Consider the following 55969-nt stretch of genomic DNA (forward strand, 5'->3'; position numbering starts at 1 on the left):
TGCCCGTCAGGATCGCCGTCGAGGGGTCGAGATAGAAGTCGCACGTCGGCGAAACCGCGTTGAGGTTCGCGTTGATCTTTTTCTTCTCGTGGTTCCAGCGCAGGCCGAGCGTCAGCTTCAGAGCGTCTGTGATCTCGAAGACGTTGTGCGTGAAGAGGGCAAGCGCCTCGGTCTTCACGCGGTAGCGGTCGTTGATCTGCCCGTCGCCTTCGCTGCCGCCCGGCAGCGGGGAATTCAACAGCGCGAACAGCGCAGGGTCACCCGCAGCGGCGGCCGCCAGCGTGGGGTCGAGCGCCATCAGCACCTGCCCGAATTCCGGAACCGCAGGGCCGAACGTATCGAACAGCTCGAAGCCGCTCGATGCGAACAGTGCGTCGGTGTAGAAATTCGCCTGTGTGCCGAAACGCACGCGGTCGGTCAGTGTCAGCTTCTCATTGAGGTAGAAGCCGCCCACCAGCCAGTCGAGACGGTCACCCAGGGCTGAGCCCTGCAGGCGGATTTCCTGCGTGAAGTCGCGCAGGCCCGGCTTGTACCCTTCGCGATAGGCGCGATCGAGACCGGAGAAATCGATGTCCTGGTTGCGACGCACGTCCCAATTGCGCCACGCCGTGATCGACGTCAGCGTCACGGCCTCGAAGTCATAGGTGACCTCGGCGGAAACGCCCCACTCTTCAACCGCTTCGTCATAGCTCCGGCCCGGCGTCGCCGCCGTGCGGCGCTCGGAGGGCTTGCCCGTGTAGATGCCGGTAAGGCCGGCGAGCGAAGCGCCAAGCTGGACGGCCGGTGCCGTCATGCCCTCCACCACGTTCACCGCGGCGCAGCACTGCTCGTCGGTCTTCGAATAGTCGGCGATGAAACGGATCTTCAGATCTTCCTTCTCGACGAGCGCCTGTCCCCGCAGCGTGTAGCGGTCGAGATTGTTGAAGCGGCGATTCGAATTCACGTCGCGGATGTAGCCGTCGCGTGTCCGGTAGATGCCGTCGAGGCGCAGCGCCACCGTGTCGGTGACGCCGCCGGTGATGCCGCCCTTCAGCGAGATCGCGTCGTAGTTTCCGTAGCTCACTTCGGCATAGCCGCCGAGATCGAACGACGGGCCTTGCGTGATGATGCTGAGCGCACCTGCCGACGTGTTGCGGCCAAACAGCGTGCCCTGCGGACCGCGCATCACTTCCACGCGGTCGACCGGCGTAAGCTCGGCAAGCGCAAGGCCGGCACGCGCACGGTAGACGCCGTCGATAAACACGCCGACGGCAGGCTCGAAGCCGGGGTTGTCGCCCGCCGTGCCGATGCCGCGGATGGAGAGCGATGTGCCGGTCGCGGCGGACTGGCCTGTGAAGACCTCGAGGCTGGAGCTCAATTGCTCGAAGCCGCGAATGTCGGTGACACCCGCATTGTTGATGAGATCGCCGCTGATCGCGGTGACGGCGATCGGCACGTCCTGCACGGTCTCCGCGCGGCGCGTGGCGGTGATGACGATCTCGTTGGCGCTGAGATCGTCCTCGACAGCGGCGGTCTGAACGTCCTGGGCGAAAGCGGGGGCGGCGAGGGCGCAGCACGCGGCACCCAGCAAGAGCGAACGCTTCACAAATGGTCTCCTGAACGACTGGGGTGGATGTCCCAACATTGTTTCGTTTGGTTAATCACACCGAATGGTTAAGGCTTTCTCTCGCACGCGGGCGGAGAGCCGAACGGACAGAGCTGCGATACGATCGTAAAAATATCCGCAAGCCTGATGGGGCGTCGAAAATCCGCCCGGAACCTGCCTATTCGAGCGAGAGTTCCATGCGGACCGCGCTATCCTTGGCCTTTGCGGCCTGCCGTGTCGAAAGGAACACACGTGCCGGATCAATTGCGCCGTCCGCGAGCAGCGCATCGCGTACGGCCTCGGCACGGGTCCTGCCGAGCGCGGCGAGTTCGGCATCCGTCGGCAGGAACTTGGGCCGCAGCGTGTCGGCCATCAGCGCGGCTTCACGGTTCCGGCGTGCATCGCGTTCGCTGATGCCGTCCTTCTCTGCCGCCGTGCTGTCGGCGGCGCTCACCGTGTCGGAGGGTTCAGGGAAGTCCGGGCTGCTGCCGAGCTTTGCCTTGTAGAGATCCTTCAGCCGGTCGTGGCGCTTGTCGGGCGTCAGCGCGGCAAGATCGGGGGATTCGCCTTTCTTGATTTCCCGCGCCATCGCGGCTTCGGCCATGCGCTGGTTGGCGATTGCGATGGCATCGGCCTCGATGCCGGGGCTCGCCGGAATATCGAGCTTGAGCGCGGGCCGATCGGCGAGCCCCTTGGCGAGTGCGGAGAGATTCTTGGCCGCACTTTCGGGAAGCGCGGCGGAGCCCGGCACGAAATCGACGAACTGCGCCTCCTCGGCGCCCGCGAACAGCGATCCGATGAAGCGGAAAGGGGCCGTGACGATCTTTTCCAGGATATTGCCGATGATCTTCCAGATGATCGGCCCGAGCCGGAACTGCGGATCGTCGAGCGATCCGGTGATAGGCACTTCAAGGTCGATCACGCCATTCTTGTCCTTCAGCAGCGAGGTGGCGAGCCGGATCGGCATCGGCACCTTTTCCCTGCTGTCGGTCGCCGCGCCCCATTCGAGCTGGTCGATGATCACGTGGTGATCGGCTTCGAGTGCGCGGTTGTCGATGCGGTAGCCAAGCTCCGTGGTCAGCTTGCCGCGCGCGATCGCATAGCCCGCATAGCGTCCCGAATAGGGGTTGAAGACCGGCAGTTCGATATTGCGGAACGCCATCTTCACATCGGTCTTGCGCTCGTAGGCGAGGAGGTTGGCGCGGCCCGCGATCTTCACCGGCGAGAAGCGGTTGATGACATGTCCGTCGAGGTCGATCTCGGCGACCGCGCCCGGCATGTTCGAAATGCCGGTCACACGCCCGCGCAAGGACTCGATCCGCGCCTCGAAGTTCGGCTGGATCGAATAGTCGGCGAAGCTCATCGTGCCGCTGTCGATGTCCAGCCGCTTCAGGACCACGGGAATCGCGGGCGCTGCCTGCGGGGCAGCGAGCGCCGCCTGTGCGGCGATTGCCTTTGCGGCGCGCGCGGCCTCGATGCGCTTCGTCTCCGCGCGCCGCTCGGCACGCGTCATGCGCTGGGCGGATTTGGCGGGAACCGGCGGTGCCGCTGCAACACCGGCGGCCGCCGCGAAATTGAATGTCCCGTCCCGCAAGATGGCGACCCGTCCCGTGGGGCGGCTTAGGCGGGCGTGGGCGATCTCTACGCGCGGTGATGCCGGGCCGCGGTAGTCGATGCCCGAAAGCGCGAGGCGCCGCCACGAGAGGAGCTCGCTGCGGCCCGCGCGTTCGAACAGCCGCAAGCCTGCGACGACCGCATCGCCGGAGAAGCGCGCCTTCGGCGCCGTGCCTGCATCGGAAACGATGAGGCGCCCTCGAACGCCGAGGTCGCCGCCTTTCAGGTCGAGCGCGGGGTAGGGCGGCATATAGGGCAGCGCGGCCTTCAGCGGGAAACCCGCAAGTGCGATGCGGAGATCGGCACTCCCCGGCGGAAGAAGCGTGCCTTCGGCGCTCAGCGTCGCCGTTTTGTTGATACGCGCATCCGCCGAAACGGCGATCGGCCGGTCCGGCGCTGTTAGGTCGCCGCGCGCCGTTGCGTTCGCCGCGATGTCGAATACGGCTGCCGGGGAAACGGCGCGGTCCTCGAAGCGCAGCGCGGCGTCGGACAGGGAAAACCCGCCAAGCGCGATCTGCCAGGGCGCCGTCTCGTCGCTCACCGCGGGCTTCGCTACCGGCGGAAGCAGCGCGGAAAGGTCGATCGTGCCGTTTTGCGCGCGTGTCGCTTCGCCCTTCAGGCCCTCGGCGCGGATATCGCGGATATCGATGCGGCGGCGGGCAACGTTCACGCGGACATCGCTGATCATAAGGCCCGCGAGACGCATGGGTTCGATGCCTGCGCCCGCCGGGCCGTTCGCGGTTGCATCGCGCAGCGCGAAGTGCGGCACGATGATCTCTGCGGCCATCGCGCCGTTTTCCGGGATCGCGAGCGCGAGGCTGGCTCCGTCGACATCGACTTCGCCGAGCCGGGCGCGGCCGCGAAACAGGTCTTTTCCGTCGAAGGCGAGGCTGGTCAGGCCGAGTTTCGGCAGCATCGCCGACAGTGTCGTGGCACCGCCCTTGTAACGGAAATCGTAGGAGCCGTGCAGGTCGATCAGCCCGTCAGACAGGGCCACCGGCAGCATCTCGCCCAGAAAATCCTGAATCGATGCCGCCTCCAGATGGCGAACCGTGAAGCTGCCGTCCGATGCGATCGGCGCCATCGAGACGTGGCCCTGCCACGCGAATGTTTCGCCGCGTTCGCTTTCCGCTTCGAACCGGAAGCCGCCGCCTTCCGAGCGTGCCGTGTGGAAATCCCTCAGTGAGAAGCTGATCGGCGCCAGCAGCTTCGCCGGTTTGGCGGCGCGGCTGTGATCGGCAAAGGCGATGCGCCCGCCCAACACCGAAAGCTCGCCGATCAGCACGGCGGGCACCGGTTCCGGGCTCGGCGGCGGAACGAGTTCGAGAAGGTTCAGCGTTCCATCCGGGCGGATCAGCGCATGGACGGCAGGGCCGTCGATCCGCACCTCGTCGAAGCGGTAGGCATCGGCGAAGAGCGACAGGATCGAAAAATTGAGATGGACGTGCCTTGCCGCGACCATGGGTGTGGCTGCGTCCGGGATCGCGATGTCGGAGATGTCGAGCTTGAACCCTAGCGGGTCGACCTTGATCTCGCCGAGGTGAAGGGGTTTCTTCAGCTCGTCTCGCGCCCAGGCCGTTGCCTGGCTGCGAATGAAATCAGGGGCGAGCCACGTTCCGGCCGCCCAATAGGCGGCAAACAGCACAGCGAGCGCTGCCACCGCAAGAAATGGCCTTGACCGAACCAGCCCAGCCATTGCGCGTGCCGTCCGCTCCCCCAGGTTCGGGCGCATGATGCGTCCGGGGGGCGGCAATGGCAAGCATCGGGCCTTTGCGCAAACGAAAAGAGCGGCCCGAAAGGGGCCGCTCTTTCAGAACGATAGCGTGTCCGCGATCAGGCGGCGGCGACTTCGGTCGCAGCGGCCGATCCGGTTTCGGGATCGCGCAGCACATAGCCGCGGCCCCACACCGTTTCGATGTAGTTCTCGCCGCCGCACGCCGCCGAAAGCTTCTTGCGCAGCTTGCAGATGAACACGTCGATGATCTTGAGCTCCGGCTCGTCCATGCCGCCGTAAAGGTGGTTCAGGAACATTTCCTTGGTGAGCGTGGTGCCCTTGCGGAGCGAGAGCAGCTCCAGCATCGCATATTCCTTGCCGGTCAGGTGCACGCGGGCACCGTCGACGTCGACCGTCTTGGTGTCGAGGTTCACGCCAAGCTTGCCGGTCTTGATGACGGACTGCGAATGGCCCTTCGAGCGGCGGACGACGGCATGGATGCGCGCCACCAGCTCTTCCTTGTGGAAGGGCTTCGTCACGTAATCGTCGGCGCCGAAGCCGAGGCCGCGAACCTTCGATTCCATCTCGTTCTGGCCGGAAAGGATGAGGATCGGCGTCCCGACCTTCGCAAGCCGCAGCTTCTTCAGCACGTCGTAGCCGTGCATGTCGGGCAGGTTCAGGTCGAGGAGAATGATGTCGTAGTCGTACAACTTGCCGAGATCGAGGCCTTCTTCGCCAAGATCCGTGGTATAGACGTTGAAGCCTTCGCTCGAAAGCATCAGGTCGATGCTCTTCGCCGTGGTCGCGTCATCTTCGATCAGCAGAACCCGCATTGAGTAGCCCTCTTCATGTCCCCCAACGGCAAACAGCCAATCCCGGCCCTGCCGCGTACAATCCGTTAACCATGCCCGTTATGGGTTACAAAGGTTAACGCCGCGTAAAAGTTAACGTGCTCGCGGTTTGAATTGTTCCTGTGGCACTTGAGTCACGGTTTGTTTCGTTTTGAATCAGTTATGGAATCTCCGCAGCAAGGCGACATTAACCACGCACGGGCATACTGGCCCCATGCGCTGCCAACACCCATCGATCCCTGAAGACGCAGTCATGCTCCGCGCGGAACTGCGGGGGTGCGCGCTGTGAAGACGCCGTATGATGATGACCGCAGGCTGAGGCGCAACGAACTGGACGATATCCGCCACGCGCTCGTCGGTGCTGAAGCGCAGCTTTCGGTTTTCGCCGGGGCGATCGTCGATGCCGACGCGACGCTGCGCCGGGAGCGGGAGGCACGGGCGGCGGATCCTCCGTTCGATGTCAGCCCCGACGCGGCCGTGCGCCGATCCGAGATGCTCCGTCTCGCGCGGGAGCTTGCACGGCTCGAAGACGAGATCGAGCGCCTGCGCGCCGCGCTGCTCGTGAAGTTCGAAGCCCTGCGCCCGATCGAGACCGCAAGCGAGGACTACGCCGCCGCGAAACGCGCGGAGGCCGCGCGGAAGGCGACGGCCCAAGGCTGAATCCCCACACGCTCTAGCGCAGCCGGCCGGGGAGCCGCACCGCGACAATGACCGGCTTTTTTGCCACGGTTGCGGTTTGCGCTGCCTTGCAAATCCGACGCGGCGACTTGACGCGACCTGCTTCGTGGGGGCGAAGCGGTGCGATCTTGCACTCTGCGGCGGTAGCAAACACCGAAGTGGCGCCGCCGAGCGTAGCAAAGCTCATGATGCCGGCAATGATGAAGAACCTGACGAAACGCATGATGGGTTTTCCTTTGCTGTGGGAGAGCAAGCATGGAGCGGCGGCGCGGGCGGGGAGGGGACGGTCCCGCGCCGCCGCGGTTCGGGCGATCATCGGCAAGCGGCACCGGTGCGAGGGTGGGGACCGGTGCAGGTTTCCGATTACGCCGCGAGTGCGTGGGCGCACATGGCGCCGACATGACGGTGATCGGTGCCGCAGCAGCCCCCAAGCACGGTGAGTGCAGGGAGCGCTCGCAGCAGCGCAGCATTCTGCGCTCCGAGCTCGTCGGGGTTGCCATCATCGAGTTCGGGCGCCTCGTTCAACTCGGCGTGACTCATCCGCGATGCGTTGGTGCGAAGTCCGCGCACGCGCCGCGTCCAGTCGCCGCCTGTTTTCAGCATGGCTGAGAAGTGATCGGGATGGGCGCAGTTGATCATGTAATAGGCGGGAAAGCCCCCTGTCGCATCATCGACGGCGTTGATCGCCTCGGCCAGTGATTGACCGGTGGGCAGGCAGCCGTCCGTCTCCAGCGTGAACGATAGCGCGGCGGGAAGTCCGGCAGCTTCTGCAGCGCGTGCTATGCCGATGGCCTCGGGCGTATTAGTCATGGTGATCGCCGTCACCATGTCGGCGCCCGCTTCGGCGAAAATGCCGGCCTGAAAGGCGTGATAATCGCGGGCCGCGTCAGCGCTCATGATTGCATCTGCGACGTAACCGTCGCCGCGCGGACCAATGCAGCCGCTGACGATGACGGGCATCCGGTCACTCGCATATGCGGACTTGAGTTCGTGCATCAGTGCGATCGACTCGCGGTTGCTCTCGGCGAGTGCTGCCTCCGAGTAGCCGAGAAGCGCCCCCCAGTCGGGGCTTGCCCGCCACGTCGGGCTTTCGAGGATGAAACCGGCGCCGTTCGCCTGCGCAATCTCCAGATAGCGAAGGTAGTAAGCGTGGAGCGTCCTGCGGCCTTCCTGTGTGCGCATGAGGTCGAATGCAGCGAAATGCGGCAACTCTAGGCCGTCGTGGAAGATCAGCGTGGTTTCAAGGCCGCCGTCGGTAAGGAAAAGGCGATCGCCAAGCTGCGGCAATGTTTTGAAAGTGTTGTACATGACAATGGTCTCCGTGGGCCGTCCGTCGGCGTGTCGCGGTTGAACATCGGCCAAAGTCGGAGCACTCTCCAGAAGGCAAGCGGTACTCAAATACTGATCCTTTGATATTTCTTTTGAGATCAGCGGCTTGTTTTACAGGCGCCGTTTGTCCCGCGCGGGGTGTATCACCGCGAAAATATAGGAAACTGTACCATTGGTATGGTAAACGCGGGTTCTGAAATCGGGCATAGGGAGCGGATGAATGCGCCGATGACGATATCGTCCCGCAAGGGCATGACGCGCGGGGAAGCGACGCGCGACCGCATTCTGGAGATTGCGGAAGCCTCCGTGCTGGCCAAAGGGTTTTCCAACACGTCGATCGACGAGATTATTGCCGCGGCCGACATCACCAAGAGCGGATTTTTCTATCATTTTCGCGACAAGACCGACCTCGCGAAAGCGTTGCTTGAGCGGTTTATTCATGACGACAACGCCAAGCTCGACGCGATCTTTGCGCGCGGTCGGGATCTCTCCGACGATCCGCTGCATGGTTTCCTGATCGGCCTGAAGCTCTTCGCCGAGATGATGGCCGAACTGGAAACCGCGCACCCGGGCTGCATGGTTGCAGCGGTTGCCTATCACGACAAGCAGTTCAACACCGAGGTGCGCGGGCTCAATGCCACGGCAGTGCTCGGCTGGCGAAGCCGTTTCCTTACGGCCCTCGAGGAGATCGCCGAGCGATATCCGCCGCGCGCCGACGTCAATCTCTCCCACCTTGCCGATATGCTCTCGGCACTGGCGGACGGCGGCATCATCCTTTCGCGCGTGCTGGATCAGCCGCGCCTCCTGTCAGAGCAAATCCTGCTTTATCGCACCTTTGTTCGCCTGGTCTTCCTCGGCGCGAAGATTGAGGGGTCAGACCTGTAGCGCCGAAAGCCGCACTGTTTCCGCGAGCACGATCTGACCTTCGATACTTTCCACCTCAAGCCGGATTTCGGGATCGCGCTGCTCCCAGTCGATGAGGATGCGCCCGTAGTTCTGGCCCATGAACCCCTCGCCTACACGCAGGCGGTTCGGGCCGAGAAACGGCCAGACTTCGGTGAGCCCCGACGACGTGAGATCGTAAAGCGGGTAGGGCACGCCCTCGGTGAGCCGGGAAAGTTCCGCATAATGCGTGTCGCCCGAAATCATGATGAGGCCGTTCACGTCGGCAAAGTCGATGAGATCCAGCAGGCGCTGGTGATCGGCCTGATAGTTGATCCACGCTTCGTAGCCCGGCGCGTCGGCGAGCACCTGTGTCGAGGATGCGAAGATGCGTAGCTCTGCAGGCTTCTTGAATTCCGCCTCCAGCCAGTCCCACTGCTCGGCGCCGAGCATGGTCGCGGCGGGGTCGCTGTTCGCCAGATACGGCCCGCGGTCCTTCGGCTCCTCGGTGATGCCGAGAAGGCCGGAGCGGAACCAGCGGTTGTCGGGCATGATGATCTGCACGCGTCGCCCATCGGGGCCGATGATCGTGCTCGTGTAATTGCCCGCCCGGCTGCGACGCGGGCTCGTCTTCGGCTCCATCCAGAAATCGAGGAAGATGTCCTTCGACGCCTGCTTCATCGGATATTCGCGCCCGGCGTCGTTCTCGCCGTAGTCGTGATCGTCCCAGATCGCGAGGCAGGGCGTCTTGCGGCGCAGGCGCTGGAAGCCGGGCTTTGCGGCCAGCTTCGCGTACTTGGCGCGCAGTACGGCCATGTCGCGTGTGTCGCCGTAGATATTGTCGCCGAGGAACAGGAACAGCTGCGGGTCGAACGCATCGACCCGATCCCAGATCGGTTGCGGCTTGTCCTGATGCGCGCACGAGCCGAACGCTATGCGGCTGAGCGCGGTTTCACCGGCGAGCGCGACGGTGGGGAGCGCGGCAAGCGCCACGCCCCCGGCCATCACATCGCGGCGACTGACGCCTGTCATCAGAACGCGGCTTTCAGCGTCGCGAACACCTGACGCGGCGCGCCGATCATCAGCGTCTGCGAGTCGCCGCGGTTGCTGAAGCCGTTGGTGCCAACGGTCGACACGTACTTCTTGTCAAGAAGGTTGGTGCCGCTCACTTGCAGCTCATAGCCTTCCGCGATGCGCCAGCCGATGCTGGCGTCGACGATCGCGCGCGCGCCGACCGAGACGTCGTTCTCGTAGCTGTAGTAGCGCTTCGACATGTAGTTCACGCCGATGCGTCCGAAGAACAGTTCGCCGTCGTAGCTGAGTTCGCCCTTGGCGAGGTGCTTGGGCGAGTCGACCGTGGTCTTCCCGTCGGTCGCCGCGATCAGCGTTCCTTCCGCGTTCACGACATCGTCCTGATAGGTCGAGTCGTTGTAGCTGTACGAGGCGAAGAGCTTGAAGCCCGCGCCGAGCTTCACCTCACCCGCCGCTTCAAGGCCGTAGGAGCGGACCGAGCCGACGTTTTGGAGGACGGACGGGTTGCCGATGATGCCGGCGCCGGTGGAGAAGCCGAGCAGGCGGTTGCGGAAGTTCACGTAATAGGCGCCGACGACGCCGTTGAAGCTGCTGCCGCGGAAGCGGACACCGGCTTCGTACGTGTCTGATTCCTCGGGCTTCAGCGTGCCCTTAATGGCATCGAAACCGGCCTGCGTGGTGCCGAAAGGCCCGCCCGTGGACGATGCCGTGAAGGCGCGCGCGACCTGCGTGAAGCCGCCGAACATCTCCAGGTAATCGTTGATCTCATAGGCGAAGCCCGCGTGCGGCTGGAACCAGTCCTCGGCCTTGATCTTGCCCTGCGCGAAGGTGCTGACGACGATCGGCGTCGCCGTATTCGTCACCTTGAAGCCCTTCCAGCCGAGCGTGATCGTGGCCGCGCCGAGCGTGATGCGGTCTTCGACATGATACTGGAACGTCTCGGTGTCGAAATCCGATTCCCACTGCGTGAAGAACGGGTTCTTCTGGAAATCGAGTGAATTCCGCGACGGGCTCAGCCGATCGGTGAGCCCATAGAAGCGCCGCGCCTGCTGGAAGTCGTTCTTCTCGTACCAGCCGCCCACGGTGATTTCGTTGAAGGCGATTTCGCCGGTAACGCTGCCGAACAGGCCCTTGCGATCGATGTCGTATTCGGTTGTGCGGATCGAGAGCGGCGCCCCGCCCGGCGTCTGCACATAGGGCGTATACCAGATGCCCTGGCCGTGGTTGTTGTGCCAGTAGCCCTTGAGCGCGACGGTGACCGTCTCGCCGACCGGCGCCTCGACGCCGATCGCGGCGAGATAGTCCTTACGAAGACCGGCGGCATCGAAATAGGCGTCGTCGATGGTCGCGAACGGTGCGGGCAGAGCGCCCTCGGCCCAATAGGCATCAGCGAGCTGGACGGCGAGGCGGTAGTCGCCCGAGATATTGTCCCAGTCGTAGCCGAGGCGACCGATCATCTCCTTCGACATGTCCTGATAGTCGTTCTCGCGCCGGTCGGAGAAGCTGAAGGTGCCGGTGACGCGCGCGTCGCCGAGCGCGGCGACCGCCTTGGCGTTCAGCATGTGATGACGCTGCTCGCCCACGCCCTTCCACTTGTCCATCCCGAGATAGCCATAGGAGATGTAGGCGCCCGTGCCCTCGGTGCCGCCGATCTCGCCGCTTTCGAGGCGGGCGAAGGCGCGGATCGTGTTCTCGGTGCCGTAGCTCCCGGAAACGTCGAGGCCGAAATCCCGGGCCGGCGCGCGCGAGAGGAACTCCACCGTACCGCCAAGGTTGTTCGTCGCCTGCGTGCCGAGCCCGCCCGAGCCCTGCGAAACGCGCGTGAGGCCGAGGTTCTCGGGGCTGATCGCGCGGTTGACGTGAAGGCCGTTCACGTTGCCGTAGCTGTGGTCGCCAAGCGGAATGCCATCGAGCGTGAAGCCGAGCTGGTTCTGGTTGAAGCCGCGGATCGAAAGCCGCTGCGACCATTCATAGGCGCCGAAGGCGTCTGCCGACTGGAAGTTCACCGAAGGCAGCTTCTCGATCGACTTCAGCGGGCTCGTGCCGGGCGCGAGCAGCGCGATATCGGCCGCATCGAGTTCCTGCACCTGCCGCGTCTGGCCGGAGCCGAACACGACGATCTCTTCATCGAGCGCAGCGGTATCGGCGGCGGCTTCGCCCGTCTGCGCGAAAGCGGAAGTGGAAAGCACGAAAAGGCTGCTGGCGGCCAGCAACACGGCGCAAGTCGAACGCATGAAATCCCCCATTGGTGCGGTAAACGCGGTTGGCGGCGGGAGGCCTAGGCGCGGCGTGTGACGGCGCTATGCGATTGATATGAAGCTTTTTTGCACGCCATATTGCAGTTCGGGGGCGTTGCCGAATTGCTGCGAATGATTTGCATTACCCTGATAAGTCGTGCGCTATTTATTGATCCGGTCGATCAGCCTCACGCAGAAAATGCGTTGGCGGTTGCGGGTGGCCACCGATAGCCTTGATGCTGAAATCAGGCCTGCGTCCGCGCCCGGCCGGTTTTCGCGATCGATCACTGGGGAAGGAGAGGGATCATGGGCCTCAAGGGCACGAAGACCGAAGACAATCTGAAGGCTGCTTTCGCGGGTGAGAGCCAGGCGAACCGCCGCTATCTTTATTTCGCGCAGAAGGCAGACGTCGAAGGCTACAACGATGTAGCCGCGGTGTTCCGCTCGACGGCGGAAGGCGAAACGGGCCATGCGCACGGCCACCTCGAATATCTCGAAGAGGTGGGCGACCCGGCAACGGGCCTCGCCATCGGCACGACGTCCGACAACCTGAAGTCGGCGATCGCGGGTGAGACGCACGAATATACCGATATGTACCCCGGCATGGCGCGCACCGCGCGCGATGAGGGCTTCGACGAGATCTCCGACTGGTTCGAGACGCTCGCGAAGGCTGAAAAGAGCCACGCCGGCAAGTTTCAAAAGACACTCGACACGCTCGACGCCTGAGAGGGCAAGAGCGGCAAGAGTGTCCGCTGTGGGAGGCGAGGGGCGGGTCCCAGGGACCGGAACCGCCCCTCCCGTAGCCTCTTTGAAATCAGCGCTGCGAGCGTCCGTTCGGACGCACGGCATCAGTTCCCGTTTCCGTCTCGGGAGACAGGCGGACACGTGTTTCGTGTGGGAATTCGCGCCGTGCGTCCGACCGGACGCTTTCAGAGGCATATCCATGCTCTTGAAGCCAGAATCGTTGGGGAACACCGATGCGTGAGGGCAGTCTGGAGGCGCCGACGCGCCATCCGATCGATTGGGAAAACCCGGACTATTATGACGAGGCGCAGCTCGAAGCCGAGCTGACGCGCGTGTTCGATATCTGTCACGGCTGCCGCCGCTGCTTCAACCTGTGCGACAGCTTCCCGATCCTGTTCGACCTGATCGACGAATCGCCAAGCGGCGAGATCGACGGTCTGGACCCCAAGACCGACTATAAGGCGGTCGTGGACGCCTGCACGCTCTGCGACATGTGCTTCATGACGAAGTGCCCTTACGTGCCGCCGCACGAATGGGCGCTCGACGTGCCGCACCTGATGCTGCGTGCGCGCGCCGTCGAGCACCGGCACGGCCAAACGCACCTCGCCGACGCGGAGTTCGCGAAGACTGATCGCAACGGCAAGCTCGCGAGCTTCCTGTCGCCGCTCGCCAATTGGGCTACGGACGCCGGAAACGGCCTGACGCGCACGGTGATGGAAAAGACGGCGGGCATCGACCGCGAGGCGTGGCTGCCGCCGTTCGCGGATACGCCGCTCGACCGCCGCGGCGATCTCGACCGGATCGATGTGGATGCGTCGGCACCTGCCGTGGGGCGCAAGGCGGCGCTCTATGCGACGTGTTTTGCGAACTGGAACATGCCGGGGCCGGGCGAGGCGGCGGTGAAGGTGCTGAAGGCGAACGGCGTCGAAACGCGCATCGTCTATCCCGGCTGCTGCGGGATGCCGAAGCTTGAGAACGGTGACCTTGCAGCGGTCGCCGAACAGGCGCGGACGGTTGCGGCCGCCTTCGCGCCGCTGATCGACGAAGGCTTCGATGTCGTGGCGGTGACGCCCTCGTGCGCGCTGATGCTGAAGTTCGAATGGCCGCTCATCCTGCCCGGCGATCCGCTGGTCGCGAAGCTGGCCGGGGCGACGTTCGATATCACCGAGTACGTGGTCGATATTGCGAAAAAGGAAGGGCTCGCGCCCGGGATGCAGCCGCTCGGCGGCGATATCGCGATCCATCTTCCGTGCCACAGCCGCGCGCAGAACATGGGGCAGAAGGGCGCCGAGATGCTGCGGCTGATCCCGGAAGCGAAGGTGGGCGTCGTCGAGCGCTGCTCCGGGCATGGCGGCAAGTGGGGAATGTTCAAGACGAATTTCGCCACTGCGCTCAAGGTCGGCAAGCCGGCGGGCCGCGCCATGCTGAAGACGAATGCGGCCTTCATGGTTTCGGAATGCCCGCTCGCCGGGCCGCACCTCAAGCAGGTGATGGAGCGCGAGGGCGGGGAGAGCGTTCCGCAGCAGGTGCCGCATCCGATCGAACTGCTTGCCAAAGCCTACGGGCTTTAGAGGAAAGACGCTCCATGTCCCGCGAAACCCGTGTCATCGAACCCGCCGACATCATGGACATGCGCGCCTACGGCGAGCAGCGGAAGGCGCTGCGGCTGGGGCATGTCGAGACGAAGAAAAAACGCCGTCTTTCGGTTGGGCCGCACGTGACGGTTTTCTTCGAGTCGTATGACAGTATGTGGCTGCAAATCCATGAAATGCTTTATATCGAGCGTGGCGGGGCAGGGCAGCTCCCGGACGAGCTGGCCGCCTATAATCCGATGATCCCGAACGGCCGCGAACTGACCGTGACCTTGATGTTCGAGATTGACGACCCCAAGCTGCGCGCCTCCATTCTCGGGCGCCTCGCCGGGGTCGAGGATCATATCTACCTGCACCTCGGCGAAGCGCGCATCGCGGCGGTGCCCGAGGGCGACGTCGAGCGTAGCCGGGAGGATGGCAAGGCGTCTTCCGTCCACTTCCTGCATTTCCCGTTTACGCAGGAGCAGATCGCGGAATGGCGGAGTGGCCGCGGCACGGCGATCTTCGGGATCGATCATCCGAACTACGGCCACATGGCCATCATCGGCCCGGAGATGCGAGACGTGGTGGGCCGGGATTTCGGTTAAAGCGCCGTCACGCGGTTTCCGCGCGGACCTGCGAGGAACCACACCACGAGGCCGATCAGCGGGAACACGATGATGCCGATCGTCCATGCGACCTTCGCGCCGGTCGTCGCGCCGCTGCCCCACACGCTGATCACCGCCCAGATGTCGAGCGCCAGGATGAGGAGGCCGATAAGTCCATATTCCATGAGGTAAGTCTCCTGCGTGTCAGGCGGTCTTGCCCTTGGCGGCCGCACGGCGCGCGGCTTCGAGTTCGGGGCCTTCGGCGCCGTCCACCGCTTTCGCGGCCTCGCGCGCCTTGGCATCCACCTTGCCGGATTTTGCAAATGCGTGCTGCGCGTCCTGATATTTGCGCGCGCCTTCGTAGCTGCCTTCGCCTTCCAGCTTCAGGTTCGATTTCCGGTCTTCCATGAAACCCTCCATGTCGTGCCCGCTCGCCGCATCAACGCGGCGGGGGGAGGAAGGTTTCGGGCCTTCGGCGTGATCAGCGAATGAGCTTGCCGCCCTTCATCACGTGATCGACACGTTCGAGTGCGCTGATGTCCGCCAGCGGATCGGCGGCGACGGCGACCATGTCGGCATAGCGCCCCGGCGCGATGGTGCCGACGTCCGCGGATTTCCCCATCAGCGCCGCCGCGCTCGTGGTGGCGGACTGGATCGCCTGCATCGGCGTCATGCCGTAGCGCACCATGTATTTGAACTGGCGGGCGTTGAGCCCGTGCGGGAAGACGCCCGCATCGGTGCCGTAGGCGATCTTGACGCCCGCCGCGACGGCCTTGCGGAAGCCGATGCGCTGCGCGTCCGTCGTTTCGAAATTCTTGCGCATGATCTCTTCGGGCCAGTGCTCGGCCTTGCCCATCTCGTCGATGAAGTCGCCGTTGTAGACGTCCATCACCAGCCAAGCGCCTTTCTTCTTTGCGAGCTGGATGGCCTCGTCGTCGATCAGCGAGGCGTGTTCGATCGAGCGGACACCGCCATTCAGGGCGATCTTGATGCCCTCGGCGCCGTGCGCGTGCGCGGTAGCATAGCTCTTGTAGCGGGCCGCTTCGTCGACGGCGGCGCGGACCTCGGCCTCGGTCATCTCCGGCGCCCCCGGTTCCGTACCCGCCGCGAGCACTGCGCCCGTCGCGATCAGCTTCAGGAAGTCGGCGCCGCGCTGGAAGAGCATTCGCGATTTCGATTTCACGTCGTCCGGCCCGGCCGCGACGCCCATGCGCATGATCTCCGGGATCTCCACGTCGGGCGCCATGCCCGTCACCTCGCCGCCGCCGCCGGGCACGGTGATGTACGCGCCCGCCACCGCCATGCGCGGGCCTTCGATATACCCCGCCTCGATCGCGTTCCTCAGCGAGACGTCACCGAAGGCGCGGAACGTGCCGACGTCGCGCACGCTGGTGAAGCCCGCGTTCAGCGTGTCGCGCGCATTCCGCGCGCCGACGAGCGCGATGTCCTCCGCCGAGTGTAGCAGCGGCTCGGCGACGTTGTTTGTCTGGCCCCAGTCGGAGAGGTGCGTGTGCATGTCGATGAGGCCGGGGAGGACGGTGAAGCCGGACCAGTCGAGCACTGCCGCGCTTTCGGGCGGCGGCGCGTAAGGCGTAACGGCGGCGATGCGTCCGTCCTCGATGCGGATTAGCCGGTCGGAGAGGACCTTGCCGCTTTCGGTGTCGATCATGCGCCCGGCGCGCACGTAAGAGGTTTCAGCCAGCACGGGCGCGGCGAGCAGCCCGGCCGCGAGCAGCGCGCAAGAAATCCGTTGCAGAATCGTCATCCGTCCCTCCCTGTCCGCGCGTATCCTGCTGGACTATTATACATGCGTCAAATAGGAATTCGCGGATGATCATCGCGGGTCTCATCGCAAGCATATCACTCGCCCTCATCGCCATCGGCGTCATGACGACGCTGGTGCCGCTGTACGCGACCGGCCTCGGCTTCACCCCGCATCATATCGGTTGGATCGCTGGCATCTATTATATGGGCTTCCTCATCGGCCCATGGCTCGCCCCGCCACTGGTGCGCAGGCTGGGGAGCGGCCGCGCCTTCGCTATTGCCGCGCTCCTCGCGCTCGGCGGCATCATCGTACTGCCCCTGTTCCCGCAACCCGCGGCATGGGCGGCGATCCGCTTCGTCTCCGGCACCGGCTTCGCGCTGCTTTACATTCTCGCCGAAGCCGGCCTGAACGCCGAGGTCGATAACGCCGGGCGCGGCCGCCTTCTCTCGCTCTACATGATCGCCAGCAAGGCGGCCTTGATTATCGGGCAGTTCGTGGTCGGCCTGCTCGGCGTTGGCGGATGGGCGCCGTTCGTCGTGGCGTCGGGCGTGGTCGCGCTCGGCGCGGTCGTGCGGTTGCGGACGCCGGTGGGGGCTGTGCCGCCCGCGGCAGGACGGTTGCGGCCGCTGCGCGTGATCCGCGCTGCACCCGCGGCGGTGGCGGGCTGCGTGATCTATGGTCTCGGCGAAGCGTCGCTGTACGCGCTCGCACCGATTTACGCACAGCGGAACGGGATGAGCGTGCCCGAGGTTTCTACCTTCATGACGGCGATCCTGATGGGCGCGGCGCTCGCGCAGTGGCCGCTCGGCTGGCTGTCGGATCGGATCGACCGGCGGCGCGCGATCCTGCTCGGCGCCGTGGGGACAGTGATCGCTGGATGTGCTCTTGGACTTCCGGCCCGGCCCGGTTTTGTGGTGGCGCTCGCCGGAGGTTTCGTGCTCGGCGGCTGCCTGCTGCCGCTCTACGGCCTGCTGGTTGCGCTCGGCAACGATAGCGCCAGCCGGGAAGAGCGCGTGGAAATCGGCAGCGGCCTCGTCTTCGCCTATGCCGTGGGGGCGATGGTAGGGCCGTCCGCCGCAGCGGCGCTGATGGAAGTGACACCGCGCGGCCTGCCGTTGTGGCTGGCGGGGCTTTACGGGGTGCAGGCGGTCGTGCTGCTCACCGCGCTGCGCCGCCGGATACCGCTCGCGCAGCCTCTCTGATGGGGCTTGCCAGAAACGTCACTCTGTTATACATATGTCCAATATAAAGTGGAGGCGGAATGGCGACGAGGGCGGCACATGCGGACGTGGACCCCGACGCGGGCTGGAGCCTGCCGGCGTGGACCTATTCGGACCTGGAGTTCTTCGAGGTCGAAATGCGCCGCGTCATGCGCCCGTCGTGGCAGGTCGTGTGCCATCTTTCGGATGTGCCGAACGTCGGCGATTACCACACGCTCGAGTATCTGGGCGAAAGCATCATCGTCGTGCGCGGGCAGGACCAGAAGGTCCGCGCCTTCACCAACGTCTGCCGCCACCGTGGTTCGCGTCTGGTCGACGGGCCCTCGGGCTGTGCGGTCGCGAAGAAGCTAACCTGCCCGTATCATGCGTGGTCGTTCGACCTTGAAGGCAAGCTCGTCGGGGTGCCGCTGAAGCAAACCTATCCGGGGCTCGATCAGTCGAAGCACGGGCTCGTGCCCGTCGCCCTCGAGATCTGGCGCGGCTTCATTTTCGTCCGGCTCGAAAACGATGGCGGTCCTTCGGTCGCCGATATGATCGCGCCTTATGACCACGAGGTCGAACCGTACCGCTTCGAGGAGCTGAAGGCGTTTGGCCGCGTGACGCTGCGCCCGCGCAGGGTGAACTGGAAAAACGTGGGCGACAATTATTCGGACGGGCTGCACATCCCCGTCGCCCACCCCGGCCTCACGCGGCTGATGGGCAGCGGCTACGGCGTCGAGGCGCAGGAAAACGTCGACAAGATGTGGGGGCCGATCCGTGATCGCCTGTCGAACAATCCGTCCGAGCAGGCATACCAGAAATACCTGCCGCACGTGCCGCACCTGCCCGAAGAGCGGCAGAAGCTGTGGACCTATTTCAAACTGTGGCCGAACGTCGCCTTCGACATCTACCCCGATCAGGTTGATTTCATGCAGTGGCTGCCGGTCTCCCCGACCGAAACGCTGATCCGCGAGATCAGCTATGCCGTGCCCGATGATCGCCGCGAGATGAAGGCGGCGCGCTACCTCAACTGGCGCATCAACCGGCAGGTGAACGCAGAGGATACGTGGCTCATCAACCGCGTGCAGGATGGCATGGCATCCGAAAGCTTCACCGTGGGACCGCTCGCGGAAACCGAAGTCGCGCTCCGCAACTTCTGCCGCAAGGTCCGGAACCTGATCCCGGAAGCGCGCGAGCACCGTTCGCCGCCGCCGGGCTGGAGCCGGCGTCCGCACGCCGCCATCTGAAAACACAAAAAAACAAAGACATAGGGGTTTCTGCCATGACCAAACGCTATGACGCCGTGATCATCGGCGGCGGCCACAACGGCCTTGTCTGCGCCTTCTATCTCGCGCGTGCGGGGCTGAAGGTGCGGGTTCTCGAACGCCGCGACGTGATCGGCGGCGCCGCCGTCACTGAGGAGTTCCACCCCGGCTTCCGCAACTCTGTGGCGAGCTACACGGTCAGCCTGCTCAATCCCAAGGTGATCGCCGACATGCGGCTCGCCGACCATGGCTACCGCGTGATCGAGCGGCCGTTTTCGAACTTCCTGCCGCAGGACGACGGGCGCTACCTGCTGCTCGGCGGCGGGCTGGAGCGGACGCAGCAGGAATTCCGCAAGTTCTCGAACCACGACGCGGACGTGCTGCCCCAATATTACGACGCGCTCGAAACCGTCGCGGACGTGCTGCGCGACCTGTCGCTGAAGGCGCCGCCCAACGTCGGCGACGGCGTAAAGACGCTGATCGACGCCGCGCGTCAGGGCCGCCGTCTTGCGGGGCTGCCCGTGGAAAAGCAGCGCGACGTGCTCGACCTGTTCGTGAAGTCGGCGCGAACGTTCCTTGACGGGTGGTTTGAAAGCGAAGCGGTGAAAGCCGCGTTCGGTTTCGATGCGGTCGTCGGCAACTATGCCTCGCCCGATACGCCCGGCTCGGCCTACGTGCTGCTCCACCACGTGTTCGGCGAAGTGAACGGCAAGAAGGGCGCGTGGGGCCACAGCGTCGGCGGCATGGGCAAGATCACCGAGATCATGGCGAAGGTCTGCCGCGACCTCGGCGTCGAGATCAGCCTCGAAAGCCCGGTCGAAAAGGTGCTGGTGGACGGCGGCAAGGCCGTCGGCGTGCGCCTTGTCGGCGGCGAAGAGGTCGCGGCGGAGCGCGTGATCGCCAACGTGGGGCCAAAGCTCCTTTACGATCGCATGATCGACGCGTCGGACCTTCCGGCGGACTTCGCGCGCCGCATCCGCGCCTTCAAGGCGGGATCAGGTACGTTCCGCATGAACGTGGCGCTGTCAGAACTGCCGCGCTTTTCGAGCCTGCCGGAGCCAGGCGAGCACCTGCAGAGCGGCATCATCATCGCGCCGACGCTCGACTACATGGACCGCGCCTTCCTCGATGCGAAGCAGTACGGCATGTCGAAGCGTCCCATTGTGGAAATGCTTATCCCCTCGATCGTCGACGACAGCCTCGCGCCTCCGGGTCAACACGTTGCGAGCCTGTTCTGCCAGCAGTTCGCGCCTGAGCTTCCAGACGGAAGAAGCTGGGACGATGAGCGTGAAACTGCGGCGGATGTCATCATCGATACGGTCGAGGCCTATGCGCCCGGCTTCAAGAGCACGGTGATCGCGCGGCAGATACATTCGCCGCTCGATCTCGAACGCAAGTTCGGGCTCGTCGGCGGGGACATCATGCACGGTCACATGTCGCTCGACCAGCTTTGGTCGGCGCGGCCGATGCTGGGGCATGGCGCGTACAGGGGGCCGCTCAAGGGCCTCTACATGTGCGGTGCGGGCACGCATCCGGGCGGCGGCGTCACTGGCGCACCGGGGCACAATGCCGCGCACGAAATTCTTGCGGACGGGACGTTTATCGGCAGGTTGCTGCGGCGCGCATAAAGGGGCTTCAGGAATAGGAGTTCCCGTGCAAGATGGTCCGCCGCTCTTTGAAGCGCGGCGCGCCGCGTACCGAAACGACCGATACCCGCCCGAGAAACACGCTGTCTGGGGATAACTTTCGTAACCTTCTGTCGGCTTCTAAATGCCGAGGCAGGCATCAAACCCTTCGTTGTCCACCACGCGCGTCCACCGCTCGATGCGCTTTGCATAGCGCGCCGTGTAACCGCGCGGATTGCGGGCGTCGCGCTTGATGGGCGAGGGGAGAACGGCGACAAGGCGTGCCGCCTCGCGCCGGGTCAGCGACTTCGCGCTCTTGTCGAAATAATGCTGTGCCGCCGCTTCGGCGCCGTAAACGCCGATGCCGAATTCAGCAACGTTCAGATAGACTTCCATGATGCGCTTCTTGTCCCACATCAACTCGATGAGGACAGTGAAATACGCCTCCAGCCCTTTGCGGAGCCACGAGCGTCCCGGCCACAGAAACGCGTTCTTTGCGACTTGCTGGCTTACGGTGGAGCCGCCGCGCAGCTTCCGGCCCTTCATGTTCGCTTCGACCGCGTTGGTGATCGCCTCGGCATCGAAGCCGAAGTGCGAGCAGAACTTGCCGTCCTCGCCCGCGATGACCGCGCGGGGCAGATCAGGATCGATATTCGAGAAGGACGTCCAGTCGCGCTTCACGTCCTTCCCGGCGATGAAGTCCTTCGCCATCGGCACGGTGAAAGGCACAGGCACGAAGCCATAGAGCATAACCCAGACGAGCGTGAAGGCAATCACGTAGAGCAGCGGCCGGACGATGAACCGGACCACCCATGATGGTTTTCGCGATCGTGACTTGCCCTCCACACGGGCGGTCTAGCCCGTCGTCAGGCTCTGCTTCAAGCGTCTTCGAGCAGGTGGCGCTCGGTTGCGAGCTTGCGGATCGCCTTTTGCAGCTTCTCGAATGCGCGCACCTCGATTTGGCGGACGCGTTCGCGGCTGATGTCGTATTCTTGGCTTAGCTCCTCGAGCGTCTTCGGCTCCTCGGCGAGGCGGCGCTCGGTGAGGATATGCCGCTCGCGCTCGTTGAGCACGGCCATCGCCTCTGCGAGCAGCGCGGCGCGGAGGCTGCTTTCCTCGCGCTCGGCGACGATCTCGTCCTGGATCGGGCCTTCGTCGGTCAGCCAGTCCTGCCACTGCCCTTCGCCGTCGGTATCGGCGCGAAGCGGCGCATTGAGGCTGGCGTCGCCGCCCATCGCCATGCGGCGATTCATCGAGATGACCTCCTCGGCCGTGACGTTGAGGTCGTGCGCGATCTTCTCGACGACCTCGGGCCTGAGGTCGCCTTCCTCCAGCGCGCCGATCTGGCTCTTCATGCGGCGCAGGTTGAAGAACAGCTTCTTCTGCGCCGCCGTGGTGCCGATCTTCACGAGGCTCCACGAGCGCAGGATGAACTCCTGGATGGAGGCCCTGATCCACCACATGGCATAGGTCGCGAGGCGGAAGCCCTTGTCGGGCTCGAACTTCTTGACGCCTTGCATCAGGCCGATGTTGCCCTCTGCAATGAGTTCGCTCACCGGCAGGCCGTAGCCGCGGTAGCCCATGGCGATCTTGGAAACGAGGCGCAGGTGGCTTGTCACCAGCCGGTGGGCGGCGTCCGTGTCCTGATGCTCGCGCCAGCGCTTCGCCAGCATGAACTCCTCCTCGGGGGCGAGGATCGGAAACTTGCGGATTTCCGAGAGATAGCGGTTGAGCGAGGCTTCGCCGCCGAGGGCGGGAATGGTGGCGGGGACTTTGGCTTCGGCCATGGCTGCGACTTTCGGTGAAGGCAGGATTTCTGCGGGTATCTGGGTGGGGCGCGCGGGATTCAAACGGCAAGCGCCTCTATGAGTTCCTGAATATCAGACGGGACGGGGCTTTCGAAAGCGAGATTTTCTTGGGTGCGCGGATGCACAAGTTGCAGCGAGCGGGCATGGAGCGCCTGCCTGCCGAACCCGAGCGATTTAAGGAGATCGCGGTGACTTGCGCGTGTGCGCCCATAGAGTGGATCCCCCAATAACGGATGTCCGCTTGACGCCATATGAACGCGCACCTGGTGCGTGCGGCCTGTTTCGAGCCGGCATTCGACGAGCGCGGCGTCCTTGAGCGGCTGGAGCGTGCGGTAGTGCGTGACCGCGTGCTTGCCCTTGCCGGGGGATACGATGTCCATTTTTTTTCGGTGCACCGGATGGCGTCCGATCGCGCCTTCTATTCGACCGGCGGGGGGTGAGGGTCGACCGGCGACGACGGCAAGATAGCGACGACCGATACTGTGCGTGGCGAACTGTTTGGCGAGGCCTTCGTGGGCGAGGTCGGTTTTGGCGACGACGAGGAGCCCGGAGGTGTCTTTGTCGATGCGGTGGACGATGCCGGGGCGGGCGACGCCGCCGATGCCGGAGAGCCCGCCGGCGCAGTGGTGTAGGAGGGCGTTCACGAGCGTGCCGTCAGGGTTGCCCGCGGCCGGATGGACGACGAGGCCCGCGGGCTTGTCGACGACGATGAGGTCGGCGTCTTCGTAGACGATACTGAGGGGGATCTGCTGGGCCTCGGCGGTGGCGGGCGCTGCCTCGGGAACCGAGACGCTTACCTCTTCGCCGCCGACGACGCGGAGGGAGGGCGTGGGGCGCTTCCCCGCGAGCGTGACCGCGCCTTCCAGCATCAACGCCTTCAGCCGCTCGCGCGACAGGGTCGGCAGGGCATCGGCGAGCGCGCGGTCGAGCCGCTGCCCGGCGGCCGCGGCCGGAAGGATGACGCTTATGTTCGACTTGCCCCCGCTCATTGGATAGCGATGTTGGCATGATGCTTCGAATTGCAAGGCAGACGCTTGCGGAAATTCGCGCCGATTGCGCCGCGCGGGCACCCGAAGAAGCGTGCGGGCTCTTGCTGGGGCGGGACGGCTGCGTCGAAAGCAGCCTCGCGGCCCCGAACGTCGCGGACGAACGGCTGCGGCACTTCGAGATCGACCCCGCAGTGCTCTTCACGGCGCATCGCGGTGCGCGGAGCGGGGGGCTGCCTTTGCTTGGCTGCTACCATTCGCACCCGGATGCACCCGCGTTTCCATCGCGCCTCGATGCCAAGCGGGCGCACGACATGGGCTGGGCGTGGCTGATCCTTGGGCAGGACGGCGAAAAAGCCTACCGTGTCGTCGCAAACGGCCCCATACATGGGCGGTTCGAAGCGGTGGACATTAAAGAAATCTGAGGGGCAGGCGTTGGCGCGCGGTGAAGTCAAATGGTTCAATCGCAAGAAGGGCTTCGGTTTCATCAGGCCCGATGTCGGCACGCGCGATGTATTCGTGCATGTTTCGGCTCTGCATCAATCGAACATCTCCGCGCTTGAGGACGGTCAATGCGTCGAATTCGAGCTGACACAACTTGCAGATGGCCGAACCTCTGCGATGGGCGTGCGGATTATCGAGGCTTCTTCGGATGAATCCGCCGCATCTTGAACGCTTGCGCGTCGGCTTGCGAGGGGTTAGGCGGGAAGAAATATCCCGGAGGGAGCGGCAAAAAGAATGAATTCGGCCGATTTCGCGAGCCTGTTGTGCTCCCGGCTTTGCCATGATCTCGTCGGACCCGTCGGCGCGCTCTATAACGGCGTCGAGCTGCTCGTCGACGAGCACGACCCCGAAATGCGCGCCCGCTGCATGGAGCTGCTCTCCGACAGCGCACGGCAGACCGCCAACAAACTGAAATTCTTCCGGCTCGCCTTCGGCGCGGCGGGCGGCTTCGGCGACCAGGTCGACACGCGTGAGGCGCAGGCGGCACTGGAAGGCCTGTTCGGCGCGGAACGCCGCGTGGCGGTGCAGTGGATGATCGGAAACCCGGCGCTGCCCAAGGATGCGGTGAAGCTGCTGCTCAACCTCGCGATGATCGCCGGCGACGCGCTGCTGCGCGGCGGCGAACTGCGCGTCGCGGCCGAACAGACGGGCGAAGGCGTGGAGCTTGCGGTGCGCGCGGAAGGCCCGCGAATGCTGCTCGACCCCGAGCTTCGCGCCGCGCTTGGTGGTGAAACCCCCGTCGCCCAGCTCACGCCCCGCGCGGCGGCGGCGTACCTCGTCCATCTGCTGCTCAAGGAAACCGGCAGCAGCCTGCAGATTTCCGAGCCCGACGAAGGCGTTCTCGTTTTTGGAACGCGTCTCGCGGTTTAGCGCGGCATTAACCACTTCCGGTCAAGGTGGCGCGGCGCGCACAGACCGGGATGGAAAATGGACGAGTTGCTTGGCGATTTTCTGACCGAAACGGCCGAAAATCTGCAAACCGTGGACAATGAGATCGTGCTGTTCGAGCGCGATCCCGGCAACCGCGACGTGCTGAACAACATCTTCCGGCTGGTGCATACTATCAAGGGCACGTGCGGCTTCCTCAATCTGCCGCGCCTCGAACGGCTGGCGCACGCCGCCGAAACCGTGCTCGGCAAGGTCCGCGACGGGCAGGCCGCAGTGTCGCCTGCCGTGGTCAGCGAGACGCTGGCGGCAATCGACGGCATCAAGGTGATCCTTGCGGCGCTCGAAGCGTCGGGCAAGGAGCCGGCAGGGGACGACGAGGCCCAGATCGCACGCCTGAACGCCGCCATCGCGGTCCCCGAAGCGCCGAAAGTGGAGCTGGCGCCCGAGCCGGTCATCGCGGCGGAGCCGGATGTGGGAGCGGGCCGGGGCATCCAGTCGATCCGCGTTTCGGTCGCGCTGCTCGAACAGCTGATGACTACGGTTTCGGAGCTTGTGCTGACGCGGAACGAGTTGCTGCAACACCTCAGGACGCTGAAGGACGACCGCCTCGCCGTGCCGCTGCAGCGGCTGTCGGCGCAGGTCGGCGAGCTTCAGGAAAGCGTGATGCGCACGCGTATGCAGCCGATCAGCAACGCATGGAGCGCGCTGCCGCGGCTGGTGCGGAGCCTTTCGGTCGAACTCGGCAAGCCCATCGAACTCGACATGCAGGGCGGCGAAACCGAACTCGACCGGCAACTGCTCGAACTCATCAAGGACCCGCTCGCGCACATGGTGCGGAACGCGGCCGACCACGGCATCGAGACGGCCGAACAGCGCAAGGCCGCGGGCAAGGATGCGCGCGGCCGCATCGTGCTGAAGGCGGCGCAGGAAGGCGGACACATCGTCATCACACTCGCCGACAATGGGCGCGGCATCGATGTCGCCCGGCTGAAGGCGAAGGCCGTTGCGCTGCGACTCGTGACGGAAACCGACGCGGCGCAGCTTTCCGCGCTGCAGGCGCAGCGGCTGGTGTTTCATCCGGGGCTTTCGACCGCCGAGCAGGTGACTTCGGTATCCGGGCGCGGCGTCGGGATGGACGTGGTGCGCGCGAACATCGAGAAAATCGGCGGGGCGATCGACATTGAATCGACCGCGGGCAAAGGCACGCAGTTCACGATCCGCATTCCGCTGACGCTCGCGATCCTGCCCGCGCTGATCGTGGCATCGGGCGGCCAACGCTTCGCGGTGCCGCAGATGGCGGTTGTCGAGCTGGTGCGCGTGGGCGCGAACAGCGAGCATGTCGTCGAATATGTGAACAACGCCGCCGTGATGCGCCTGCGCGGCCGGCTGCTGCCGCTGATCCACCTCGGCACGCTGCTCGGCATCGGCAATGGCCGCGGCGGGGGCGACTACGTGCTGATCGCGCGCGCCGGGAACATCAGCTTCGGGCTGATCGTCGACAACATCTTCGATACCGAGGAGGTCGTGGTGAAGCCGGTGGCGCCGATCCTGAAGACGCTGAGCGTCTATTCGGGGAACGCCATTCTCGGCGACGGCGCCGTGATCATGATCCTCGATGCGAACGGAATTGCCGCAAGCCTTGGAATCGCTGGAGAAAGCGATGCAAGCGATGCGCTTGAGACGCCGGTACGCGAGGCCGCCCAGGAAACCGACGCGATGCTGCTGTTCCGCGCGGGCAGCCCACATCCCAAGGCTGTGCCGCTCTCGCTCGTGGCGCGGCTCGAGGAGTTCGATGCCGCTGCAGTCGAATGGAGCGAAGGCCGCCCGGTCGTGCAATATCGCGATGCTCTGGTACCGCTGCTCGCGGTCGACGGCACTCTGACGCCGCGTGCGGACGGTCGCCAGCCCACGCTGATCTTCGACGACGGCAGTACCATCGCGGCGCTGATGGTCGACGAGGTGCTGGATATCGTCGACACGCATATCGACATCTGCATGACGAGCGATCTTCCGGCGCGGATCGGCACCGCCGTTATCGCGGGCCGGGCGACGGAAATTCTGGATGTCGCGCACTATCTTTCGCGGGCGGGCAGTGCTGCCGTCGCGGCTGAGGACAAAGGCGGGCGCCGGGTGCTGATCGTCGACGACAGCGCCTTTTTTCGCAACATGCTGAAACCGCTGCTCGCCTCCGCCGGCTACCGCGCGATGACGGCGGCGAGCGCGGACGAGGCGCTTGCGCTGCGCGAGACCGGCGAGCGTTTCGACCTGATCCTCTCCGATATCGAGATGCCCGGCCTTTCGGGCGTCGATTTCGCGCGCGCCGTGCGCGGTGACGACCGCTGGCGCGAAACGCCGCTTGTCGCGCTGTCCTCGCTCGCGGGGGAGGAGCATGTCCGTCAGGGTGAGGCGGCGGGCTTCGACCAGTATGTCGCCAAGTTCGACCGGTCCCGGCTGCTCGATGCGGTCGCACGCCAGCTCAACGGAGAAGCCGCATGATTCCGGCGAAACTCGTCTCGGTCGTGCTCGGCGGCCAGCTGCTCGGCATCGACGTCGCGCAGGTTCAGGACGTCATCCGGCTTGGCGCCGTGAGCCCGGTGCCGCTGGCGCCGCGCTGGATCGCCGGGGTGATGAACCTGCGCGGCCGCATCGTTACCGCGATCGACCTTCGGGCGCGCTTCGGCCTTTCGCCGCGGCAGGACCGTGCGGGATCGATGTGTGTCGTGGTCGAGCATCAGGGCGAGCCCTATGGCCTCATCGTCGACGATGTCGGCGACGTGATCGATGTCGATCCCGAGCAGATCGAGCCCAATCCGCCGACGCTCGACCGCCGCTGGCAGCAGGTTTCGGACGGTATCGTGAAACTGGATGTGTTGATGGTGCTCGCCAGCGTGCGGGCGATCATGGATGCCGACCTTGCGGCCGCGGCTTAACGCGAATGCAAGATTTCCACGGCATGAAACAATTGGCGTAACCCTCCGTGCGAGAGCCTGTGATGAAATCGTGTCTCATCGTCGACGACTCCAAGGTCATCCGCAAGGTTGCGCGCCGCATCCTTGAGGATCTGAGCTTTGCGACCGAGGAAGCGGCGGACGGGCGCGATGCGCTCGAACAGTGCCGCCAGGCGATGCCGGACGTGATCCTGCTCGACTGGAACATGCCCGTGATGAGCGGGATGGAGTTTCTTTCGGTGCTGCGCTCCGAGCAGGAGGGCAAGCGGCCCGTCGTCGTCTTCTGCACCACCGAAAACGATATGGCGCACATCCGCGCCGCGATCGATGCGGGCGCGGACGAATATATCATGAAGCCCTTCGACCGGGATGTGATCGAAGCCAAGCTCGCACAGGTCGGCGCGCTTTAGGCGCTCGGGGCTCCGAGCCATGAACAGGGCGTCTGCTCCGATCGCACCGACATCGGCTTCGGCCTCGCCTTCGGTGCGCGTTCTTCTCGTCGACGATTCGGGCGTCAGCCGTGCGCTGATGGCGCAGTGGCTCCACGACGATCCCGCCATCCGGGTGGTCGCTACCGCAGCGAACGGCGCCGACGCCATTGCGGCAGCCAAGGCGCATCCGGTCGACGTGATCGTTCTCGATGTCGAGATGCCCGGCATGGACGGGATCGCGGCACTTCCACAGCTCGTGGAAGCCGCGCCCGGTGCACGCATCCTCATGGCCTCCACGCTGACGACGCGCGGTGCGCGTGTGACGTTCGAGGCGCTGAACCTCGGCGCGACCGATGCGATCGCGAAGCCGCGCAGCGGGTGGGCGACCGCCGCCGGGCCCGAATTCCGCGACGAGTTCGTACGCAAGGTGCGTGCGCTCGGCGAGATCGAGCGGCCGCAGGCGATGCCGCGCCGCGTGCCCGCGAGTGCACCGGCACCTTATGCGCGGGCGGAGCCTTCGCGCGCCATCCCGCGAGCGATCGCGATCGGTGCCTCGACGGGCGGGCCCAATGCGCTGTTCGAGCTGATCGAGCAGCTGCCCAAGCCCGTGCGCGTGCCCATCATCGTGACGCAGCACATGCCGCCGACCTTTACCGCGGTCCTTGCCGAGCACATGGCGCGGCGCGGCGGCGTGCAGGCGTTCGAGGCAGCGGACCGGATGGCCCTGCAGCCGGGGGTCGTTTACGTGGCGCCGGGCGGGCGGCACATGGAGGTGGTGCGCGTGGGCGGCGTGGTGCGGCTGCGGCTGACGGATGCAGCGCCCGAGAATTTCTGCCGTCCCTCGGTCAATCCGATGCTGCGCACGGCGGCGAGCGTGTGGGGCGCCGCGACGCTCGGCGTGATGCTGACGGGTATGGGATCGGACGGTCTCGACGGCGCGCGCGCTGTCGTTGCGGCGGGCGGCACGATGCTCGCGCAGGATCAGGCGAGTTCGGTCGTGTGGGGAATGCCGGGCGCGGTCGTGAAGGCCGGTCTTGCCGCCGAAATGCTGCCGGTGAGTGGGCTCGCCTCGGCGATCGGCTGCCTGCTGGAGGCGGGACGATGACGGCCCCCGACGCCGGATTCGACTGTCTCTCGTCGCTGCTTCGCGCGCGTGCGGGGATCGAGCTGGCGCGGACGAAGACCTATCTCGTCGAATCGCGGCTGGGGCCGCTGGCGCGCGTGCATGGCTTCGTGACCGTCTCCGAGTTCCTGCAGCGCCTCGCCCGTGACGGGATCGGGGAGGCGCTCGCGACCGACCTCGTCGAGGCGATGCTGAACAACGAGACGTTCTTCTTCCGGGATATCCAGCCGTTCGATCTGCTGAAGGAGCGTATCCTGCCGCAGCTCCGCGCCGCGCGGGCGGCGTCGCGCCGCATCCGCATCTGGAGTGCGGCGGCATCGACGGGGCAGGAGCCCTATTCGGTGGCGATGCTTTTCGCGGAAGACCGCGAAAGCTGGGAGGGCTGGACGATCGACATCGTCGGCACCGATATCTCTCGCCGCGCGATCACGCGGGCGCGGAGCGGGCTCTATTCGCAGTTCGAGGTGCAGCGAGGGCTCAGCATCCACCGCCTGATGGCGCATTTCGAGAAGACCGGCGAGCACTGGGCGCTGAGCCCGGAGATTCGCGCCAAGGTGCGCTTCCAGCCGCTCAACCTGCTCGGGCCGTGGTCGCTGGGCGCACCGTTCGACATCATCCTGTGCCGCAACGTGCTCATGTACCTCGCGCACGCGTGCAAGCAGGAGGTTCTCGGGCGCATTCATCGGCAGCTGAGCCCTGACGGGCGCCTCGTGCTGGGCGCGGCCGAAACCGTACTCGGAGTCAGCGACGCCTTCGTGCCCGATTGGCAGAACCGGGGGCTGTACATGCCCGCGGGAGTCCAGCCGACAGCTTTCGCGCGCGCGGTCTGATCGCGGTTCCATCCGGCTCCAACAGCGTCTAGACAGCGGCGCATGTCGATCTGGGGCAAGATTCTGGGAACCGCTGTCGGCCTCGCCATCGGCGGGCCGCTGGGCGCGCTTGCGGGTCTTGCCGCCGGGCACGCGATCGACGTGGGCGCGGCGCGGCTGGGGCGTGGCGAGCGCGCGCAGGTCGCCTTCACGATCGCCGCGATCGCGCTTTCCGCCAAGATGGCGCGCGCCGACGGCTATGCCTCGGCGGACGAGTTCGCGGTGTTCGAGCGGCTGTTTCAGGTGGAAGCGGCCGAGCGCGAGAACGCCGAGCGCTTCTACAACCTCGCCAAGCGTTCGACGGACGGGTTCGAGAGCTATGCGCGGCAGGTGCGCAGCATCATCGGCACCGGCTCGCCCGTGCTTGAAGACCTCGTCGAGGCACTGCTGATGATCGCGGTTGCCGACGGGGTGACGCGCGAGGAGCTGGAATACGTCGACCGCGTGCGCCGCGAGTTTGCGATCACCGACGCGGATTTCGCGCGGATCCGGACGCGCTATGTCGCGCCGGACCCGGACGATCCCTATGTCGTGCTCGGTATCGAACCCGGCGCGGACCGGGAGACAGTGCGCCGCGCCTACCTTGCGCTCGTGAAACGGCACCACCCAGACCGGCACTACGCGGAGGGCACGCCCGCCGAGTTCATCCGCGTCGCCGACCTGCGCATGGCGGAAATCAACGCGGCTTACCGCACGATCATGTCATCATGAAGCCCGCGCACCTCGCCTTCATCCTGTTCATCGACCTCCTCTGGGCGATGAACGTCGTTGCGGTGAAGGAGATCATCGACGCGCTCGGCCCGATGACGGGCGTGTTCCTGCGCTACGCGATCGTGCTGCTGGTGATGCTGCCGTGGCTTCGCCTCGTGAAGGGCCGGATGCGCGATATCGTGATCGCGGGCGTCGTGTCGGGCGCGATCTTCATGGGGCTCGGCGGTCTCAGCTTCGCGCTTACGGAGAATGTCGCGGCGCTCTCGATCGCAGGGCAACTCGGCGTGCCGTTCAGCCTGATCCTTGCGGTGATCTTCCTCGGCGAGACGATCCGCTGGATCCGCATCGTCGGCACCGCGGCCTCGTTCGTCGGCATCGTCATCATGGGTTTCGACCCGGCGATATGGGATGAGCGGCTCGGCGTGAGCCTCACCATCCTCGCTTCGTTCATGTGGGCGGTCGGCTCGATGCTGTTCCGACGCCTGCAGGGCGTGAATCCGCTGACCATTCACGCATGGCTCGCGTTCGTGAGCGTACCGCTCCTGCTCTCCGCCGCGCTCTGGTTCGAGCCCGGCGGGATTGCCCGCGCTGCGGACGCGGACGCGCACGTGTGGGGCTGGCTGATCTATGCAGCGGTCGGCTCCTCGATCGTCGGCCATGCCGGGATGAGCTGGCTGCTGCAGCGTTATCCGGTGACAGTGATGGCGCCGCTCACCTTGCCGACACCGCTGATCGCGGTGATCATCGCGATCATGGTGTATGATACGCCGATCAGCTTCGAGTTCGTGGTCGGGGCGCTCATCACCTTCGTGGGCGTCGCCGTGGTGACATGGCGGAGCGCGACGCAGAAGACGGATGAGGGGCTGGTGAAGGAATGGGCGCGCGAGGTGAAGCGATGATCGATTGCCCTTCGCCAAACCACGATGCGCGGGCGCTGCCCGTTTCGATGGTGGTGCTGCACTACACGGGGATGCAGTCCGCGACGGCGGCGCTGCAGCGTCTGACCGATGCGGAAGCCAAGGTTTCGGCGCACTACATGATCGCCGAGGACGGCAACGTGCTCTGCCTCGTCGGCGAGGACCGGCGCGCGTGGCACGCGGGAAAATCCTTCTGGCGCGGCATCCGCGACGTAAACTCGGCGAGTATCGGTATCGAAATCGTCAATCCCGGCCATGAATTCGGCTACCAGCCGTTCCCGGAGGCGCAGATGGACGCGCTGATCCCGCTTCTGGCCGAGATCGTGAAGCGGCACGGCATCCGGCCCGGCAACGTTGTCGGCCACAGCGACATCGCGCCCGCGCGCAAGGCCGACCCCGGCGAGCTTTTCGACTGGCCGCATCTCGCCCGCCTTGGCCTCGCAACGGCGGTGCCGGACGCGATCGCTGATCCGCACTGGACGGACGCAGGCATGGTGCTCGCGCTTGAACGCTACGGTTACGATGTGAGCGACGGCCCGGCGGCGATCGTGGCGTTCCAGCGCCGGTTCCGGCCTTCCAATATCGACGGTGTAGTGGACGGCGAGACGCGCGCGATCCTGCTAGGGCTTTTGCTTACCACCCCTCAGGACGAACTTCGGCTCGCCTGAGCGGCCGCCTTTTCGGCACTGAGCGGCAATGGCGCTGCGGGCGGTTTGCAGCCTTTCGAGGCGCCGTAACCCTTCAGGAAACTGCGCCGCGCGACGCCGGTGACGATCGCGGCCTTGTAGCGGCGCTGGTTCTCCGCGCTGCCTGAAATCTCGCGCACGATGCCGCGGAAAGGCAGGATCAGGTTGGAGAGGAAGTTGCCGGAGAGGCGCAGGACGGTGTCCGCACGCTTCTTGCCCTTGTCCTCGGCGATTTCGACATCGAGATCAGGGCCGAGCACGGCATCGAGCTTTTCCACGGCCGCGCGCACCTCGGCGCATTTGCGGATGCCCTTCAGCGAATAGGGATCTTCGAGGATATCGAGCAGATCCTGCGGAATCTCGTCTTTCTTCAGATTGACGTCTTCGACAGGCTGCGTCGCCGCGTCGAGCGCGCGGCTCGTGGTCGGTTTGTCCTTCTCGCCCGGCGCGGTCTGCGCGGAGGCGGGGAGAGCGATAAGCGGCACGACAAGCAGTGCAGGTACGGTGAAACGACGCATGTACGGTTTCCTCGAACACACGCCCCCTTGGCATCATCTTGTCTCCCAAACCGGAGCCTGCGCCAAGCATGGACTTCGCCCGCATTTGGTCATAGGCGGCTTCGAGGATGCTGTGTTGCGCTTTTGCGACAAGGATGGGCGGGTTGGAAACGGAGCACAAGGCGCGGGTTACGGCGCTCCTCGTCGCCGGCAGGCGGCCGGGCACGGACCCGCTTGCCGCGCATTTCGGCCTGGAGGACAAGGCGCTGATCGCAGTTGCCGGGGAGCCGATGCTCTCCCGCGTGGCGCGTGTTCTCGCGGCGCACCCGGACATCGCACGGACGGTGGTGCTCGCGCAGGCGCCCGAACGGCTGCTTGCGCATCCGGGTACGGCATGGATGGCGGCGGATACGCGGATCAGCGTGCTTTCCGGCGGGAACTCGGTGAGTGCAGCCGTGGCGGCTGCGCTTGAAGCGCACCCTGACAGCTGGCCATTCCTCGTGACGACGGCGGACAACGTGCTTCTGGATGCCGAGACGCTGACCGGATTCATCGCCGGGGCGCAGGCGGGGGGCACAGACGTGGCGGTGGGGCTCGTGCCGCGCGAGGTGTTCGCGCGCGCCTATCCGCACGCGCGGCGGACGTGGCTCAAGTTCCGCGGTGGCGCCTATTCCGGCGCGAACCTCTTCTTTCTCGCGCGGCCCGCGGCACTCTCCGCGGTGCGTTTCTGGCAGCGTGTGGAGAGCGAGCGGAAAAAGGTGCGTGCCATCGCCCGGGCGTTCGGCCCCGCGCTTCTGCTGGGCTATCTGCTGCGTGCGATGCGCGTGGAGGGCGCGCTGGCAAGGGCGGGGGCGCGGCTCGGCGTGACGGCGGCGCCGGTGCTGCTCGACAGGCCGGAAGCCTGCATCGATGTCGACAAGGTCGAGGATCATGAAATTGCGAGCGCGATCCTTGCCGCGCGCGGCTGAAACGACCATTCCACATCCTGCCACATTTCCGGTCTAGGCGCGCAAAATGACCAAACGCGCCATCATCCTGAGCGCAGGGCAGGGCTCACGCCTGCTGCCGCTGACCGCCGACCGGCCCAAGTGCCTGATCGAATTTTCGGGACGCACGTTGCTCGACTGGCAGCTCGACATGCTGATCGGGGGCGGCATCGACGACATCACCGTCGTGGTCGGCTTCAATTCGGACATGGTGGACGCGGCGATCGCGCGCCGGAATGACGGGCGCGTCGCGGTGCGGACGCTGTTCAACCCCTTCTATCAGGTCGCGGACAATCTCGGCTCCGTGTGGCTGGCGCGCGAACTGATGGACCAGCCGTTCGTGATCCTGAACGGCGACACGCTCATCTCGTGCGAGATCGTGGACCGCGTGCTCGCCGCGCCCGATGCGCCGATCCGCATCACGGTCGACGTGAAGGACGAATACGACCTCGACGACATGAAGGTGCGCCGCGAAGGCGAGCGTCTGCTCGACATTGGCAAGCGGCTGACGGCGGAAGAAAGCAACGCTGAATCCATCGGCTTCCTGCGCTTCAATGCGGAGGGCGGCGCGCGCTTCCGTGCCGAGGTCGAACGCATGATGCACTCGCCCGAAGGCACGCGAAGCTGGTATCTGCGCGCGATCCACCACATCGCCGCCGACCCGGCCTCGACCGTGCTCGTCACCTCGATCGAGGGGCTCGAGTGGGGCGAGGTGGATTTCCCCGAGGATGTCGCGGTCGGGCAGAAGCTGACAGCCGGTTGGCGCTGACGCTCAGCCGTAGCTGACGATTTCATATTCGATCCCGTCCGGATCGAAGAAATAGAAGCGGCGGCCGGGTTCGTAGTCGTCGTGGCTGAAGGGGATGAGCCCTGCGGCGAACACGCGCGCTTCGGTCTCGTCCAGATCTTCGACCTCGACGCCGATGTGGTTGAGCGGGCGGCCTTTTCGGAAATCCTCGTCGGTGTAGGCGGCGTCCGCGCCGGTGTAGAGCGCGATATAGTGGTTGTCTGAACCGATGTGGATCGTTCGTCCGCCGTCGCGTGCAGGGCCTTGCCAGCGGATCTTCCAGTCGAACAGGGCCTGCATCAGGCGGGCGGTCCGTTCGGGGTCCGTGACGGTGACGTTCACGTGCTCAATTCTTGGAAAACTCATGATTTTCTCCGCAGTTCGGGCACCCGGTGGCGCCTGTCCTTGCGAGTCGTACAACCTCAAGTTAACTTGAGGTCAAGCGCGATTTTTCGAAGGCTTGCGGCATGACACAAACGACACTCACCATCGGCGAACTCGCCCGGCGCACGGGGCTCAGCGTGTCGGCGATCCGCTTCTACGAGGAGCGGGGGCTGGTGAGCCCGATCCGCACCGGGGGCAACCAGCGCCGCTTTCTGCGATCCGACATAAGGCGGCTTTCGTTCGCGTTGATCGCGCAGCGGCTGGGGCTGACACTGACCGAGATCGAGGCGGAACTCGCGACGCTGCCCGATGGCCGCGTGCCGACGCAGGCGGACTGGACGCGGATCAGCCGCCGGATGCGCAAGGCACTCGACGCGCGAATCGCCATGCTCGAGCGCACGCGCGATCTGCTCGACGGCTGCATCGGATGCGGGTGCCTCTCGCTGCAGCGCTGCGCGCTATACAATCCGGGTGACCGGGCGGCGGGGGCGGGGACGGGGCCAAGGTTCCTGATGGGTGATCGTGCCGAGGATTTCGGAGATCAAGCGGCGCCTACTCTCAATAATAGAACTTGAATTTAAGTTAAATCAGTGTTGAGCCCATTATCGTCATTACGGAGCAACGACGATGGGCATGGCGGAAGCGATCGAGGAACTGCGGGCGCGGCGCGCGCGGGCGCTCGCGATGGGCGGGGAGGACAAGGTCCGTCGGCAGCGGGATCGCGGGAAGGGCACGGCGCGCGAGCGGATCGCGATGCTGCTCGATCCTGAGAGCTTCCTCGAATACGGGCAGCTCGCTTCGCACGCGAGCCCGATCGGCTACGCGCAGACGGTGGACGAGGTGACGCCCGCGGACGGTGTGATCATCGGTACCGGGACGATCGACGGGCGGCCGGTATGCGTCGCGGCCGAGGATTTCACCGTGCACGGCGGTACGTACGGGCTGCACCACGGGCGGAAGAAACACCGCATCGCCGACATCGCACTGCGTGAGCGCATGCCGATCATCTGGCTGCAGGACGGCGCGGGCGCGCGCGCGCAGGAGATGATCGGGGAGGGGCTGCCCGAGGCTTCGCATCTTATCACGCTCGCGCGGCTTTCCGGCATCGCGCCGCAGGTCGCCATCGTGATGGGGCCGAGCGCGGGGGATTCGGCGCTTCTCAGCAGCCTTGCCGAATTCATCATCATGGTGGAGGGCACCGCGATGCTCGCCGCCGCGGGGCCGCCGGTGGTGAAGTCCGCGACTGGGCAGAGCGTGACGCCCGAGGAGCTCGGTGGGGCGGGGGTGCATTGCCGAATCTCGGGAGTGGCCGACAATGCCGCTGCGACCGAGGAGGCCGCGATCGCGATGGCGCAGCGGTTTCTCTCCTATTTCCCGCGGAATGCCTTCGAATATCCCGAACGCGCGGCGTGCGACGATCCTGCCGATCGGATGGACGAGCGGCTGCTGAGCCTCATCCCGGAAAATCCGCGGCTGCCGTATGATGTGAAAGAGTTGATCAACAGCATTGTCGACCGGGACAGCTTCTTCGAGATCAAGCCTGACTTCGCGCGCATGATCGTGACCGGGCTTGCGCGGCTCGGCGGTCATTCGGTGGGGATCATCGCGAACCAGCCGATGGTTTCGGCGGGCGCAATCACGGCGCAGGCGGCGAACAAGGTGCGGCATTTCGTGGATCTGTGCTCGGCGTATCATATCCCGATCGTCTTCCTGCAGGACGTACCGGGCGTGATGCCGGGGCCGAAGGCGGAGCAGGAGGGGACGCTGCGCGCGGGGCTTGCGCTCAGTTACGCGATTTCATGGTCTTCCGTGCCGCGCATCACGGTCGTGATCCGCAAGGCGTTCGGGTTCGGCGCGGTCGCGATGGGTGGGGCTGAGGCAGAGCAGGCGATGATCCTTGCGTGGCCGACAGCCGATTTCGGCTCGCTGCCGCCGGGCGGATCGGTGCTGGCCGCACACGCGAAGGAGATCGAGGCGGCGGACGACCCGCAGGCGCTGATCCGCGACCTGACCGCGAACTATGCGCGCTGCGCCGGGCCGTTCCACGCGGCATCGAAGCTCAACATCGACGACGTGATCGACCCGCGCGAGACGCGGCCGCGCCTGATCCGGGTTCTGGACCAGACGCTGGCACGGCGGACGGCGCCGGCGCAACCGGCGCTGCGGCACGGGGTCATGCCCTGAGCGGCTGCATCTTCTGAATGAACGCATCGACGCCGTCGCGCAGTGGATCGGCGACGGGGAGGCCGAGCCGGTCTGAGGTGCGGGCGATCCAGTCCTGACGTTCGGTACCGCTCATTTTCGAACTGTTGATGCTGATTCCGGCGCAGGCGATGGCCGGGTTCGTCAGCCGTCCGAGCTGGGTATAAAGCGCGATTGCCTCGGCGAGATCGGGCATCGGAACGTGGGGATAGCCGTAGATCGCGGCGCGTGTCGGATCGTGGCAGAGCACGAACAGGTCGGGCTGCGCGCCGTGCAGCAGGCCGAGCGTGACGCCCGCGAAGGCGGGGTGATAGAGCGAGCCCTGGCCTTCGATGATGTCCCAGTGATCGGCGGCGTTCGCCGGGCTCAGCCATTCGGCGGCGCCTGCGATGAAATCGGCGACGACGGCATCGATGGCGACGCCGTGCCCGGCGATCATGATGCCGGTTTGCCCCGTCGCGCGGAAATCCGCATCGCCGCCAAGCGCGCGCCACCGCTGCGCGATGGCAAGCGCGGTGTATTTCTTGCCGAGCGCGCAGTCCGTGCCCACAGTGAGGAGCCGCTTGCCTGAGCGCGGGAGGCCCGTTCCCGTGCTGAAGCTGACGGTGGGGTGGCGGATATCGAACAGCGTGCGACCAAGACGCTGTGCGGTCGCGGCGAGCTCGGGGATGTCTGCGAGCCGCTGGTGGAGGCCGGCGATGATGTCGAGCCCGGCTTCCAGCGCCGCGATGAGTTCGGGCAGCCAGTGGGCGGGGATGGCACCGCCAACCGGCGCGATGCCGACAAGCAACGCACGTGCGCCGCGCGACGCGGCGGCTGCGGGCGTGAGCCTTTCGAGGCCCAGGCTCACCGTGGCTTCCGACATGGCATATTCGCCGATCACAGCCTCCGGCGCCCAGTCGCGCAGGCCGAAAGCGGTCTTGGCATAGGCCTCGCTCCGGGTGTCACCCAGAAAGAGGAGATAGGGCGACGGCAGGTCTACCATGGGCTGTCCAGTATCCTTCAGTGGTTGATTCTTTGGTCTTTTGGAAACGATGATCCTCATCGGACAATAATCAACTTGAATTCAATTTCAAAATAGAGAATGATCCTGATCGTACAGACGGCGCCCGCAATGGGCGCACGGCGGAGCTTGGCGATGGGAAAAGTGGGCCGAATTGGCGCATGGGACAAAAAGGGGAAACAAGATGCATGTTTTGAAGCGCACGCTTTTGTGTTCGGCGGTTTGCGTCGGCAGCGCCGGTATCGCCGCATCCGCGACGGCACAAACGGCTGAACTGGAAGAGATCATCGTGACCGCGCAGAAGCGCGCGGAATCGATCCAGGACGTGCCGATTTCCGTTTCGGCGTTCTCTGCCGACGCCATCAAGGACCAGGGCATCGGCCGTATCGAGGATTTCGCGACCTCGTTGCCGAGCGTCTACATCGACATGCGCGAGCTGCGCGGAACGTCGATCTCGATTCGCGGCATCGTTTCGGAAACGAACAACCCTGGTGTCGATCAGGGCGTCGGCGTTTACGTGGACGGCGTCTACATGGGCCGCCCGACAACGATCAACAACAGCCTCTACGATCTTGAGCGCATCGAGGTGCTGCGCGGGCCGCAGGGCACACTTTACGGCAAGAACACGATCGCGGGCGCGATCAACTTCATTACGCGCAAACCGGGCGACGAACTGCGCGGCGACATCAGCGCGAGCTACGGCAACTATGATGCGATCCGGGCGAGCGCATCGGTCAGCGGGCCGGTGGTTCCGGGCAAGTTCTATGTTAGCGTTTCGGGCGGCATCGACCGCCGCGACGGGCTGGTGAAGAACCTGCTGACCGGCACCGATCTCGACGACGTCGATTCGCTCTCTGGCCGCCTGACCGCGGTTTACAGCGAGAACGACGACTTCGAACTCGTCGTGCGTGTCGATGCCTCCCGCGACCGGACGAATTCCGGTGCCCTCGACATCACCGACAACGGCGATCTCACCGGCACGCCGCTTGCCGATGCGGACGGCTGGGACCGCAAGGTGGTGCAGAACCGCGATACGGTCCAGAACCGCGATACGTTCGGCGCCTCTGGCGAGATCAACTGGTCGCTCCTTGGCGGCAAGCTGACGAGCATCACCGCTTACCGCGAGTTTCAGTGGTACAACCTCGCGGACAATGATTACACGGCACTCGATCTGCTCGCTTCGGGTATCAGCGAGGACCAGAACCAGTTCAGCCAGGAACTGCGCTTCGCCTCGCCCGACAGCGGCCCGCTGACGTACGTGTTCGGCGTCTATTATTTCCACCAGCGGCTTGCGACGAACTCCGCCGCAGTGATCGGCACCGACCTCGGTATCTACCCCGAGGCAGTGACCGGAAACATCCTTGCGACCGTGAAGTCTGAAAGCATCGCCGGGTTCGGCCAGGCGGTCTATCGCGTGACGGACCAGTTCAGCATTACCGCAGGGCTGCGCTATACGTGGGAGAAGAAGGACGTCATCCACAGCCAGATCGGCGATCCGTTCGGATTGCTGCTGGCGACGACGCCGGAACGCCGCTTCGGCCGATCGGAGGATGACTTCTCTCCGTCGCTGAGTCTCAATTACAAGTGGAACGACAAGGTTCTGACCTACGCGACTGTCAGCCGCGGCTTCAAATCCGGCGGTTACAACGTGTTTTCGGTGACGCCCACGGACGATGCCGAGTATGAACCCGAATTCGTGACAAGCTACGAGATCGGCCTTAAATCCGATCTGCTCGACAACCGCCTGCGCTTCAACGCGTCGGCTTATTATCTGCGTTACAAGGATCTGCAGGTGAACCAGCTGGAGCTGGTGGGCGGCCTGCCACAGTTCCAGACCTCGAACGCTGCGCGCGCGCGCAGCAAGGGTGTCGAACTCGAGCTGACCGCGCGGCCCGTGAACGGCTTCGACGTCACCGTGAACTACAGCTATCTCGATGCGAAGTTCCTCGACTATGAAGGTGCCACGCCGGGCGGCGATGATTTCACCGGCAACACGATGGTGAAGGCGCCGAAGCACAACATCAGCGTGGGTGCGCAGTACGAGGCGCCGCTGACCGACACGCTTTCGTTGACGCTGCGCGGTGACCTGACGCATCGCAGCCGCATCTTCTTCGGGCCGGACAACGGCTATTCGCAAGGCGATGTGACGGTGCTCAACGGGCGCATCGGGATCGGCAGCGAACAGGGCTGGTCGCTGTTCCTGTGGGGACGCAACCTCACGAACAAGGACTACGCGCTCTACCGCGACGATGGCGTGATCATCGGCGGGCAGGCCGTGCAGTCGCTCGCCACGCCGCGGACCTATGGCGTCGAGGCGCGCTTCAAGTTCTGAAGTCGACCGTTCGAGATGGAAGCGCGGGCGTTTCCATCTCGAACGGGAACCCCTGGCGGGAGCGAAGCGCCAGGAAAAAAAAGAGGCCGGGGAATCGTTTCCCCGGCCTCTCTTTTTTGTGTTGGGCGTGATTACTTCACGGCAGTCTGCTGCGCGCTGAACGTACCGCCGTAATACTGCATCGTCAGCGTGCTGGGTTTGCCGTGCTTGCCCGGTTTGAACACGACATTGTGTTCGTCGTCGACAACGGAGACGAAACGGCCCGCGCCCTGATAGAGCAGCGGCAGCGCCGGGCCGCCCGACTTCGTTCCACCGAAATTCAGATAGAGCTGGCCATCCTTGAAGGAGAAGCCGTGCACCTCCGGCCCGAAGCGGTAGGGCGCGAAATAATAGTCGCCCGAAACGCGCGTGCCGAAGTCTGCCGGAACCGGCAGTGATTTGACGACCGGCTGCGGCACGCCAAGCATCTCGCGCGCGATTTTCTGTTCGACGCTGAGTGGTGGGAACGCACCGCCTTGATGGTTGGTGGTGATGACGATGACGAGATCATCATCCGGGTAGTAAGCGTAATTTGCCGAGAACCCATAAATGTCTCCGGCGTGCGCAATCTTGCGGTGGCCTTCGAAACGCGTCTCGCCCAGACAGCCGAGCGTATACATGATCTCGGTTCCGTCAGCGAGCTTGTCGTGCGTCAGAATCACATCGCGGACAGCCTGGCTGGTCTTGTCGGAAGCGAACACGCCGCGGCGGTATTTCAGAAGATCGCCGACCGTCGACATGATCGCGCCCGCCGAGAAGGGAACGACGGGATCATACTGTAGCCCATTCTGCCACCCGTTCTTGCCCTTCTTGTATCCGTGCGCACGGTGCGGGACGAGGCGGGTCCAGTCTGAATAGAGCGATTTGGACATGCCGAACGGTTCGAGGATGTGCGTGCGGATATACTCGTCGTAAGTCACGCCCGATACTTTTTCGATGATGAGGCCGACGAGATATGTGCCGGAGTTCGAATAGCTCCAGGCGGTTCCCGGCTTGAACATCAACGGCTTGCTCGCGAAGTAGCCGACCATTTCCTCACGCGTGAATTCCTTACGCGAATTGTATGGGAATTCCGGAAGATCCGTGTAGTTCACAAGGCCGCCCGTGTGATTGAGCAGGTGGCGGACCTTCACGCTGCGCGCAGGTTCCGGCAGATCGGGAAGATAATGCCCGGCGGTTTCCTCGATCGAGACCTTGCCGTCCACGACAAGTTGAGCGAGCGCCAGACCGGTAAAGGACTTGGTGATCGAACCGATCGGAAAGACGGTGTCGATCGTAACCGGTACGTCTTGCTCCAGATCGGCCTTGCCGAAGCCCTTCGCATAGACGACTTCGCCCTTGCGCTCGATGGCGATGGCAAGCCCGGGGAAGGGGGCCGCTTCCATGCGGTTTGTGATGATCGCATCGATCCGCGACGCGGTTTCGGGCGAGAGCGCCTCCGCCTTCACCTCCGAATGCAATGCATCGGTGCCGAGCAGTGCGACGCTGACCAGAAGCGGGAGCACGCCCCTGCGCCAGCCTTCGCCGCGCGGAGCCTTCGATGAACAGATGAGTTCGCGCATAACACCTTCCTTCACTCAGACGGTCCTTTCATGTTGGTGCCACCATCGTTGAGCTGCCGCGGTCCCGTCGCGGCGTCTCCCCGATGATGGCACGGTTTGCGGGCGTGATCCTAGAAGTTGAATCGCGCCTCCACGCCGAACGTGCGCGGTGCGCCGAGCACGATGAGCTGCTGCCCCACAAGCGTCTGGTTCGAGAGATCGAACAGGCGGGTCTTGTAGGTCTTGTCGGTGAGATTCTTGCCCCACAGCGCGATCGACCAGCGATCCTCTTCGCCGGCGAGCGTGACGCGGCCGTTGAGGAGGCCCACCGTGCCGACGCGGCCCGCGGGATCCTTGATCGGCAGCAGGTCCGTGCCGCGCTCGTAGAGGTAGTCTCCGCGCAGGGTGAGCGACAGGTCGCCGATCGGCACCGTGTATTGCGCGTTCACGCCGAAGCGGGTTTCCGGCGCGCGCGGAAGGTCAGCGAGCGGAATTTCCGGGCTGCCGGGCGCCGTGGGCACGGTGCCTTCGTCGTAGGCGGCATCGGTGAGTGCGAGATTGAAGCCGAGTTCCAGCGCCGGGATCGGCACGGCCGTGACTTCAAGCTCGACGCCGCGCGAGTGCGCCTTGCCGGCGTTGCTTGTGCGCGGATCGAAGGGGAGGGTGTTGGGGTCATCCGACGAGATCTGGATGTCCGTCCATTCCATCGCGAACGCCGCCACGTTCACGCGCAGGCGGTTTTCGAGAAGGCTCATCTTCACGCCGATCTCGTAGTTCCAGATATATTCGGGATCGTAGCTGATGCCGTTCGCGTCGCCGAGTGCGTCGTTGAAGCCGCCGCTCTTGAAGCCGCGGCTGACGGTCGCATAGGCCATCGCCGACGGGTTGAAGTGGTAGCGGATGTTGAAGCTGGGCGTGAAGGCCTTCCAATTGTCCTTGCCGCGGAGGCCGTCGACCTGCCCGCCGAGGAGTGCGAGCGGATCGAACTGCGAATAGAGGATCGACTTCTTCTCGTAAGTGAAGCGGCCGCCGAGCGTCGTTTCGAGCTGATCGGTGATCTTGTAGGAAAGGCTTGCGTAGGCCGCGTAGCTATCGAGCTTCATGTCGGCGTCGGAGCCGATGTCCATCGCGGGCACTTCGAGCAGCTCGGCGAGATCCTCGCCGAGCCGGACGAAGCTGAGATTCCGGCTGGTCTGATGGAAATAATAGAGGCCGGCGATCCAGCTGAGCGCGGTGTCGCCCTTCGAAGAGAGCCGCAGTTCCTGACTGAACCGCCAGACGTCTTCGGGGTCGCCGTCGTAGAGCCAGCGCAGCGGGGACATGTCGGTATCGCCGATGTTGTCGTATTCATGCTCGCGGTACGAGGTGATGCTGGTGAAATCGACGCCGCCGAAATCGATGTTGGCGTTGAACGAAACCGCCCAGGCCTTCAGCGTCTCCTTCGTCGCGAGGTCCGAATAGACGCGGCGATCGAAGGGGTCGGTGTTGAGCGGAAGTTCGAACATTTCGAGGAGCTGGGGGAGCAGCTGATCGGTATCGTAGGCCAGCGTTTCGAAATATTTCGAGCGCTGGTTCACCTTGCGGTACTCGCCGGTGAGGATGAACTCGGCGTTCTCGGTAGGGCGCATCAGAAGCTGGCCGCGCAGGTTCCACGTGTGCGAATCGTCGCCGCGCGTGCCGTCGATCTCGTTGCGCGTGAAGCCATCACGGTCTTCATATTGCGCGGAGATGCGGGCGAGGAGCTTGTCTTCGATGATGGGACCGCTGACGGCACCGCGCAGGTTGATGGCGTCGTAATCGCCGTAGCCGCCCATCACATAGCCTTCGAATTCATCGGTCGGCTTCTTCGTGGTGATGCTGATGACGCCGCCGACGGTGTTGCGGCCGAACAAAGTGCCCTGCGGGCCGCGCAGCACCTCGACGCGCTCGACATCGACCATGTCGATGTTGGCGCCGACGCCGCCGCCCATGAACACCTCGTCGACATAGACGCCGACGGCCGGGTCTTGCCCTGCCGAGCCTGAGCTCGCGGAAATACCGCGCAGCGCGATCGGCGAGAGCTTGAGATCCGAATAGTTGCCGAAGCCGAGGCTCGGCGTGTTCTGCGCGAGATCGCCGAGTCCGTCGATGCCGCGCGCGGCGAGGCCGGCTTCGGAGTATGCGGTGATGGCGATCGGCACGTCCTGCACGCTTTCCGTGCGCTTCTGGGCCGTGACGGTGATGATTTCGATGCCGTAGGCGTCTTCCTGCGCCAGCGCCTGTACAGGCGAGAGCAGCGCAAGCACCGCGGCCGAGGTCATGAGGCGCCGGGCAGGCCGCCGGATGCTAACGAGATTTACCGATTTCGACATTACATTCCCCCTTTTTGTTCTGTTCACACTTCAATGTAGAATATAAATTCATATTCAACTCAAATGCTGCGTTTTATGACAGGGAAGGCCCTGGGGCTTCCCATGTTCCGGTTCCATCCGGTTCAGCGCAAAAAACCTGTCCTCCCGACTGCAGCGTTTGGGCCGATTGCGGGAATCTCTCCCGATCGCAGGGCTCCCTCTCAACCCGACGCCATCACTATCCGCAGCTTTACTTGAAATTAAATTTAAAATCAAATATCGAAACAGCAAGGGCGCCATGCCAGCGCCGGGTTTGAGGGTTCGAAAATTGACAGCATCGCCGGAAGTCCTGTTAACCCGCCGGGGGCGGGCCAGCGTCATCGCGCTCAATCGGCCCGCGTGCCTGAACGCGATCAACGAGCCCATGGTGCAAGCCTTTATCGCGGCGCTGCGCGACGCCAACGCCGACGCGGCGACGGCGGCGATCGTGCTTCACGGCAACGGCAAGGCCTTTTGCGCGGGTGACGACCTGACCGCGCACGAGCCGCCGGCGGACCTGGACGAAATGGCGATGCGCGCGCGTGTGGACGTGATGCAGCAGGTGAGCCGCGAGATCATGTTCGGCGAGAAGCCGGTGATCGCGGCCGTGCACGGCTGGGCCGTGGGCGGCGGCTTCGAATGGACGATCAACTGCGACGCGGTGATCTGGTCCGAGGAAGCGCGCGCATTTTTCCCCGAGATCGAATGGGGCATGTTCGTGAGCGGCGGCGTGACCGCGCTGCTCCCGCGGCTGGTTGGCCCGCAGCGAACGTTCAAATGGATCATGGGCGGCGAACATCTTGACGGGCGGGCGCTGCACGAGGCCGGCCTCGTGACCGAGATCGTGTCGACCGGACAGCATCTCGAAGCGGCGTTCGCGCTTGCCGAACGCATTGCGTCGCGCCCGGCGAAGGCGGTACGCAGCCTGAAGCGGGCGATCAATCTGCTGGAGCGCGACCGCATCGAGGCGGCGATGGCGGAGGAAACGATCAGCCTTGCCGCGAGCCTGCTCGATCCCGAAGTCGCCGCGCGTGTCGGCGCCTTCAAGGGAAATGATTCGAAGGAGGGGATGTGATGGCCCGGAAAACCGTTTTCGCCATCGCCGGCGCGATGCTGTTGCTGACAAGCGCGTGCGCGCACGCCGCAGCGCCGTCCGCATCAGAAGCGGCGCGTCTCGACGCCGTGATGCAGGCCTTGCCGCTGGCCTCGTCGTCACCCGCGCCGGCTGACGCCATCCACAATGCAGCGGTCGTCGTGGAGGACCCCGCGCAAATGCTCTATTATGCAAAGGGTGTCGGTCCCGCGCGCGAAGGTGGCACGGCGGCGATGACGACGAAGGACCAGTTCCCGATCGCGAGCGTCACGAAGACGATGACGGCGACGGTGATTCTGCAGCTTGCCGAAGAGGGCAGGCTTGGGCCGGACGGGATCGAAACGACGCTCGGATCGCTCGGCGTGTTCACGCCCGCAATCCTCGATCGCCTGATGACGTTTGAAGGGCGCAGCTACGGCGCGGGGCTGACGATCCGGCAATTGCTGGCGCACCAATCGGGTATGCGCGACGTTTTCATGGATGATGCGAAGCTCACGTCGGAAAGCAATGAGGGCAATGCGGCGCCGGAGTCGTTCGGCGGGGTTCAGCTCGGCGTGCTCGGCGCGCATCGCAAGTGCCTCGAAACGCCGGGATGCGATATCTCCGCGCTGATGACCGGGCGCATGTGGACGCCGTGGGACGCGTCGCGGCCCGACGATCCGCAGGCCGGGGTTCTCAATTTCTATCTGAGTTACAACGGCGGCGCGACGAACGGACTCTTCGTGCCGGGGCAGGGCTATCACTACAGCGATACCGGCTACATCATCCTCGGTCTCGTGATCGAGAAGCTCACCGGGGGTACGTTGCACGAGGCTTATCGGAAGCGCCTGTTCGATCCGCTGGGGTTGAAGCACACCTATCTCGAATATGCGACGAAGCCTGGGACGGCGGCATACGAAGGCAATGCTGCCGATTTCTACCTTGGCGACTTTCCCGGCCGGACCGGTCGCTTCAACATTTCCTTCGACTGGGCGGGCGGGGGCGTCGTTTCGACGGCCGAGGAACTGAACCGCTTCATCCGCGCGCTTGGCGAAGGGCGGCTGTTCAAGAAGGCGGAAACGCTGGCGCTGATGACGACGCCGCAGTGGCGCCAGATGCGCGGCGATATCGCGGTGGAGCGCGGGCTCGGCGTATCCCGCCTGACGACGCCGGACGGCATTTCTTATTTCGGACACACCGGCTTCTGGGGCGCGATCATGCTCTATGAACCGGGCACGGGGATCAGCCTCGGCGGAACGATCAACCAGGTGGGGCACAATCCCGCCGTGTGGGCGATCGACCTGCTGCGCGCCGCGCGTCCTCGCGCGGCAGCCGCAAACTGACGATCCGGTTCAGGCCGGTTCAGGCCATCTTGAGGCTGGTGAAGCCCTCATACCCCTTCAACTGCTCGGCGGGCGGATTCGCGAGATAGATCGCACGGTACCAGAGAATCGCGAGGAAATGCGCCACGTCCTCCGGCGAAGAGAAGGCCTTCACCAGCATCGGATTGCGATCGACGTAAAGCTCGAACAGGAAATTATCGACCATGCCGCCGAGGGCATAAGCGATCATCAGCCGTTGCTCTTCGGCGAGTGCCACGCCCGGGCAACGCCGCGCGATATCCTTCGCAATCTTCAGGCTCCAGTCCACGCTCACCTTGCGATAAAGCTCGGAGAATTCGGCCTCCTCCTCGTCGAAGTGGAGCAGACACCGCATCAGCCCGGGCGTGCGCGAATAGGTGGTGACCATGACCTTGTTGGCGCGGACGATCGAATCGAACGGATCGTTGGTCGGCGCCATGCCAGAGAGATCCTCAAAGCGCTGCCTGTCTAGCAGTTCAACAAGGATCTCGTGGGTAAGGTCTGCCTTGCCTGAAAAATAATGGTAGAGGAGGCTGACGTTGACGCCGGCTTCGGACGCGATGTCGGAGAGACGCATGGCGCGGTAGCCGATCCGCTCCAGCACGCGCACTGTCGCTTCCTTTAGCTTCTCGCGGGTCTGGTTGCCGCGCTGCGTCTGCGGCGCGGCGGGCTTCTTGCTGACAGCGTTGCGGCGTTCCTTGCGGCCCAGCGGCGCGACGGCAGGCCTTGCACCCACAGCTTTTTTCTTTGTTGCCATTGCGTTCTTGATCAACCTCGATTGTGCCGGTGTAACGGAAACCGGCTCCAAAACCAATTTCTAATCATAGCCCGGCACGGCGATTTATAAACTTGAATTTAAATTCAATCATGGTAATCAGCATGGATCAAAAGGGAGGGTGGCCCTTGTTCGTGCGCGAGCATTCCGCGATGCGAAGCGCAGAGGCCGCCGTTCCGAAACCGGAAGGGCTGCGTAACACCGATGGAATATGATGTCGAAACCCTGTCGTCGCTGGTCGGGCAGGAGATTCTCGTCAGCGACTGGATATCGATCTCGCAGGAGGAGATCGACGCCTTCGGCAAGGTGACGCGGGATATCGATCCCATGCACGTGGATCCGAACTATGCCCGCGAGCATAGCCCGTTCGGCCAGACCATCCTGTTCGGTTTCCAGACGCTTTCGATGCTCAGCCACCTGTGCTCGCCGATTCGGTATCGCCACGACGGCGGCGTTGTCGGCTATGATCTGAACTACGGCCTCAACCGGGTGCGCTTCATTTCGCCGGTTCCGGTAAACGCGCGTTTCCGCAACCGCATGACGATCAAGAGCGTCGAGCAGCGCGAGGACGGCGCCTATCTCATCACCTCCGAAAATACGATCGAGATCGAGGGGCAGGAGCGCCCCGCGCTCGTTGCGGAATGGATCGGCCTCGTTTCGAGAGAGAATGCCTAATGCCGATGCCGACGGGGCCGGACCTTGTCCGTAGCATCGAGCGGCTTCCCGACGCTGTTGCCGCCTACGCCGAGGCCGTGCCGGATCGCGAGGCGATCATCTTCGGTGACCTGCGCCTTTCCTACGCCGAATTCGACCGCGAGATCGATCGCTATGCGCGTGCGCTGATCGCGGCAGGCGTGGAGACCGGCGACCGTGTCGCCATGATCGTGACGCCGCGCCCCGAATTCATGCTGATGCTGCTTGGCACTATGCGCGCGGGCGCCGTGTGGGTGGGCGTGAACCCGAAATACAGGCGCGAGGAAATGCGCCATGTGCTCGGGGACTGCCAGCCGAAACTGCTGGTTTCGATTCTTCAGGATACGGCGGGGCGCCGCTACGACGACGATCTTCGCGACCTTGCGGGCGATGTCGTGGCCGGGGCCGGCCTCGTTACCATCGGCGGCGTTCTGGGTGGGAAGAGCCGGTCGCTCGATGCATTCCTCGCAGACGGTGACGCATTCGATCCCGCGCGGGCCGCGGCCCAGATGAATTGCACGTCGCGCCGCGATCCCGTGAGCATCGTCTACACATCGGGATCGACCGGAAAGCCCAAGGGCGCCGTGCTCTCGCACGACAGTTTCTTCCATTCCTACAGGGCGCTTTCGGAATCGTTCGTGGGACGCGAGCATCTGCGCGCCGGGCACCGCGTGATCTGCAACCTGCCGACCAACCATGTCGGCTGCCAGTCCGACGTGTGCGGCAATTGCCTGATCGACGGCGGCACGATCGTGTTCATGGAAACCTTCGATCCGGCCGGGATTCTGGAAACGACGGAGCGCGAGAAGATCACGATCCTCGGCGGGCTGCCGCTGATGCATCAGGCGGTGTTCGATCATTCCGATGCTGCGTGGCGCGATCTCTCCAGCGTATCGGTGATCGCATGGGGCGGCGCGCCGATGCCTGCGCCCTTGCTGCGGCGGCTGGAAGGGAAGGGCTATTTCTTCTCGCTGCACTACGGGCTCACCGAAGGCGGGTCGATCAACAGCGTCAACCCGCCGGACGCCGATTTCGCACTGCTCACGGAATCGATCGGCCATCACGATCACAACAACGCTTATCGGGTCGTGGATGAGGGCGGCGTGCCCGTTCCCGAAAACGCCATCGGCGAGGTGCAGATCAAGGGGCCGGGGGTAATGCTCGGCTATTTCAATAATCCGGCGGCGACCGCAGCGGCTTTCACGGCGGACGGCTGGTTCCGCACCGGCGATCAGGTGGAACTGCTGCCGGGCGGCAACTGGCGCTTTGTCGGACGCAGCGTCGAGATGTTCAAGTCGGGCGGGTACAACGTCTATCCGCGCGAGGTCGAACTCGCCCTTGAAGAGCATCCGGGTGTCGCTGCGGCGGCTGTGATCCCGGTCGCCGATCCACGCTACGACGAGGTCGGCTGGGCGTTCGTGATTCCCGCGCCCGGCGCGTTGATCGACGAGGCGATGCTGCGGTCGTTCGCGGGCGAGCGGCTTGCGAACTACAAGGTGCCCAAGACCTTCCTGATCCGTGAGGCGCTGCCGCTGCTGCCGATCGGGAAAGTGGACAAGCACGCACTTCGTGATGAAGTGCGTCAACTGAGCGCTGCGCGGTGAACAAGCCCTTTGGTAGCGCCGCGCCTCCGGCTGACACGCGCGGCCTTTCCATCGGCACGATGGCGGCATTCGGTGTCGGTTCGCTCGGGACGGGCGTATTCTCCACCGTGCCGAGCGTGCTGCTGCTCTTTTTCATGACGAGCGTTCTCGGCATTTCGCCGGCGCTGGCGGCATTGACCGTGTTCATCCCCAAGTTCTGGGACGTGCTGATCGATCCCCTGATCGGCATGGTTTCCGATCGCACGCAAAGCCGCTGGGGCCGCCGCCGGCCCTATATGCTGGTGGGCGGCATTACGATGAGCCTGTTCTTCGTGATGCTGTTCTCGGTGCCTGCATTCGAAACGCCACTCGAGAGTTTCATCTACGTGACCGCCGCCTATATGGCCTGTGCCACGGCGTATGCGGTGTTCTCGGTGCCGTACATCGCGATGCCCGCCGAGATTTCGCGCAGCCCCGAGGAGCGCACGACCTTGATGTCGTTCCGCATGGGGTTCGCGATGGTGGGCATCCTGCTCGGCGGCGCGGGGGCGCCGTTCCTTGTCGATCTCGCGGGCGGTGGGCGTGCCGGTTACGCCGTGATGGCGCTGACCATCGGCATCGTGTGCGGCATTGCAATGCTCGTGCCGGTGGTGGCGACACGCAGGCTGGAGACGGCGGCATCGGTTTCGGCGGACTTCCAGTTCTGGCAGGGGCTTCGACAGGCGGCGGCCTGCAAGCCGTTTCTGCTGCTCCTCGTCACCTACCTGCTGCAGCTGGCCGGGCTCGGCTGTTTCTCGGGCGCGTTGCCCTATTATGCCGTGCATATCCGCGAGGGTTCGGGGATGACCGTGACGCTGCTATTCGTTGCACTGAACGTCTCGGCGATCGTCGCCATGCCGCTCTGGGTGCGTATCTCCCGCAGCGTGGGCAAGGTGCAGGCCTATATCGGATCGAGCGTGCTGCTTGTGCTCGCGACGGCGGGTCTTTGGTTCTGTGACAGCGAAACGCCGGATGCCTTTCTCTACACGCAGGTCTGCCTGATGGGCCTCGCCTTCGCGGGACAACAGCTGTTTCCCTTCGCACTGCTGCCCGACGTTCTCGATGCCGACGCGCGCGCCACGGGTATTCACCGGCAGGGCATGTTCACGGGGCTGTGGACGGCGGGCGAGAAGCTCGGCCTTGCGCTCGGTGGATTGGTGACGGGCGCCGTGCTTTCGTGGACGAGTTTTGTCGCGTCGAGCGGAACGGTCGTGGCGCAGCCGGAGTCGGCGCTCACGGGTATTCGCCTTGCGTTTGCAATTCTGCCCTCGCTGCTGGTGACGGCGAGCCTGTTGCTGCTCGTGCGGTTCCGCCGCGTGTATGAAACCCCTTTGACAGGAAAGATTACGCCATGACTTCAACGCAAAGATTATGGTCGGGAGCGCTGCCTCTGCTGACGGCGCTCATCGTTTCGATCGCCGCGACGGCATCGTCCGCCGGACCGCGCGCCCGCGATCTCGGGGTTCCGTTCGAAGGCACGCCGGGTGCGCTGAACGCGATCACGGACGTCGCGGGAGTCGAAGTCGGCCATACCACCGTGATTTCAGGCGATGGGCCGATGGTGATCGGGAAGGGGCCTTACCGTACCGGCGTGACGATCATTCATCCGCTCGGCAAAACCAGCCTCGATGGTGTCGCCGCGGGCCGTGCGGTGATTAACGGCACCGGCGAATGGACCGGGATGCATCTCGTCGACGAGGTCGGGCAGTTCCTGGGACCGATCGCGCTGACGGGAACGGGTAATGTCGGCCTCGTGCACCAGAGCATGATGGACTGGTCGGTCGGAAAGGTGCCGGAAGAGGCGCTGTTTTCGCGTCTGATCCCTGTGGTCGCCGAAACCCTCGACAACCGGCTAAACGACGTCTTCGGACATGGCCTGACACGCGATCACGTGTTCGCGGCGCTTGACGGCGCGAAAGGTGGCCCGGTTGCGGAGGGCAATGTCGGCGGCGGTACGGGGATGATCGCCTATACTTTCAAGGGCGGCATCGGCACATCTTCGCGCGTCGTTTCGGCGGGCGACACGCGCTACACCGTCGGCGTACTCGTGCAGTCGAACCACGGCGACCGCAACGACCTGCGCATCGCGGGTGTATCGATCGGCAAGGAGATCAAGGGCGCGTGGCCGGAGGTGAACGGCATCGTGGCTGCTGGTCCCGACGCAGGCAAGCCGCAGGACAAGAATTCGCTGCTGATCGTGATCGCTACCGATGCGCCGCTGATGCCGCATCAGCTGGAGCGCATGGCGCGCCGGGCCGCGCTCGGGGTTGGGCGTAACGGCAGCACGGCGGGGGCGCTTTCGGGTGAATTCGCGCTCGCCTTCTCAACGAGCCATGTCATCCCGCTCGGCGGCAAGCCGCGTCTGCCCGCGATGATCAACGATACCGACAGCGAAACGATGAATGCGTTGTTCCGCGGTGTCGTGCAGGCGACAGAAGAGGCGCTCGTGAACCAGCTTGTGGCGTCCGAGACGATGACCGGCGCGAACAACGCAAAGGTTTACGGGATCCCGCACGATCAGCTGGCCCGCATCATGAAGGCGCGTTTTCCCCGTCGGTAGGATAAAAACGGCCTTCCCCGGGACTGAAAACATGCAAAAACACGGGGATGGCTGATCCTGCGATAACAATTGAGGCGATTCGCGCGGCGCGCGCGGCGCTCGGCTCCCACATCGTCACCACGCCGACGCTCGACTGGCAGGCGGACGAACTGCGGGAGCGCCTTGGCGCGGATACCCGCGTCAACCTGAAGCTCGAACTCTTTCAGCGGACGGGGACGTTCAAACCGCGTGGCGCGCTCACGGTGATGATGGCGCTCGACGAAGCGCAACGGGCGCGGGGCGTTACCGCTGTCAGCGCGGGCAATCATGCCATCGCGACCGCTTATGCCGCTCGGGCGCTTGGGATTTCGGCGCGCGTGGTGATGCTGCCCACGGCCAATCCCGCGCGCATCGAACGCTGCCGGCGCCTAGGTGCCGAAGTGGAGATCGCGACGGGCGGCGCAGCGGCGTTCGAACGCGCGAAGCAGATCGAAGCCGAGGAAGGGCGAGTTTTCGTGCACCCTTTCGAAGGTCCGTTGACCGCGCTCGGCACCGCAACCATCGGCCTTGAATGGGCAAGCCAGACCGAGCCGCTCGATGTGCTGATCTGCCCGATCGGCGGCGGCGGGCTCTGCGCTGGACTCGCCACCGCGATCCGGCTTCTGATGCCGGGCTGTCAGGTGTTCGGCGTGGAGCCGGAGGGGGCGGACAATATGTACCGTAGCTTCGCGCAAGGCGCGCCTGCCACGAATGCGAAGATCGCAACGATCGCAGACAGCCTGGGGCCGCCCTACTCGCTGCCCTACAGTTTCGGGCTATGCCGTGAGGCTGTCGAGGAGATCGTTCTGGTCTCCGACGATGCGCTCCGCGCGGGCATGGACCTGCTGTTCCGCGAGGCGCGGCTGGCGGTCGAGCCCGCGGCCGCAGCGGCGACGGCTGCGCTGATGGATCCGCTCGCGGAGCGCGTACGCGGCAAGCGTGTGGGCGTGATCGTGTGCGGTGCGAACATCGATATCACGGGGTTCGCAGCGCACGTCGAAGCCGGCAAGCGCATCACGGGCCTGCAATAGCGCCCGATGATCGCGTGTTGATTGCATTGGGGAAGGGATAGCCAAAATGAGCCCTGTGGTACCGGATCGCATGACGATCGACGCAGCGCGCGAACGCATCCGCGATCTTGCCGTGCGGACGCCGCTCATCCGCCTGCAGGGTGGTGCACGGGACGATATCTATCTGAAGCTCGAAACGCTGCAGCCTGTCGGTTCGTTCAAGATCCGCTGCGCCGCGAATGCGCTTCTCAGCCGCGGGGATGCCTGCCGCGATGGCGTGTCGACGGCGAGCGCCGGGAATTTCGCGCAGGGCCTCGCCTATGCCGGACGCGCGCGCGGCATTCCGGTGACCGCCTATGTTCCGGACACGGCAGCGCGCAGCAAGGTGGAGGCGTTGGAAAGGTTTGGCGCGAGCGTGGTGACGCTGGCCTACGATCGCTGGTGGGCGATGCTCGCCGAGCCGCCCGCCGATCCCGCGTTCATCCACCCCGTGATCGAAAGCGAAGTGCTGGCCGGCAACGCCACGATCGGCGCCGAGATTCTTGAGAATCTGCCGGACGTGGCGACGGTGCTGGTGCCATATGGCGGCGGCGGGCTTGCCTGCGGCATTTCCGCGGCGCTGAAGGCGCATGGGTCCGCGGCCGTTGTCATCGCGAGCGAAACCGAGGCGGGGGCGCCGGTGCGTGCGGCGTTCGCGGCGGGAGAACCGGTTACGGTGCCGTTCGCACCATCGTTCGTCACCGGCATGGGCGGTCCCACCGTTATTCCCGCGATGTGGCCGCTGGTACGGAGCCTCGTTGCTGGAACCGCGCTCGTATCGCTCGCGGAAACGGCCGCAGCGGTGCGAATGCTCGCCGAGCGTCATCATGTGATTGCCGAAGGCGCAGGCGCCGCGCCGCTCGCCGCCGCACTCGCCGGTGATCATCCGGGGCCGGTGGTGTGTATCGTTTCAGGCGGGCATCTCGATGCGGCGCATCTTGCAACGATCCTTGCCGGCGGTGTGCCATAAGCAGCCTCTCAGCGCGGACGCTGTCGGAACTTGATGGGTGAGACGCCGGTCCAGCGTTTGAAGGCGCGAGAGAAGCTGGCGGTTTCGGCAAAGCCCAGCATTTCGCCGATCGCCTCGACCGAGAGATGCGAGCGATCGAGGAGGTAGCATGCGCGCTGTTCGCGGACCTGATCGAGCACGTCGCCGAAGCCGAGGTTCTGCTTTGCGAGGCGTCGGTGCAGCGTGCGTTCCGAAACCGCGAGTTCCGCGGCGGCCTGTGCTGCCGAGGGGAAACCGCGGCTTGAGCGGACGAGCAGCGAATAGAGACGTCCGACCATATCGTCGCTGACCTGTGCTTCGTCGATGAGCCGCGCGCAGAGCTGTTGGTAGGTTTGTTCGAGAAGCGGGCTCGCCATCGGAAGCGCGAGATCGGCGGCGCCGGGCTGGAACACCCAGCGTGTTACCGGGGCGCCGAACACGACGGGCACGCCTAGCTCCGCCGCATAGTCGATGCCATCGCTGCGCGGAGAGACGGACGACTCGATGCGCGCCAGCGGAAACGGCTGCCGCATGTCCTTTAGGAAGGTGGTCGCCGAGCCGAGCGAGCGCACCAGGCAGAATTCGCGAAGATCGGGCGCAACATTGCTGTCGTCCGCCTCCATGCCCGCGAGGGCGCCGTTCTCTTCGTACAGCCGATACTGCAGCAGCGAGTAAGTGAGTGCCTGGAATGCCACGAGCACCTTCAGCCCATCGTGCACCGTTCCCGCCGAAAGCACGGCAAGCCCGAGCGGGCCGTAGGTCATCAGGCGATAGCGCATGCCGGTGTGGAACCACAGGCCGGGGATGTCGCGCGTTGCCTTGGCGAACTCCTCCTGGAAGCGCAGTTCCTGGAGCCCGGACACTTCTCCCTGCGGGTCGTCGGCTTCTGCCACCGCAATGCCGGCCTCGGCGAGCAAGGGTAGCGGATTGACCCCGGCCTCATCCAGCGCCGCGCGCATGATCCGGACGCTCTGGTTCGGCATTCGCATCGAGCCGAGCAGTTCGATCTTCATGATTGCCTCCCGCCGCATATGATGCGCGGTGTGGCAGTTAAAGTCAAAAGCTTGGCGCAAGACGACATTCAATGATGCCCGGCTTCATGTTTTGATCGCAGCATCGGG

At 64.7% G+C, this 55969-nt stretch carries 52 protein-coding genes (1 of these 52 cut by a window edge); 32 read left to right on the forward strand and 20 right to left on the reverse strand.

The annotated features are described in order from the left end of the window. The 3 genes from ACE3TJ_RS17180 to ctrA form a co-directional block, all read right to left on the reverse strand. Window positions 1-1585, reverse strand: partial view of a TonB-dependent receptor gene (locus tag ACE3TJ_RS17180; protein WP_374598348.1) — the 5' portion only. It extends 908 nt beyond the left edge of the window; only the first 1585 of its 2493 coding nucleotides appear in the window; its start codon is at window positions 1583-1585; its stop codon lies beyond the left edge, outside the window. A gap of 178 nt (window positions 1586-1763) precedes the next feature. Next, window positions 1764-4859: a DUF748 domain-containing protein gene (locus ACE3TJ_RS17185; protein WP_374598350.1), complete on the reverse strand. Its 3096-nt coding sequence runs from the start codon at window positions 4857-4859 to the stop codon at window positions 1764-1766. Between the two features lie 173 nt (window positions 4860-5032). Beyond that, the gene (gene ctrA / locus ACE3TJ_RS17190; protein WP_293781234.1) at window positions 5033-5746 is read right to left on the reverse strand and encodes a response regulator transcription factor CtrA; all 714 of its coding nucleotides are present in this window, start codon (window positions 5744-5746) and stop codon (window positions 5033-5035) included. Between the two features lie 303 nt (window positions 5747-6049). Here ctrA and ACE3TJ_RS17195 point away from each other — a divergent pair, with 303 nt between their 5' ends. After that, window positions 6050-6424, forward strand: a complete 375-nt coding sequence (locus tag ACE3TJ_RS17195; protein WP_374598353.1) for a hypothetical protein — start codon at window positions 6050-6052, stop codon at window positions 6422-6424. Between the two features lie 13 nt (window positions 6425-6437). Here the strand turns inward: ACE3TJ_RS17195 and ACE3TJ_RS17200 are convergent, their stop codons facing one another. Continuing rightward, the gene (locus tag ACE3TJ_RS17200) at window positions 6438-6665 is read right to left on the reverse strand and encodes a hypothetical protein (protein WP_374598355.1); all 228 of its coding nucleotides are present in this window, start codon (window positions 6663-6665) and stop codon (window positions 6438-6440) included. A 140-nt stretch (window positions 6666-6805) separates the two neighbouring features. Further along, a complete protein-coding gene (locus tag ACE3TJ_RS17205; protein WP_374598357.1) occupies window positions 6806-7750 on the reverse strand; it encodes a homocysteine S-methyltransferase family protein in 945 nt (314 codons plus the stop codon). Between the two features lie 237 nt (window positions 7751-7987). Here ACE3TJ_RS17205 and ACE3TJ_RS17210 point away from each other — a divergent pair, with 237 nt between their 5' ends. Further along, on the forward strand, window positions 7988-8656 hold the full coding sequence (locus ACE3TJ_RS17210; RefSeq protein WP_374598359.1) for a TetR/AcrR family transcriptional regulator: 669 nt from the start codon (window positions 7988-7990) through the stop codon (window positions 8654-8656). Here the strand turns inward: ACE3TJ_RS17210 and ACE3TJ_RS17215 are convergent. Together ACE3TJ_RS17215 and ACE3TJ_RS17220 are read right to left on the reverse strand one after the other, a co-directional pair. After that, a complete protein-coding gene (locus tag ACE3TJ_RS17215; RefSeq protein ID WP_374598361.1) occupies window positions 8645-9685 on the reverse strand; it encodes an alkaline phosphatase D family protein in 1041 nt (346 codons plus the stop codon). The two genes, ACE3TJ_RS17210 and ACE3TJ_RS17215, sit on opposite strands and share 12 nt — an antisense overlap. Beyond that, window positions 9685-11919, reverse strand: a complete 2235-nt coding sequence (locus ACE3TJ_RS17220) for a TonB-dependent receptor (protein ID WP_374598363.1) — start codon at window positions 11917-11919, stop codon at window positions 9685-9687. The genes ACE3TJ_RS17215 and ACE3TJ_RS17220 overlap by 1 nt, the downstream gene beginning before the upstream one ends. Window positions 11920-12228: 309 nt before the next feature. Between ACE3TJ_RS17220 and ACE3TJ_RS17225 the strand changes: the two genes are divergently transcribed. The 3 genes from ACE3TJ_RS17225 to ACE3TJ_RS17235 all read left to right on the forward strand — a co-directional run bounded on the left by ACE3TJ_RS17225 (window position 12229) and on the right by ACE3TJ_RS17235 (window position 14845). After that, entirely contained in the window at window positions 12229-12648 is a 420-nt protein-coding gene (locus tag ACE3TJ_RS17225; RefSeq protein ID WP_374598365.1) for a rubrerythrin family protein, read from the forward strand. Between the two features lie 251 nt (window positions 12649-12899). Then, complete coding sequence (locus tag ACE3TJ_RS17230; RefSeq protein WP_374598367.1) at window positions 12900-14237, forward strand: heterodisulfide reductase-related iron-sulfur binding cluster; 1338 nt, start codon at window positions 12900-12902, stop codon at window positions 14235-14237. Between the two features lie 14 nt (window positions 14238-14251). Then, entirely contained in the window at window positions 14252-14845 is a 594-nt protein-coding gene (locus ACE3TJ_RS17235) for a DUF3501 family protein (protein ID WP_374598370.1), read from the forward strand. Here the strand turns inward: ACE3TJ_RS17235 and ACE3TJ_RS17240 are convergent. From ACE3TJ_RS17240 to ACE3TJ_RS17250, 3 genes are all read right to left on the reverse strand, one after another. Further along, the gene (locus tag ACE3TJ_RS17240; protein ID WP_374598372.1) at window positions 14842-15030 is read right to left on the reverse strand and encodes a PLD nuclease N-terminal domain-containing protein; all 189 of its coding nucleotides are present in this window, start codon (window positions 15028-15030) and stop codon (window positions 14842-14844) included. The genes ACE3TJ_RS17235 and ACE3TJ_RS17240 overlap by 4 nt on opposite strands. 19 nt (window positions 15031-15049) lie before the next feature. Further along, a complete protein-coding gene (locus ACE3TJ_RS17245) occupies window positions 15050-15253 on the reverse strand; it encodes a hypothetical protein (protein WP_374598374.1) in 204 nt (67 codons plus the stop codon). Between the two features lie 73 nt (window positions 15254-15326). After that, window positions 15327-16610: an amidohydrolase family protein gene (locus ACE3TJ_RS17250; protein ID WP_374598376.1), complete on the reverse strand. Its 1284-nt coding sequence runs from the start codon at window positions 16608-16610 to the stop codon at window positions 15327-15329. Window positions 16611-16675: 65 nt separating this feature from the next. Between ACE3TJ_RS17250 and ACE3TJ_RS17255 the strand changes: the two genes are divergently transcribed. From ACE3TJ_RS17255 to ACE3TJ_RS17265, 3 genes are read left to right on the forward strand one after another with little or no spacing between them, the layout of a single operon-like run. Then, window positions 16676-17812, forward strand: coding sequence for an MFS transporter (locus tag ACE3TJ_RS17255; RefSeq protein WP_374598378.1), 1137 nt, complete (start codon window positions 16676-16678; stop codon window positions 17810-17812). Between the two features lie 59 nt (window positions 17813-17871). Next, window positions 17872-19056: an aromatic ring-hydroxylating dioxygenase subunit alpha gene (locus ACE3TJ_RS17260; RefSeq protein WP_374598380.1), complete on the forward strand. Its 1185-nt coding sequence runs from the start codon at window positions 17872-17874 to the stop codon at window positions 19054-19056. A gap of 35 nt (window positions 19057-19091) precedes the next feature. Beyond that, the gene (locus tag ACE3TJ_RS17265) at window positions 19092-20702 is read left to right on the forward strand and encodes a phytoene desaturase family protein (RefSeq protein ID WP_374598382.1); all 1611 of its coding nucleotides are present in this window, start codon (window positions 19092-19094) and stop codon (window positions 20700-20702) included. Between the two features lie 138 nt (window positions 20703-20840). Here ACE3TJ_RS17265 and mtgA read toward each other — a convergent pair whose 3' ends face one another. From mtgA to ACE3TJ_RS17280, 3 genes are all read right to left on the reverse strand, one after another. Beyond that, entirely contained in the window at window positions 20841-21509 is a 669-nt protein-coding gene (gene mtgA / locus ACE3TJ_RS17270; protein ID WP_374598384.1) for a monofunctional biosynthetic peptidoglycan transglycosylase, read from the reverse strand. A gap of 68 nt (window positions 21510-21577) precedes the next feature. Further along, window positions 21578-22486 (reverse strand): RNA polymerase sigma factor RpoH, encoded by a 909-nt coding sequence (rpoH, locus tag ACE3TJ_RS17275; RefSeq protein ID WP_374598386.1) that lies wholly within the window; start codon window positions 22484-22486, stop codon window positions 21578-21580. A gap of 59 nt (window positions 22487-22545) precedes the next feature. Continuing rightward, on the reverse strand, window positions 22546-23496 hold the full coding sequence (locus tag ACE3TJ_RS17280) for an RluA family pseudouridine synthase (RefSeq protein WP_374598388.1): 951 nt from the start codon (window positions 23494-23496) through the stop codon (window positions 22546-22548). A gap of 17 nt (window positions 23497-23513) precedes the next feature. Here ACE3TJ_RS17280 and ACE3TJ_RS17285 point away from each other — a divergent pair, with 17 nt between their 5' ends. The 11 genes from ACE3TJ_RS17285 to ACE3TJ_RS17335 all read left to right on the forward strand — a co-directional run bounded on the left by ACE3TJ_RS17285 (window position 23514) and on the right by ACE3TJ_RS17335 (window position 32552). Beyond that, window positions 23514-23918: a Mov34/MPN/PAD-1 family protein gene (locus ACE3TJ_RS17285; RefSeq protein ID WP_374598390.1), complete on the forward strand. Its 405-nt coding sequence runs from the start codon at window positions 23514-23516 to the stop codon at window positions 23916-23918. A 10-nt stretch (window positions 23919-23928) separates the two neighbouring features. Next, the gene (locus ACE3TJ_RS17290; RefSeq protein WP_374598392.1) at window positions 23929-24165 is read left to right on the forward strand and encodes a cold-shock protein; all 237 of its coding nucleotides are present in this window, start codon (window positions 23929-23931) and stop codon (window positions 24163-24165) included. Between the two features lie 66 nt (window positions 24166-24231). Continuing rightward, window positions 24232-24867, forward strand: a complete 636-nt coding sequence (locus tag ACE3TJ_RS17295) for a histidine phosphotransferase family protein (RefSeq protein WP_374598394.1) — start codon at window positions 24232-24234, stop codon at window positions 24865-24867. A 57-nt stretch (window positions 24868-24924) separates the two neighbouring features. Next, entirely contained in the window at window positions 24925-27381 is a 2457-nt protein-coding gene (locus ACE3TJ_RS17300; protein ID WP_374598396.1) for a chemotaxis protein CheW, read from the forward strand. Further along, window positions 27378-27815: a chemotaxis protein CheW gene (locus tag ACE3TJ_RS17305; RefSeq protein WP_374598398.1), complete on the forward strand. Its 438-nt coding sequence runs from the start codon at window positions 27378-27380 to the stop codon at window positions 27813-27815. Before ACE3TJ_RS17300 ends, ACE3TJ_RS17305 begins: the two co-directional genes overlap by 4 nt. A 62-nt stretch (window positions 27816-27877) precedes the next feature. Next, window positions 27878-28243: a PleD family two-component system response regulator gene (locus tag ACE3TJ_RS17310; protein ID WP_374598400.1), complete on the forward strand. Its 366-nt coding sequence runs from the start codon at window positions 27878-27880 to the stop codon at window positions 28241-28243. A 19-nt stretch (window positions 28244-28262) separates the two neighbouring features. Further along, window positions 28263-29369, forward strand: a complete 1107-nt coding sequence (cheB, locus tag ACE3TJ_RS17315; protein ID WP_374598402.1) for a chemotaxis-specific protein-glutamate methyltransferase CheB — start codon at window positions 28263-28265, stop codon at window positions 29367-29369. Beyond that, window positions 29366-30217, forward strand: a complete 852-nt coding sequence (locus ACE3TJ_RS17320; protein WP_374598404.1) for a protein-glutamate O-methyltransferase CheR — start codon at window positions 29366-29368, stop codon at window positions 30215-30217. Before cheB ends, ACE3TJ_RS17320 begins: the two co-directional genes overlap by 4 nt. 42 nt (window positions 30218-30259) lie before the next feature. Beyond that, window positions 30260-30967 carry a TerB family tellurite resistance protein gene (locus ACE3TJ_RS17325; RefSeq protein WP_374598406.1) on the forward strand — a complete coding sequence of 236 codons (708 nt, stop codon included), beginning with the start codon at window positions 30260-30262 and terminating at the stop codon, window positions 30965-30967. Continuing rightward, window positions 30964-31866, forward strand: a complete 903-nt coding sequence (locus ACE3TJ_RS17330) for a DMT family transporter (protein WP_374598408.1) — start codon at window positions 30964-30966, stop codon at window positions 31864-31866. The genes ACE3TJ_RS17325 and ACE3TJ_RS17330 overlap by 4 nt, the downstream gene beginning before the upstream one ends. Continuing rightward, window positions 31842-32552: an N-acetylmuramoyl-L-alanine amidase gene (locus tag ACE3TJ_RS17335; protein WP_374598410.1), complete on the forward strand. Its 711-nt coding sequence runs from the start codon at window positions 31842-31844 to the stop codon at window positions 32550-32552. Before ACE3TJ_RS17330 ends, ACE3TJ_RS17335 begins: the two co-directional genes overlap by 25 nt. Here the strand turns inward: ACE3TJ_RS17335 and ACE3TJ_RS17340 are convergent. Then, window positions 32528-33088, reverse strand: a complete 561-nt coding sequence (locus ACE3TJ_RS17340; RefSeq protein ID WP_374598412.1) for a hypothetical protein — start codon at window positions 33086-33088, stop codon at window positions 32528-32530. The two genes, ACE3TJ_RS17335 and ACE3TJ_RS17340, sit on opposite strands and share 25 nt — an antisense overlap. A gap of 143 nt (window positions 33089-33231) precedes the next feature. Here ACE3TJ_RS17340 and ACE3TJ_RS17345 point away from each other — a divergent pair, with 143 nt between their 5' ends. Beyond that, complete coding sequence (locus ACE3TJ_RS17345; RefSeq protein ID WP_374598414.1) at window positions 33232-34035, forward strand: NTP transferase domain-containing protein; 804 nt, start codon at window positions 33232-33234, stop codon at window positions 34033-34035. A 46-nt stretch (window positions 34036-34081) separates the two neighbouring features. After that, complete coding sequence (locus tag ACE3TJ_RS17350) at window positions 34082-34822, forward strand: sugar phosphate nucleotidyltransferase (RefSeq protein WP_374598416.1); 741 nt, start codon at window positions 34082-34084, stop codon at window positions 34820-34822. 3 nt (window positions 34823-34825) lie between these two features. Here the strand turns inward: ACE3TJ_RS17350 and ACE3TJ_RS17355 are convergent, their stop codons facing one another. Continuing rightward, window positions 34826-35206 carry a VOC family protein gene (locus ACE3TJ_RS17355; RefSeq protein ID WP_374598418.1) on the reverse strand — a complete coding sequence of 127 codons (381 nt, stop codon included), beginning with the start codon at window positions 35204-35206 and terminating at the stop codon, window positions 34826-34828. Between the two features lie 101 nt (window positions 35207-35307). Here ACE3TJ_RS17355 and soxR point away from each other — a divergent pair, with 101 nt between their 5' ends. Together soxR and ACE3TJ_RS17365 are read left to right on the forward strand one after the other, a co-directional pair. Then, a complete protein-coding gene (soxR, locus tag ACE3TJ_RS17360; protein WP_374598420.1) occupies window positions 35308-35799 on the forward strand; it encodes a redox-sensitive transcriptional activator SoxR in 492 nt (163 codons plus the stop codon). A gap of 52 nt (window positions 35800-35851) precedes the next feature. Next, a complete protein-coding gene (locus ACE3TJ_RS17365) occupies window positions 35852-37408 on the forward strand; it encodes an acyl-CoA carboxylase subunit beta (RefSeq protein ID WP_374598422.1) in 1557 nt (518 codons plus the stop codon). Here ACE3TJ_RS17365 and ACE3TJ_RS17370 read toward each other — a convergent pair. After that, entirely contained in the window at window positions 37398-38411 is a 1014-nt protein-coding gene (locus tag ACE3TJ_RS17370; RefSeq protein ID WP_374598424.1) for a DUF1611 domain-containing protein, read from the reverse strand. The two genes, ACE3TJ_RS17365 and ACE3TJ_RS17370, sit on opposite strands and share 11 nt — an antisense overlap. Window positions 38412-38613: 202 nt before the next feature. On the opposite strand from ACE3TJ_RS17370, the gene ACE3TJ_RS17375 reads away from it, so the two are divergent. Beyond that, window positions 38614-40761 (forward strand): TonB-dependent receptor, encoded by a 2148-nt coding sequence (locus tag ACE3TJ_RS17375; RefSeq protein WP_374598426.1) that lies wholly within the window; start codon window positions 38614-38616, stop codon window positions 40759-40761. Window positions 40762-40892: 131 nt separating this feature from the next. Here ACE3TJ_RS17375 and ACE3TJ_RS17380 read toward each other — a convergent pair whose 3' ends face one another. Both ACE3TJ_RS17380 and ACE3TJ_RS17385 read right to left on the reverse strand, forming a co-directional pair. Further along, complete coding sequence (locus ACE3TJ_RS17380; protein WP_374598428.1) at window positions 40893-42362, reverse strand: serine hydrolase domain-containing protein; 1470 nt, start codon at window positions 42360-42362, stop codon at window positions 40893-40895. Window positions 42363-42472: 110 nt separating this feature from the next. After that, the gene (locus ACE3TJ_RS17385; protein WP_374598430.1) at window positions 42473-44692 is read right to left on the reverse strand and encodes a TonB-dependent receptor; all 2220 of its coding nucleotides are present in this window, start codon (window positions 44690-44692) and stop codon (window positions 42473-42475) included. 307 nt (window positions 44693-44999) lie between these two features. Here ACE3TJ_RS17385 and ACE3TJ_RS17390 point away from each other — a divergent pair, with 307 nt between their 5' ends. Both ACE3TJ_RS17390 and ACE3TJ_RS17395 read left to right on the forward strand, forming a co-directional pair. After that, entirely contained in the window at window positions 45000-45785 is a 786-nt protein-coding gene (locus ACE3TJ_RS17390) for an enoyl-CoA hydratase/isomerase family protein (protein ID WP_374598432.1), read from the forward strand. Further along, window positions 45785-47125, forward strand: coding sequence for a serine hydrolase domain-containing protein (locus ACE3TJ_RS17395; protein ID WP_374598433.1), 1341 nt, complete (start codon window positions 45785-45787; stop codon window positions 47123-47125). Before ACE3TJ_RS17390 ends, ACE3TJ_RS17395 begins: the two co-directional genes overlap by 1 nt. A 19-nt stretch (window positions 47126-47144) precedes the next feature. On the opposite strand, the gene ACE3TJ_RS17400 is transcribed toward ACE3TJ_RS17395, so the two are convergent. Then, the gene (locus tag ACE3TJ_RS17400; RefSeq protein ID WP_374598436.1) at window positions 47145-47879 is read right to left on the reverse strand and encodes a TetR/AcrR family transcriptional regulator; all 735 of its coding nucleotides are present in this window, start codon (window positions 47877-47879) and stop codon (window positions 47145-47147) included. Window positions 47880-48122: 243 nt separating this feature from the next. On the opposite strand from ACE3TJ_RS17400, the gene ACE3TJ_RS17405 reads away from it, so the two are divergent. The 6 genes from ACE3TJ_RS17405 to ACE3TJ_RS17430 are packed head-to-tail and all read left to right on the forward strand — an operon-like array spanning window position 48123 to window position 54830. Beyond that, window positions 48123-48593, forward strand: coding sequence for a MaoC family dehydratase (locus ACE3TJ_RS17405; protein ID WP_374598438.1), 471 nt, complete (start codon window positions 48123-48125; stop codon window positions 48591-48593). Beyond that, on the forward strand, window positions 48593-50215 hold the full coding sequence (locus ACE3TJ_RS17410) for a class I adenylate-forming enzyme family protein (protein WP_374598440.1): 1623 nt from the start codon (window positions 48593-48595) through the stop codon (window positions 50213-50215). The genes ACE3TJ_RS17405 and ACE3TJ_RS17410 overlap by 1 nt, the downstream gene beginning before the upstream one ends. Continuing rightward, window positions 50212-51588 carry an MFS transporter gene (locus ACE3TJ_RS17415; RefSeq protein WP_374598442.1) on the forward strand — a complete coding sequence of 459 codons (1377 nt, stop codon included), beginning with the start codon at window positions 50212-50214 and terminating at the stop codon, window positions 51586-51588. Before ACE3TJ_RS17410 ends, ACE3TJ_RS17415 begins: the two co-directional genes overlap by 4 nt. Next, window positions 51585-52793 (forward strand): P1 family peptidase, encoded by a 1209-nt coding sequence (locus ACE3TJ_RS17420; RefSeq protein ID WP_374598444.1) that lies wholly within the window; start codon window positions 51585-51587, stop codon window positions 52791-52793. The genes ACE3TJ_RS17415 and ACE3TJ_RS17420 overlap by 4 nt, the downstream gene beginning before the upstream one ends. A gap of 47 nt (window positions 52794-52840) precedes the next feature. Further along, window positions 52841-53842 (forward strand): pyridoxal-phosphate dependent enzyme, encoded by a 1002-nt coding sequence (locus ACE3TJ_RS17425; protein WP_374598446.1) that lies wholly within the window; start codon window positions 52841-52843, stop codon window positions 53840-53842. A gap of 46 nt (window positions 53843-53888) precedes the next feature. Further along, window positions 53889-54830 carry a threonine/serine dehydratase gene (locus ACE3TJ_RS17430; protein ID WP_374598448.1) on the forward strand — a complete coding sequence of 314 codons (942 nt, stop codon included), beginning with the start codon at window positions 53889-53891 and terminating at the stop codon, window positions 54828-54830. Window positions 54831-54838: 8 nt separating this feature from the next. On the opposite strand, the gene ACE3TJ_RS17435 is transcribed toward ACE3TJ_RS17430, so the two are convergent. Next, complete coding sequence (locus ACE3TJ_RS17435) at window positions 54839-55861, reverse strand: AraC family transcriptional regulator (protein ID WP_374598450.1); 1023 nt, start codon at window positions 55859-55861, stop codon at window positions 54839-54841. Between the last annotated feature and the right edge of the window lie 108 nt (window positions 55862-55969).

The organism is Sphingosinicella sp., from assembly GCF_041916975.1.
GTDB lineage: Bacteria > Pseudomonadota > Alphaproteobacteria > Sphingomonadales > Sphingomonadaceae > Sphingosinicella.

Excerpts from the sequence above, each read along its gene's own strand:
- ctrA (WP_293781234.1), bottom strand. The coding sequence starts at position 5,746 with ATGCGGGTTCTGCTGATCGAAGATGACGCGACCACGGCGAAGAGCATC.
- ACE3TJ_RS17200 (WP_374598355.1), bottom strand. The coding sequence starts at position 6,665 with ATGCGTTTCGTCAGGTTCTTCATCATTGCCGGCATCATGAGCTTTGCT.
- ACE3TJ_RS17205 (WP_374598357.1), bottom strand. The coding sequence starts at position 7,750 with ATGTACAACACTTTCAAAACATTGCCGCAGCTTGGCGATCGCCTTTTC.
- ACE3TJ_RS17210 (WP_374598359.1), top strand. The coding sequence starts at position 7,988 with ATGAATGCGCCGATGACGATATCGTCCCGCAAGGGCATGACGCGCGGG.
- ACE3TJ_RS17215 (WP_374598361.1), bottom strand. The coding sequence starts at position 9,685 with ATGACAGGCGTCAGTCGCCGCGATGTGATGGCCGGGGGCGTGGCGCTT.
- ACE3TJ_RS17220 (WP_374598363.1), bottom strand. The coding sequence starts at position 11,919 with ATGCGTTCGACTTGCGCCGTGTTGCTGGCCGCCAGCAGCCTTTTCGTG.
- ACE3TJ_RS17225 (WP_374598365.1), top strand. The coding sequence starts at position 12,229 with ATGGGCCTCAAGGGCACGAAGACCGAAGACAATCTGAAGGCTGCTTTC.
- ACE3TJ_RS17230 (WP_374598367.1), top strand. The coding sequence starts at position 12,900 with ATGCGTGAGGGCAGTCTGGAGGCGCCGACGCGCCATCCGATCGATTGG.
- ACE3TJ_RS17235 (WP_374598370.1), top strand. The coding sequence starts at position 14,252 with ATGTCCCGCGAAACCCGTGTCATCGAACCCGCCGACATCATGGACATG.
- ACE3TJ_RS17240 (WP_374598372.1), bottom strand. The coding sequence starts at position 15,030 with ATGGAATATGGACTTATCGGCCTCCTCATCCTGGCGCTCGACATCTGG.
- ACE3TJ_RS17245 (WP_374598374.1), bottom strand. The coding sequence starts at position 15,253 with ATGGAAGACCGGAAATCGAACCTGAAGCTGGAAGGCGAAGGCAGCTAC.
- ACE3TJ_RS17250 (WP_374598376.1), bottom strand. The coding sequence starts at position 16,610 with ATGACGATTCTGCAACGGATTTCTTGCGCGCTGCTCGCGGCCGGGCTG.
- ACE3TJ_RS17255 (WP_374598378.1), top strand. The coding sequence starts at position 16,676 with ATGATCATCGCGGGTCTCATCGCAAGCATATCACTCGCCCTCATCGCC.
- ACE3TJ_RS17260 (WP_374598380.1), top strand. The coding sequence starts at position 17,872 with ATGGCGACGAGGGCGGCACATGCGGACGTGGACCCCGACGCGGGCTGG.
- ACE3TJ_RS17265 (WP_374598382.1), top strand. The coding sequence starts at position 19,092 with ATGACCAAACGCTATGACGCCGTGATCATCGGCGGCGGCCACAACGGC.
- rpoH (WP_374598386.1), bottom strand. The coding sequence starts at position 22,486 with ATGGCCGAAGCCAAAGTCCCCGCCACCATTCCCGCCCTCGGCGGCGAA.
- ACE3TJ_RS17280 (WP_374598388.1), bottom strand. The coding sequence starts at position 23,496 with ATGAGCGGGGGCAAGTCGAACATAAGCGTCATCCTTCCGGCCGCGGCC.
- ACE3TJ_RS17285 (WP_374598390.1), top strand. The coding sequence starts at position 23,514 with ATGATGCTTCGAATTGCAAGGCAGACGCTTGCGGAAATTCGCGCCGAT.
- ACE3TJ_RS17295 (WP_374598394.1), top strand. The coding sequence starts at position 24,232 with ATGAATTCGGCCGATTTCGCGAGCCTGTTGTGCTCCCGGCTTTGCCAT.
- ACE3TJ_RS17300 (WP_374598396.1), top strand. The coding sequence starts at position 24,925 with ATGGACGAGTTGCTTGGCGATTTTCTGACCGAAACGGCCGAAAATCTG.
- ACE3TJ_RS17305 (WP_374598398.1), top strand. The coding sequence starts at position 27,378 with ATGATTCCGGCGAAACTCGTCTCGGTCGTGCTCGGCGGCCAGCTGCTC.
- ACE3TJ_RS17310 (WP_374598400.1), top strand. The coding sequence starts at position 27,878 with ATGAAATCGTGTCTCATCGTCGACGACTCCAAGGTCATCCGCAAGGTT.
- cheB (WP_374598402.1), top strand. The coding sequence starts at position 28,263 with ATGAACAGGGCGTCTGCTCCGATCGCACCGACATCGGCTTCGGCCTCG.
- ACE3TJ_RS17320 (WP_374598404.1), top strand. The coding sequence starts at position 29,366 with ATGACGGCCCCCGACGCCGGATTCGACTGTCTCTCGTCGCTGCTTCGC.
- ACE3TJ_RS17325 (WP_374598406.1), top strand. The coding sequence starts at position 30,260 with ATGTCGATCTGGGGCAAGATTCTGGGAACCGCTGTCGGCCTCGCCATC.
- ACE3TJ_RS17330 (WP_374598408.1), top strand. The coding sequence starts at position 30,964 with ATGAAGCCCGCGCACCTCGCCTTCATCCTGTTCATCGACCTCCTCTGG.
- ACE3TJ_RS17335 (WP_374598410.1), top strand. The coding sequence starts at position 31,842 with ATGGGCGCGCGAGGTGAAGCGATGATCGATTGCCCTTCGCCAAACCAC.
- ACE3TJ_RS17340 (WP_374598412.1), bottom strand. The coding sequence starts at position 33,088 with ATGCGTCGTTTCACCGTACCTGCACTGCTTGTCGTGCCGCTTATCGCT.
- ACE3TJ_RS17350 (WP_374598416.1), top strand. The coding sequence starts at position 34,082 with ATGACCAAACGCGCCATCATCCTGAGCGCAGGGCAGGGCTCACGCCTG.
- ACE3TJ_RS17355 (WP_374598418.1), bottom strand. The coding sequence starts at position 35,206 with ATGAGTTTTCCAAGAATTGAGCACGTGAACGTCACCGTCACGGACCCC.
- soxR (WP_374598420.1), top strand. The coding sequence starts at position 35,308 with ATGACACAAACGACACTCACCATCGGCGAACTCGCCCGGCGCACGGGG.
- ACE3TJ_RS17365 (WP_374598422.1), top strand. The coding sequence starts at position 35,852 with ATGGGCATGGCGGAAGCGATCGAGGAACTGCGGGCGCGGCGCGCGCGG.
- ACE3TJ_RS17370 (WP_374598424.1), bottom strand. The coding sequence starts at position 38,411 with ATGGTAGACCTGCCGTCGCCCTATCTCCTCTTTCTGGGTGACACCCGG.
- ACE3TJ_RS17375 (WP_374598426.1), top strand. The coding sequence starts at position 38,614 with ATGCATGTTTTGAAGCGCACGCTTTTGTGTTCGGCGGTTTGCGTCGGC.
- ACE3TJ_RS17380 (WP_374598428.1), bottom strand. The coding sequence starts at position 42,362 with ATGCGCGAACTCATCTGTTCATCGAAGGCTCCGCGCGGCGAAGGCTGG.
- ACE3TJ_RS17385 (WP_374598430.1), bottom strand. The coding sequence starts at position 44,692 with ATGTCGAAATCGGTAAATCTCGTTAGCATCCGGCGGCCTGCCCGGCGC.
- ACE3TJ_RS17395 (WP_374598433.1), top strand. The coding sequence starts at position 45,785 with ATGGCCCGGAAAACCGTTTTCGCCATCGCCGGCGCGATGCTGTTGCTG.
- ACE3TJ_RS17405 (WP_374598438.1), top strand. The coding sequence starts at position 48,123 with ATGGAATATGATGTCGAAACCCTGTCGTCGCTGGTCGGGCAGGAGATT.
- ACE3TJ_RS17410 (WP_374598440.1), top strand. The coding sequence starts at position 48,593 with ATGCCGATGCCGACGGGGCCGGACCTTGTCCGTAGCATCGAGCGGCTT.
- ACE3TJ_RS17420 (WP_374598444.1), top strand. The coding sequence starts at position 51,585 with ATGACTTCAACGCAAAGATTATGGTCGGGAGCGCTGCCTCTGCTGACG.
- ACE3TJ_RS17425 (WP_374598446.1), top strand. The coding sequence starts at position 52,841 with ATGGCTGATCCTGCGATAACAATTGAGGCGATTCGCGCGGCGCGCGCG.
- ACE3TJ_RS17430 (WP_374598448.1), top strand. The coding sequence starts at position 53,889 with ATGAGCCCTGTGGTACCGGATCGCATGACGATCGACGCAGCGCGCGAA.
- ACE3TJ_RS17435 (WP_374598450.1), bottom strand. The coding sequence starts at position 55,861 with ATGAAGATCGAACTGCTCGGCTCGATGCGAATGCCGAACCAGAGCGTC.